This window comes from Pseudomonas sp. 20P_3.2_Bac5 (assembly GCF_025466035.1).
In the GTDB taxonomy this organism is placed as follows: domain Bacteria; phylum Pseudomonadota; class Gammaproteobacteria; order Pseudomonadales; family Pseudomonadaceae; genus Aquipseudomonas.
The window spans coordinates 1-57,671 of record NZ_JANLOA010000136.1 but is presented as its reverse complement, the minus strand read 5'-3'; the positions used below and the strand labels follow the sequence as shown (position 1 = coordinate 57,671).

Below are 57,671 nucleotides of genomic sequence, written 5' to 3'. Positions count from 1 at the left end.
GAGACTTTGCTGGATGACAGCTTCGACTTCGGAGTCAAGCGCACTGGTTGCCTCGTCGAGCAGCAGGATCGGAGCATCCTTCAGCATCACTCGTGCAATGGCGATACGCTGACGCTGTCCGCCCGAGAGCTTGACGCCGCGCTCGCCCACATGCGTCTCATATCCACAACGCTTGCCTGTATCGCAGAGGTTCTGGATAAATGCATGTGCCTCTGCGCGCCGGGCCGCTGCCTCGATCTGCGCCAGCGTCGCATCGGGTTTGCCGTAGGAAATATTATCGGCTACCGACCGATGCAGCAGTGAGGTGTCCTGAGTAACCATGCCGATCTGGCAGCGCAACGAATCTTGCGTAGCGTGTGCGATGTTCTGCCCATCTATCAAGATGCGACCGCATTCCAGATCATGGAAGCGCAACAACAAGTTCAGTAGTGTCGATTTACCGGCACCCGAGCGCCCAACCACGCCAATCTTTTCGCCAGGGCTGACCGTGAGATCGAGATCATCGATCACGCGGCGGCCGGTTTCGGCGTAGCGGAAGCTCACCCGTTCGAAGCGCACCTCGCCATGCGTTACTGCGAACTCGACGGCGTCAGGTGCCTCAAGCACAGAAGGTGCGACCGACAGCGTCCTCATTCCGTCCTGCACAATGCCGGCGTTCTCAAACAGGCTGGTCATTTCCCACATGAGCCATTGCGACATACCCTGCAGCCGCAACGCCATAGCGGTGCCGGCTGCAACGGCGCCCACTCCCACTGCACCTTGCGACCATAGCCACAACGCAGTGCCCGTGGTGCCAATCGTGAGTCCAATACTCAGCAGATGGTTAACGATCTCAAAGGCGCTCACTAGCCGCATCTCCCCGTATCCGGTGCGCATGAATTCGCGCATGGCCTCGCGTGCGAACCCTGCCTCGCGTTGCGTGTGCGAGAACAGTTTGACAGTGGCAATGTTGGTATAGGCGTCGGTTATACGTCCCGTCAGCAGCGCACGCGCGTCGGCCTGTTCCTTGCCGAACTTGCCCAGGTTAGGTACGAAATAGAACAACGCAACGACGTACAGGACGAGCCAGCTCACAAAGGGCCATACCAGTTGCGCATCGAGCATGCCGGCCAGGATGATCATTGTGGCAACGTATACGGTCATAGTGACCATGACGTCGGCTAACACGAAAATGGTTTCGCGCACTGCAAGTGAGGTTTGCATCACCTTGGCCGTGATACGACCCGCGAACTCATCCTGATAGAAGGCCATGCTCTGCTTCAGCATCAGCCTGTGAAAGTTCCACCGCAGGCGCATGGGCAGGTTCACGGTGAGGGCTTGATGCTTGACGAAAGTCTGCAGCGCCACTACGGCGATGCTGGCCACCATCACAGTGACCAGCCATAGCAAAGCCTCGCCGCGCTCGGCCCACAAACGCGACGGTACCTGAACGCTGAGCCAGTCGACGATGTGTCCGAGCATGGCTATCAGCATCACTTCCAAGGCCGACATCATCATCGTGAGTATCGCCATGGCGGCGATCTTGCCACGCACGCCCTGCGTGCAAGCCCAAACAAAGGCGGAGAATCCCTGAGGCATCGGCGATGGCTCGCTGAAAGGAAATGGATAAAGCAGTTTTTCAAAGAACCCAAACAAAATGGAGCCTCCCTGCCAGTCCGAGACTGATGTCACACGCCCCATGCGATGAGCGCGCCCGCTTAAACACGCCGGTTATTAATGAGCCTGGCTACCTTTTCGAAGGCGGCGGCCACATGCTCTATCGCACTCATATCGGCTAATAGCATGCGGTGAGGCAGAGCGATGCAGGACCGGGAAAAGTTTTGCGCTATAGGCAACTGATAGCGGGATGGGTCGACCGCATCGGTGAATGTCTGGCCCAGTTCGAACCGGTTTCGCGAGGAAGGGTTGTAGAGGCGATTCTGGTTAAGGGCGCGGTACATCGTCTTGCACGGCAACCGGATTTCCGCGGATAACGCCACAGCAAACCGCTCGGCGCCCTGCGTCTCCACAATTGACTCTGGCAACCGGACCACGTAGGTGTAGTGCGCACGCTCTGTGGTGCGAGAGGCCGTAGCCTGCGGCAAAAAACCAAGAGAAAGCAGAAAACTATCCAGAACAGCGGCATTACGACGCCTATGTGCCAGTTGCTCGTCCAATACCTCCAGTTGCGCCATCAAGATGGCAGCATGAAATTCCGAGAGGCAGTGGTTGTTGCCCATGATCTCCGCAGTCTCAACCAGAGCCATCTCGTCTATTCCAAGTGGCTGCTCGGAGAGCGTTCGGCCGTCGGCCCGCAGATGCGCCAGGCGGCGTGCGAGGTCCTCGTTGTTAGTAATCACCGCCCCACCCTCGCCGCTCGTCAGCAACTTACTGTGCTGCATCGAAAAGGTACCTGCCGCACCGAAGCAACCAACATGGCGGCCGGCGTATCGGGCGCCATGTGCCTGCGCACAATCTTCAATCAACGGAATCGAGTGCGCTTGGGCGATCGCCACCAGGCGATCCAGGTTAGCGACCGCCGATCCAAGATGGACCACAGTGATGGCTCGTGTACGCGATGTGATTGCACTCTCAAGTGCCACAGGATCAAGGCAGCCGGTCTCGGGCTCCACGTCGGTCAGGACGGGGATGGCATTGATCCCGAGTACCGCGGACGCGGATGCAACCCAGCTCACGCCTGGCACGATCACCTCATCGTACGCCCCGACCTCACAAGCCTCCAAAGCCATGCTCAAGCTAGCGGTGCCTGTCGAGGATGGCACGCAATACCCGGCCCCCGTGTAAATGGCAAATGCCTGCCCGAAGCGCTCTTCCCAAGACGGCTGCCCACGGTATTGACCACTGATGGACCATCGGTGGCTGTCCAGAACGGCATTGACATTACGTCGAGTGTTCTCATTGCTCTGGGGCCAATTGGGCCAGTTCCCGTCGTGGACCGTAGCCCCGCCATAAACTGCCAGCTTTTCCAACATGGATGCCTCCGTCAATCAGGGTGAATTTGGCCTGCCCATGACAGCCATGGGATCAAGTCAGCGGTTGTTCCTGACCAATTCTTTCGCCAGAGCGGATTCAACTTAAGCGGCGCCACAGGCGCTCCGCATATCGTGCGGTGCCTGTGCCGACACGGCCGGCATGTAGCAGCATCTCAGAAACAGTGGATTCACTGGTCTGTGAGCGGTAGCCCCACATGTCTTCGCACTTGCTTTCCAACACACCTTCGATGTCGGCCGTCATGGCGGGTACCAGGTCTTGAGCGGTAAGCTGCCTCTCGAGCTCTGGGAGCAACAAGCTCGAGCTGTAGGGAACATCTTCGTAGTAAAGGACTTCGATGCGATGCAGCGCGTCCGCGGCAATTCGTACAATCTGATGATCGACATGTCCGCCAAGGCCGCACGGAGCAAGCACTACCTGAGGCCGCCGACACGCCACGGCGTTACGAATCAAGTTGACGACGTCCTCGGTCCTGGGATCATCGGTGGCGGCGATGCTAAGTTCCGTCGCGTTGTCATACCCCATCACAAAACTGTCCGGACACGAGAGACAGTCGTAATTGATCCGCCATCGCCCGCAATACGCACGATCCTCGAGTTCCCGCTCTGCCGATATGGCATCTGCGGATTTCTCGCACGAAGCCTGTGGTAGTGCCCATCCGCTGTAGCCGAAGATTGTCATGAGGCGCAGATCCGCTCGCATGGACAGCCGTGCGACGATGCCGCCTATGGAGTAGGCAACATCATCCGCGTGCGGTGATAGCAACAGGATGCGCCTACCCATCATCGACTCCAGGGATGACGGGCTCATCGCTCCTCCTTGATCCAACGAACCGCGTCCTCGACAGGAACGACATCGCTGGCTCCGTCCATCATGCGAAAGGCTGCCTGAAAGCGCCGCTGCAGGGTGATCGACGTAAGGTTCCCTCTTCCGAACTGCCGCGAAGTAGCCGTGAGCCCTTTCTCGAAGCGTTCGAGCAATTCGTCGAGCACATCGCCGGTCGCGAGCGAGACAGCTTGATTGTCCCCTTCGTATAGAAGTAAGCCCGCCATGGCCCAATTCGCGTACAGGGTCTGATCCAATGCCTCGCTGGCACCCACGATTTGCAGCAGTGGACCCTCACCGTATATTTCGATCGGCAGCCCGCTGCGCTGTACGATATTGCGCATTTCCGCGGCCAGGGCGGCTCCACATTGGACCAATCGCTGGTAACCGTCGTGGTTGTCCATGTAATCCAATGTGGCCAACGCCGCAACGATAGGAATCGTGTCCAAATAGGCGGTATAGGTAAATTCCTTCGCCGCAGCCATGACATCGCGTCGGCCCACCAGACACGACAGTCGGTGGCCATTCGATAGTCCTTTGGCGAAGGTGTACAGATCGGCCTGGAAACCAACCGTTCCTGGAAATTGGGAGGCGCGTACCGAGCGGTAGCCTTGCTTGACGTCATCGCAGCACAGCAGCACCCCTTCATGCCGAACGAGCTGCGCCAGCCGACGAAGTCTATCTGGTTGCAGATGGACATGGTCAGGCGACAAAATCACCAAGGCTGTTTGTCCTCGATGCCGTTCGAGCACCTGCTCCAGCAGTTCCGGTATAAAGTAGAAGTCGATAACTCCACTCGCATTGGCTTCTAGCAAGTCGTCGCTGCTAGCCCAGTAATCCCCCCAGCCGTGGTAACCCGCACTCGCTATGACATGCCGGCCCGTGAATTGCCGCGCAACTTGAACGGCGGCCCGACAGGCTTCCGTCCCCGTGCTGAACAGTGCAAGCTGTGCGTCGCTCATCCCAACGTCGTCGATGATCCGCTCTGTGAGTGCCTCATGCAGGTCGCTCCAGCACGTCGCCGATGCCAACCCGCTGTGTAAATGGCGCGTAATCGCTGAATTTACTACCGGATGATGGTGTCCGAGCGTAACGCTGCCTTTGCCGTTCATCAGATCGATATACTGCTTGCCGTCGGAAAGCGTCACCTTAGCGCCCTTGGAACTGACGGCACGCAGCCTGGGCTGTGCGGTATAGATGTCGGTAACGATGTGGTAAGGCCTGTCCATGTCACCTCCATGAAGGTGGGCTGATTTCGGCCAACTCGGAAGTTGTCCTGATCAATTGATTGAAATCTGCGCAGAGGGTGATGCGACCACTTTCGCTGGGTATTCTCACACTGCGTATCCTGGACTCGACGATCATCAACGCAGCTAGGGACAAGCTCTCCCGTACGCTCGACCAAGCGAGACCGCACAGTGATGCAAGCTGCGTGGAGTCTTCGATCGCCAGATGATTTTCGAGAGCAAACGCTGCTAATTCCAGCTCGGAAGAGCTGATGTCGCCCCAGTTCGCTTCCAATTGAAAACGATGGAGCCTTCCATGTTGGTCAACCTGCCAATGCCAGCCACCACTGCTGTAACGCAGCGACGAACGGAACGTCCTGCCCGTCCGTCCCGGCCATGGAACCGGCGCCGTTAGAAATGAGCTCAATGGCTCAGCTATTTCCTGCAACCGGTCACAACCGCAGCGCTCTCGCATCACATCTGCGACTGCCAACCAACGCGAACCAAGTGTCACGACCATAGGGCTTTGGTAGGTGTGGGCAATGGGTTGCCGTGCAGGGAACGTCAGCCAGTTCGCCGTTTGAAGCAGTAAGTCGGCTCGCTTCGGCTGGCTCGCGGTATGAAACTGCTCCTGGAATGATCGCGAGACCCCGATGTCGGCCGTAATTGCATAACCGTCAAGCAGCCAGGCTGCACCCGTGGCACCGATCTCCCGTATACGCTCGAACTCCGCACGACCGAACACACCTTCACCAATGAAACGCAGATGTAGTAGCGCATCACCATCAGGTCCGAGAATTTCGATCGGTGTCTTGCGTGGGTTCACCAAAGACCGACACCCGCTCAGGACCCGTGGGTCGTTCCACGGGAGCCAAGCGTGGCCCAGCCCATAACGCACCTCACCTTGTGGACACCGGAAGTGCAGCCGCGCTTGGGCTGGGAGCGAAGGGAGGCCTGCGGTGTTCCGCAGTCGTGCGATGAATTCAGGTTGTTCATCAGGTAGCAAGCATTCCCAAAGCCGTGGTGCTAGCGAGTCGCGCACCACATGCGCCGATGAATGTGACGGCATAGAGTGCGTCGCAGCCCCCTGCCAAAGCGTTCCGACGCTCGAGAACCATAGATCGACGCCGTACTCGCGCAACGGCGCCGCTACACGCTCCATAGTGGCCCCGGTATCCGGCCGATCGTCCACCACCACGATCACAGGAGCGACTCGACGCTCCAGCCAGGCCCGAGCGATTTCCAAGCCATCAGACGCTGGGTACTCTTTTCCTGGTCGCACCGTACACCAATGCACATCGGCAGCGCCCAGTCCGTTCAACGCAGCCTTCCAGAGCGGGGCAAGATATGTTCCGCCCGTACGGATCCCGACAATCAGAAAGGCCTGATCAAGGCGCACTTGTGCAGTAAATTGCTCAACGTCGCCCGCAATCAGCGCGAGATCTGCAAGGTCGTAGCCGCAGCACTCAGGTATCGGCAGGTGAAGCACTTTGCTCAGAGAATCGGGCGATAGGTCTACATGTAGCGCAACACTCGCAGTTGCGAGGTGATCTATGTCTTCGGACGCAGCCGGTATAGGCCCCAACATCACTTGCGCGGCGCGATCAGCTTCGCATTCAGCGCGGTGAAGCTGCTCTTCGAGTTCTTCCGTCGTCGTATCAGCGAGCACACCGTTCAGTTTTCCCACAACAAGCAGGTCGGCCCAGAATTGCACGCCTGCGCAAGCCACCAGATATCGGTCAAGAGTTCCTGGGGTGGCTGCGTTACGCAGAGGACTCAATACGCACCCAATATCGATGCGTATCAGTCCCACAGCGCCCGCCTGGGCAGGCTGATTAACGAGAGGGTCGTTCATAGTTTTCGCAGCTACCGAGATTCGTGGGCGCATAGAGCGCGAAACACCAACGTGACAAGAGATCGGCTGGCCGTCATAGACCAGGGCATGAAAAGCACACTGGTCATTGACGACTTTCCTCAGCGGCGATCTTCTTGATCCCCGTTAAGCAATCTTCAATACAAGACTGAATTAGCGAGGCGTCGACTCGTATCAAGGGACTGCCAGCCGTCCCGGCCGGAACCCCCAGGCCATCCAGCAGGATCATGACAACCTGGTCAGGACGAGCGCAGACATAACCTCGCTTGTTGTCCGTACGCAGTAGCGCCATCACCGCAGCGACAGTAACCCCGGCCGGCAGTCGAAACGTCAGTCCGTTACGGCTGAGTAGATGATGATGAAGACTCCGGTCGGCTTCGCTCAGCCGTCCCAAACGACTTGCAACTTCCGCCGCCACTATCATTCCAAGGCCGACGGCTTCTCCATGCGGTATTCGACCTTCCGCCGCCAGTTCGATTGCATGGCCGACCGTGTGGCCATACTCGAACACCAGGGCCTCTTTCCGCTCGCATTTGTCGTCTTTCATGACCTTTTGCTTTGCCAGCAAACCAGCCTCGACTATGGTCATGAGTTCTAGTTCGGAATAATTTGCGTCTGCCTTCAATCCACTTTCGAGCAGCGGGATGTTTTCGGTAGCCACGGTCAATGCATTCTTTATGATCTCGTACATGCCGGACCGTATTTGCGTCGCTGGTAACGTTCGTAGAAATTCGAGATCAATCAGAACAGCTGTGGGCTTGTGAAAACAACCCAGCAGGTTTTTACCTAAAGAAAGATTCACTGCCTGCTTGAGCGAGGCGACTGAATCCGCTGCTGCAATCAATGTCGTCGGCACATGTACAAGGCGAATGCCGCGAAACAGCAATGCAGCTATTAATCCCGCGAGATTTCCGATCACCCCGCCACCCACAGCGACGATAACGCTGCCCCGATCAATGCCGACCTGTACCATTTTTTGAGCAAGATGCTCGACTGTTCCCAAACTTTTGCATGATTCGCCATTATCGACGACCCAAAGGCGGGCAGAAGCTTGAGCCGAAAGCTGCTCGCACAATATGCCCGCATGCAACTGGCTGACCGTTCTATCACTAATTACGTGATAGCTCGACGCACCGAGTTCACGCAAATTCGATACGATTTCATCCACGCATCGAATGCCAATCCACACCGGATAGCACTCATCTTCAAACTGAAGCCGTATGTGACGCATAGACTCTCTCCGTTGCGCAGAAGCGTTGTTAGCAAGCTGGTGCCCATCGCTAATGTGCTATTCAATGCTGTCGTCGGTTTATGCTTTTCCATCAACGAAATATATTCAAGGCCATTACCTCAGGCACACATCGTGCACAAGAGAGGCCAAGCCCTGTTTTGTCCTTAGCTCATATGCGTCGCACAGAGCGGATAGAACATTTGAAATATGGATACACTCAAGGCTATTGCGCCGTCAATGACTGGATATGTCATGTTACACATATGAATGAGTAGAACTTTTGTTATTTGTATGAATGCTCTTACAAGCCCTCAAGAAAGATATTACGCCGACATCCCAAATAACACGAACGAACAGTTTTTACCCCTTCCATCGCCAGCTTCTCTGCTAGAGTTATTTTACTTCCACGAACACGAAGTAGTGCAATTGCCTTCAAAGGCGTAAGTAATTAACTGGATTAGCCAAGCACAGTACTACTCCGTAGACCGGCAGGTACGTGCTACAGAAATGTCGGGGGGGGACTCGACAATGAAGATATTTTTCCTGTGCGCCGCCATATAACCCCGTCAGAGGACACTCCATAAGATGACTTCTTCATTAAAGCAACACGTCGAAGACCACCCCCTCGGTGCGTCCCATATAAACGGGCTACGGTTAAATACTCTGTCAGATGATCCTTTCGATGTGGTCATCATAGGGAGCGGGGCCGCTGGTGCGGTTGCCGCGGACACCTTTGTCCGGGCAGGGCTTCGCACCCTCTTGCTGGAAGAAGGCGCGAGACTTAAGGCAAGTGCAAACAATGCGGACGTTGACGCCCAGGCCGAGCACGCATTGGCTGGCAATAGCGCGCAAGGATGGAGTCCGCAGGGATGGCCATGGAGCACGCGCAACCTAGGTGGTGGCACGGTTTTCTACGGTGGCGCCTCGTTTCGATATACCGACTTCGATTTCGATGCCAGCGAGCGCATCCGTGTCGAGGGGTTACCGGTGAAATGGCCCATCGGCGCTTCTGATCTCGCTCCTTTTTACAACGAGATAGAGTCGATTCTTTCCGTCGACCACGCTGGGTTCAAGTGCAGGCGAAAACAGGCTCCCAATACGTTGAGCCTTCCCGCGGAACATCTTTGGGAAGGTGCGCTCCGGCTCGGCCTGTCCCCCCGCCCTACGCCTGTGGCGATCGACCGCAACCGTTGCGATCACTGCTCCTTATGTATCTCGGCACAATGCACGCGAGGCGCCAAACGCGATGTGGTGAACGCCCTGCTCAACCCCTTGGCCGATACGCCGAACCTGCTGCTACTGACTGGCGTAAAAGCCATGGCACTGACACAGGAACAGGGTAATCGCGCCAGCGCTGTGCGATGCATGGACACCACATCGGGTCAGATACGTACCATCCGTGGGAACCGTTTTGTACTGGCTTGTAATGCAATTCAAACGGCTGCGCTACTGCTGCGTTCGATCACATCTCATGCGCCAAGGGGGCTTGGCAATGAGCACGATTTGGTCGGTAGGGGTCTCTGCATGAAACTCAGCGAATATTCGCAGGGCGTGGTGCCGATGAACCGGCAACAAATCGACGATCATCCGATAGGTTATCGGGGGCCCTTCTCGACGGTTTGCACGTTTCACCACTATCTGGACGAGCGCTGTCCGACTGGAGTCGGCGGACTGATCTACGAAGCCAAACACGATGACTGGAATCGTCTACAGGGCGATGGTTTGGTATTACGTGTGGAGACCCTTCTTGCTGACCACCCTTCTCTCGGGAATCGGGTCCGTCTATCCAATAGTACGGACTCATGGGGCTTTCCGCGGCTGATGATCGACTACACGACGAATCCAAAGGATCTGGCACGCCTAGCTTATATGGTGGAGCGCTCAGCTGACTGGCTCAAGGCCGCTGGCGCGCGGGATATCCAGCATGAAGCCTCGAACTTCGCAATGGGCAGCACACACCTGCACGGCACCTGCCGCGCAGGTGACGATGCGCGAACGTCCGTAGTGGATCGGGATGGCAAACTCCATTCGCTAGAGAATGTCTACGTTGCGGACGGTAGTTACATGCCCTACCCCGGTGGGGTGAATCCAACTCTCACTATTCAGGCCAATGCATTGAGAATTGCTCGCCAGATCGCCTGCGATGCAACGGGTCATGCTTGCGCCTCGCTAGCGCTGCAACCTTTTGCTAACTGAAGATCAACGATGGAAGTGGCCACACTCATGACCCCACACTTCATTCGCCAACTCGTCATTCACACAATCTGCAATGTTACCGGCGCCCCCCCTGAAGAGGTTACGGCCCTCGACAGAATTGAATTGGATACCCGCGACTGGGAGCAGGTCTTCAGCCGGCTGGAAGCAACGCTCGACATCCAGGCCGGTATGTTGACCTCGGTTGAGCATACGTTCTCCATCGAAGCGTTGATACAGATGCTGCACGCCAGCCTTGCAGACAACATCATCACCTGACCAATACATGATCGAAAATCATCTTGAGCCCTGACGCGCCTGCGCGCTCTAACCGCTCGGCCCCAATTATTTAACGAAGGCCTGATTCGCATGAACGTCTTGAAGTTGACACCTTTTTTCCATCATCCGGATGTTGATACATGGCCAGCGGAGTACGACTCGGTAGGTGGCATGCAGATTCAGACTTGGCGCCAGGCAGTTTGGCTCGCACAGGAAGGAACCCATCAACATGTTATGACCATCGGCTTCCCCGGATTGCCCAAGCTGCGACAACTGCATCCGAATCTATGGGTTGAGCGCAAACTGCTACCCATGCCGCGGATACGGTCCGAATTCAGCGGCTTGATAGGGCTGACGCAGTCGTGGGCGTTGGCAACATTGTGTTCGTTGCTCCAAAGAGGACGTAGGCATGACTTCGATGTCATTCATGCGCACCTCGACGGGCAAATTCCCGCGCTGCTAGTCGCCTGCTTAGCGCCTCGATTGCTGCGACGCCCTCTGATCCTGACGGTGCACTGCTCTCGTCTTGCGGTCTACACGCCACACTCCTGGCTGGACATGCTTCAGCACCGGCTGGCCCGGTGGCTGGAGCGTAAAGCCGTGGGCACGGCCTTCGCGGTAGTCGCTCTGACCCAACGAACCGCCTGCCAACTCACGCGTGATGCCCGGCATGTCGAGATCGTTCCTGACCTGGTTGATACAACGCAATTCGCCCCGCCCCGGCAAGAGCACCTGGCTACGTTCCGCAAACATCACAACCTGCGACGGCAAACGGTGGGCTTTGTCGGCCGCATCGCGAAAGAAAAGGGCTGGCAGCATCTCATCCCGCTCGCTCGGGCACTTCGCGAACAAGAGTGCGAGTTGCTGATCGTCGGCGACGGGACGCAACGGGACCGGCTGAGGCGCGCCATTCACAAAGCCAGATTGCAAGACTGGGTGACGATTATGGGCTTCATCCCAAATCACGAGGTGCCCCTGGCGATTGCGGCCTGCCGTCTGATCGTGATGCCGTCAGCGTATGAAGAGTTCGGGGGCGTCAGCATTGAAGCACTGGCTACCGGCGTCCCGGTGGTGGCGTTTGCCGTTGGTGGCCTTTCTGAAATCCTGCGCGGCATAACCCCCGACCTGCTGATCGAGCCGGAAGATACGCTCGCTCTGATTGCAAAAGTCACTGCGGTGCTAGCCGGGGACTATGCGCAGACCATCGATCCGGCTCGATTGCGTGCTTACGTTGAGCAACGTTATGCCCCATCCGTCATGGGCGCCCGAATTCTGGATTTATATCGATTAGCGCTGATCAGCTCTACGAAATCTGTCTGACCATGAGTACTGCGGCGTAGCAACTATGCGGCGTTGGCAAAGGCTCGACCAACGGACAACGACCCTCCACGGAGTATTTTCCATGTCGCTGATTCACCTTCCCAACACCGTTTCTGCATCAGACGCACTGCAGTGCTTGCGCGAGCACGGCTACGCCATCATTGACAAACTTGTGCCCGGCACCGCTATGGATCGTATCGCCGAAGAACTCGAACCCTATACGGCGGTGGCTTCCTTCGGGCCCGACGACATTCTTGGTAGACGGACCAAACGCACCGGCGGCCTGATTGCGCGGTCCATAGGGGCACGTGAGTTGATCCTCAACCCAACCATTTTCGAAATTGCACAGCGCTTTCTCTCTCACGCTACGACGTTTCAGGTCCATTGCACGCAGGTCGTGTCCATTTATCCGGGTGCCAGGGCGCAGACGTTGCATCAAGACGAAGTAGCCTGGGACATGTTTCCCTTTCCCAACGACTATCACGTGCAATGCAACACCCTATGGGCCATGACCGACTACTCCGAGAAGATGGGCGCCACGCGCATCGTACCCGGCAGTCACCGATCGGGGCGCAACGTCGAGTTTGAGATAGCGGCCAGTTTTCCTGCGGAGATGGAAAAGGGATCAGTGCTTGTATACGACGGAAAGGTGTACCACGGAGGCGGAGCCAATTGCTCCGACCGAGTCCGTTCGGCCGTCAACCTCACCTACGCACTCGGCTGGCTTCGGCAAGAGGAGAACCAGTTCCTGTCCTGTCCACTGGAAATTGCCCGGACGCTGCCAGACGAATTACTGCGGCTTATGGGCTATCAGTGCGGAGCGTTCGCCTTGGGCTACGTCCATGGGTTCGAGGATCCGATGACCGTGTTGGGGCGGAGTAAAACTGGCACGCTCGTGGGCGCTGAGCTGATGCTGAAGGCAGAGCAGAGCGAGGATCGGAGGTCTTTCCTACGGGAAGCAAAATTCGATTGAGGAACATTGGATCTGAAGCGCCACAAACCTCCCGATCTGCCCCTACCCCCCACCATGTCACGCACAGTCAAACCCGCTGGCGCTCAGGCTCAAGACAGCCTACCGCTCGTTAGCAAAACTTGTCCGACCGCTTTTCCTTGCACAAGCCCACCCGAAGCGCCTCGAGACAACAATGACCACCGACACCAGAATCGACTTCATCTACCTCTCCGAACAAGACATGATCCGCGCTGGCGTGACCGACATGCCGGCCTGTGTCGACACCATGGAAGAAATGTTCGGGCTGCTGTATCAGGGCGACTACCGCATGGCCGGGCCGAACAACGACTCCCATGGCGCGATGATCACTTTCCCGGAAACCTCGCCGTTCCCGGACATGCCCAAGCCCACCGCCGACCGCCGCATGATGGCCATGCCCGCCTACCTCGGCGGTAACTTCCGCACCGCCGGCGCCAAGTGGTATGGCTCCAACATCGCCAACCGCGAAAAAGGCCTGCCGCGCTCGATCCTGATGTTCACCCTCAACGATGCCGATACCGGCGCGCCGCTGGCACACATGTCAGCCAACCTGCTCTCGGCCTACCGCACCGGCGCGATTCCCGGGGTCGGCGCCCGTCACCTGGCGCGCAAGGACTCGAAAGTCATCGGTCTGCTCGGCCCCGGCGTGATGGGCAAGACCACCGTCGCCGCGTTCATGGCCGTCTGCCCGCTGGTGGACACCATCAAGATCAAGGGCCGCGGCCAGCGCAGCCTCGACAGCTTCATCAGTTGGGTCAAAGAAACCTACCCGCAGATCACCAACATCCGCATCGTCGACACCCTGGAAGACGTGGTGCGCGACTCCGACCTGATCACCTACTGCAGCACCGGCGAAGTCGGCGACCCGAGCACCTATCCGCTGGTTCGCCGCGAATGGGTCAAGCCGGGCGCGTTCCTGGCGATGCCGGCGCCGTGCAGCATCGATGCCGGCATGGAGCAGGACGATGTGCGCAAGGTGCTCGACAACACCGGCATGTACAACGCCTGGTTCGAAGAGCTGCCCAAGCCCGCGCACAACTGCGTGCCGCTGGTGGGCGTGCGCTTCATGGACATGATCGCCGAAGGCAGCCTGCAGCCCGAGCAACTGGAAGACATCGGCAAGATCATCGCCGGTGACGCGCCGGGCCGCCTGAACGATGACGAGATCATCCTGATGTCGGTCGGCGGCATGCCGGTCGAAGACCTGGCCTGGGGCACCGTGGTGTACCGCAAGGCGGTCGAGCTGGGCATCGGCGTGAAACTCAATCTCTGGGACACCCCCGTCCTTAGCTGACCCTTCCCTTTTGAACCCTGTGAGGCATTCCCCATGACCCAGATCACCAAATTGAAAAGCGGCTCCATCTTCGAAGAAAAAGCCAGCTACTCGCGGCTGGTGGCCGTGGACAACTGGATCTTCGTGTCCAACACCGCCGGCCGTAACCCCGACACCAAGCTGATCCCGGAAGACGTGATCGAGCAGGCCGAACAAGTGTTCAACAACATCGAGCGCGCCCTGGCCGCCGTCGATGCCAGCCTGGCCGACGTGGTCTGCTCGCGGGTGTTCATCCAGGACCCGGCCGATGTGCCGAAGGTCATGGACTTCATCGGCGGCAAGTTCCGCGGCATCGACCCGGCCTGCACCGCGACCTGCCCGCCACTGGGCTCGACGGTCTACAAGGTAGAGCTGGAAGTCACCGCCTACCGCGGCGCCTCGAAAGCCGACGTCGTACAGATCAACCTCGGCCAGTAACCCGCTGAACCTTCATTCATAGAGCCCGCCATGTCGCCCACCATCGATCCCGTACAGACCAGCAACACGCTGCCGCCCGCCACCACCGTGGTCATCATCGGCGGCGGCATCATCGGCCTGACCGCCGCCCTGGCCCTTGCCGAGCGCAAGATCCCCGTGGTGGTGATCGAAAAGGGCCGGATCGCCGGCGAGCAGTCGTCGCGCAACCTCGGCTGGGTGCGCAAGACCAGCCGCCATGCCGACGACATTCCCCTGGCCCTGGCCGCGGATCGACTGTGGGCGCAAATGCCGGAACGGGTGGGGGCCGATGTCGGTTACCGCCAGGCCGGGATCATGTTCATCGCCCGCAATGAAACCCAGATGAACATGCACCAGAACTGGCTCAAGAGCGTCGAGCACCTGTCGCTGGATACCCGCTTGCTCAGCAATCGGGAAATCAGCGCGCTGGTGCCCGGTGGCCAGGCCAACTGGGCGGGCGGCATCTTCACCCCGTCGGACGCCCGCGCCGAGCCGACCCTGGCCTCCAGCGCCATTGCCAAGGCGGCGATGGCCAAGGGCGCGATCATCATCGAGCACTGCGCGGTGCGCACCTTGCTGACCAGTGCCGGCCGCGTCAGCGGCGTGATGACCGAGCGCGGCGAAATCCGCTGCGAACAGGTGCTGCTGGCCGGCGGCCTGTGGTCGCGCAAGTTCCTCGGCAACCTCGGCGTCAACCTGCCGACCCTGCCGCTGACCTGCTCAGTGCTGCGCACCAAACCCATGGACGGCCCGACCGACATCGCCGTCGGCGCGCCGGACTTTTCCTTCCGCAAGCACAAGGACGGCGGCTTCATCATCACCCAGCGCGGCAAGCTGGATGCCTTCCTCACCCTCGACCACCTGCTGCTGGGGCGCCGCTACCTGCCGCAACTGAAAGCCCAGCGCGATTTCCTGAAGATTTCCTTCGGCAAATACTTCTTCAACGACCTGAAGCTGGCCCGTCGCTGGCAAGCCGACAGCGTCAGCCCGTTCGAACAGGTCCGCGTCCAGGACCCGCCCGCCAACCACGGCCTCAATGACGACGCGCTGCGCAACCTGCGCGCCGCCTGGCCGGTGTTCGAACAGGCGCAGATCGCCGATGCCTGGGCCGGCACCATCGACGTGACGCCGGACTCCAACCCGGTGATCGGGCCGCTGGCGAGCATTCCCGGCCTGACCCTGGCCACCGGTTTTTCCGGCCACGGCTTCGGCACTTCGCCGGCTGCCGGACAACTGGCGGCGGACTTGGTGTCGGGTGAAAACCCGATCATCGATCCCGCGCCGTACCGTTTCGAGCGCCTGGCCTGAGTTTTTCGGCGCCCGACTAAGGGCGCCGGCTAGGGCTCTGGAGTAAGGGGCTGAAACGAATCACTGGTTTGAAACAACTCTTCACGAATACGGGGTACTCTGCGGGGAACGATGTCTAACTGACATCATCGAACAAGGGCGCCAACGCATCGGCTCGCTATTTGGGTGCCGACGTTGCCTGTCCTGGCAGCCGCTTTCTGGCTGCCTGTTTTTTCCCAAGGAGTCCCCATGCAGTTCCGGCAAATGAAAATCGGCAAACGGGCCGCCAGCCTGTTCACCCTGCTCGGCCTTTTGGTCCTCGCGCTCGGCCTGATAGCGCTCTACGAGACTCGCCAGATGGACCGCGCCTCGGCTGAAATCCGGGTGACCTGGTTGCCCGCCGTGATCTCCCTGGGCGAAATCGGCACCGACGTCAACCGCGCCCGGGCCATCACCATGCGCAGCCTGCTCGAAGAACAGCCCGAGACCCGCGAAGCCTCCCTGCGCCGGGCGGCCGAGGTCAATCAGGGTTTGCAGAAGGCCCTGGACTTCTATGAAAGCACCATCATCGAACCCGAGGATCGCGCCCTGTTCGCGACCTTCGTCAGCGCCCGCGAGCGCTATGTCGGCATTCAGTCCAGCGTCGCCGAAGCGGTACTGAACAACCGCCTCGACAACGCCCGGCAATTGGTCAACGGCCCGCTGGCCGATGCCACCGACGCCATGCAAAGCACGCTGCGAGCGCTGGTGAAGTACAACGCCGACGGCGCTGAAAAAGCCTCGCAACGCAGTGCCGATGCCTCCCGCGAATCCTTCTTGCTGATCATCATCGCGCTGGCATTGATCATGACCGCGCTGGTCGCCATCGCCACCCTGCTCACCCGCAGCATCGTCGTGCCGCTGGCGGAAGCCTTGGCGGTTGCCGAGCGGGTGTCCACCGGCGACCTGACCCAAGCGATCAAGGTCGAGGGCCAGGACGAACCGGCGCTGCTGCTCGGCGCGCTGGCCCGCATGCAGAACAGCCTGCGCTCGACGCTCGCGCGGATCAGCGCCTCGTCCGACCAACTGGCCTCGGCCTCGGAAGAACTGCACTCGGTCACCGAGGACACCAGCCGCGGCCTGCAGCAGCAGAGCGCGGAAATCGAACAGGCGGCGACCGCCGTCAACCAGATGACCGCCGCCGTGGAAGAAGTGGCGAACAACGCGGTGAGCACCGCCGATGCCTCGAAGGGCGCCGACCAGACCACCCGCGATGGCCGCGACCGTGTCAATCAGGCGCTGCAGTCCATCCAGGCGCTGGTCGGCGAAGTCACCAGCACCGCCGGCGATATCGAACAACTGGCCGCCAGCGCCAATGAAATCAGCCGGGTGCTGGACGTGATCGGCTCCATCGCCGGGCAGACCAACCTGCTGGCCCTCAACGCCGCCATCGAAGCGGCCCGCGCCGGTGAGGCCGGACGCGGCTTCGCCGTGGTCGCCGATGAAGTCCGTGCCCTCGCCCACCGTACCCAGCAGTCCACCGGTGAAATCGAACAGATGATCGGCCAGATCCAGTCCGGCACCGAGCGTGCGGTCAACGCCATGCACAGCAGCCAGGGCCGCGCCGCCGGCACCCTGGATGTGGCCGAGTCCGCGGGCCAGGCGCTGGAGCTGATTGCCGAAGCCATCGCCGCGATCAACCAGCGCAACCTGGTGATCGCCAGCGCCTCGGAACAGCAGGCCCAGGTGGCCCGCGAGGTAGACCGCAACCTGGTCAATATCCGCGACCTGTCGATGCAGACCTCCGCCGGCGCCAACCAGACCAGCGCCGCCGCGCAGGACCTGTCGCGCCTGGCGGTGGAACTGAACGGGATGGTGGCGCAGTTCAAAGTCTGAGGGCAGTGAAAATCAAGGCGCCGCGCTGGCAATGGCCATTTGCAGTCAATAACATCGGCGCCTTGTTCACTCAGACCCAAGCACATGCGCATCACCGAGAAACACCGCAAGGCCGCCGCCCGTTTCCTTATGCGCGTGCTCACCGATCGCCGCCTCAGCGCGTCCCTGCCGGATGCGCCGCTGCACATCGTGGTCCCCCGCTGGGATGCCAAGCTGGGCGACGCCATCGTGTCGTCGTTCTTCTTTCGTGAAGCGAAAAAGCTCAATGCCCGCGTCACCGTGCTGACGGTGGAACCCCTGGCCGATCTGCATAAAGCCCATTTCGGCGTCGATCAGGTCCTCGTCACCGACGAGAACCCCGGCGCCCTGGCGCTTTGCCGGCTGGCCCGACAGCTCGGCCGGGTCGATGTGATGGTGCATCTGGTGGGGCGGATCCAGCCGGCGGAGATGCTGTTCATTCGCCTGCTCAAGCCGGCGCGGGTGTATTCCCTCGATGATCAACTGCGTTGCGTCAACCGCAAGTTCGGCGCGGCCAGCGCCGGGCTCGACGTGGCGGGCCGTTTCGCGCGGGTGCTGGCCGATCTCGGCCTGGACGCGATCCAGTGCGACTACATCGTGCCCCTGGCGCCAACGGCGCCAAAGAATCCCCCGCACCTGCTGGTCAACCCCTATGCCAGCCGCGCCGACAAAAGCCTCTCTCCCGCCAAGGCACGCCAACTGCTGCGGGCCCTCGCCGATGCGTGGCCGGGCAAATCGATCGGCATCCTGTGCAGCCCGGCCAGCCGCAAACAGGCCCGTCTATTGGCAGTCGAGACCGCGCGCGACAACGTTCGCTGTCTGGAGGACCTGAACACCCCCAAGGAGGCAGCCAGCTATATCAGCCGGGCGCAGGCGGTGGTCAGCGTGGACACGGCAATCGTGCACATGGCGGTAGGCTTGCGCGCGCCATTGCTGGCCCTCTATCCCGACAGCGGAGACGGGTTCAATCCCTGGCTACCGCCAGCCTCACCCCACACACGGGTCATTTTCAGCCGGCAGTGCCCGGATCACTATCGCCGCACGGGGAAGAAAGACATGAACGCATTCGCGGTCGAAGAGGTTATCGAGGGGCTCGCCGACCTGCTGCCCGCATCAGCGCCGCGGCCGGCATTGGCACTGGATGCCCGGATCATTGCCGGGCTGGGCGTGGCTCGCGGCACCCTCGCCCGCCAGTTGCCGTTGATCAGCCGCGAGTTTCCCGAGGTCCACGCCTGCCATCCCGGCACGCTCAACCTGCAACTGGAGCATCCGCTGCATCTGCTGCGCCCGGATCACCGCACCGCGCCGCTGGCCTGGACACCCAGCGGACGCAGCACTGAAGTGTTCGACCTGCTGCGCATCGAGCTGGAATTCGCCCAGATGCCGGAACGCATCCCGGCGTGGCTGTATATCGCCCACGGTTCGGTACACCGGCAAACACCTTCGGTGCATGAAGTGATCGCCGGGCGCCTCGACCTGGACGGCGCCGGCAGTTGCCGGATGCATATTCCCGCTGATGCGGTGCGCTACGGCTGATCCCCCGTCAGCCGGGCCGTTTCCGCCAGCCAGTAGTGCCGGTCGGGCTCGATATGCAGGAACAGCCGCGCCAGCAGGCTGCCGCCGTCGAGAAACTGCGCCACCGACTCCGTGCGCGTGCTGGTGCGCTTGAAGTAGGTGTTGTAGAGCTTGAGCAGGCTGATATCGGCCAGCAGGAAGTCGGCGACGGCAACGTCCTCGCGGCGCATCACCTCACAGCCGTCGAAGTTGTAGCGCGGGCGATAACCGGGATCGATCAACTGCGCCGAGAGCGGCACCACCTCATCCGCCCGCCGCGCGACGATGTCCTTTATCCCGCCGGGGTTGCCCCAGGCGTGCGCCCCGCCCTCCAGTGCCGCAGCCAGCGCTTCCTCCAGCAACGGATTGCCCGCGCGTGAAGCGAACAGGCATTCGCTGTGCCAGTGCAGTTTGTCGCTGATGCCGTCGGGGAACACATCCGCCGTCGGGTCCCGCAGCAGCAGGGTGTCGGCATCCAGCCAGACGCCGCCATGGCGGTGGACATAGGCCATGCGGATCAGGTCGCTCTTGGCCACGATCGCCTCGATTCCGGCGTCGAGGGTGAAGGCCAGCGGATGAAAACCCCAGGCTTTGTCGACGACTCGCGGATCGATCCGCGCCTCAAGGTCGTGCGGCGTCAGCAGCGTGAAGCGCTCGCCCAGCGCACGCTGGAACGACACCAGCGCCAGTGCGATCCACGGCGGCATGGTCTGGCCGGCGGCGGTTTCCCAATAGCTGACGTACTGCACCGGCGCGGTATCGCGGCTGCTCACCGGCGTACCACCCGGCCATCGGCGCGCAACAGCCCGGCCTCGACCAAGTGCCGGCGAACCAGGGCTAGCGACGGTATGCAGCCGTCCTGACGCAGAAACTCGTTGCCCAGCGCCGACCGGTACAACCGCAGCCAGTTACCCGCCGGCACCCGTGGCAGGAACGCCTCCAGCGCCGCGTGGTTTTCCGCGCCGAACACCAGGCGTAAGGTGCGCAGGATCGGCTGGTATTGCGGGTCGGACAACAACTGCGCGAGGTTATCGCCGAGTCCGCGACCGATCTGGGTCATGTTCAGGCGCTCTTCGATGGTCGCGTCGCTGAGCGCGATGCGCGGATCGACGGCGACCGGATAGAGCGCCTGGAACGACTTCGCGCCAGCGCGCATGGAGTGATGGAACACCTTGTCCGCGGTCGATCCGGTGACCAGCACGTCATCGCCGAAGATCACATGCACCCCGCTCCAGCCATAGAAATTCTCGGCGGGGATGACATGGTCCTGGACCAGGTTGACCCGCTCGCGCTCCTCGGTGCTCAGGCTCGCGTAGTTCTCGCAAGGCGGCGCGATGCGCGGCAGCTTGACGTTGATGATGGTCGGCAGGCCCTTGTGCGCCAGGGTGACGTTGATCTCCTCGACCACGATGTCGTAGAGCACGTTGGCCGTGGACGGCACGTTGCGCCAGCCGGTGGTCATCATCACCACGTTGTCGCCGTGGTCCCTGGCGTGGCTGAACAGCCGCGCCCAGTGCGACAGCGGGTCGTCGAGCTGGGCGTCGAGGTAATCGATCACCTGCCAGGCGAGGTGGCGGATATCGCCGATGCTGCCGTACTTGGCGCGGCTGTAGATCGCCGCCAGGTCGGCGGCCTCGCTGTCATCGGCCATGTCACGGAACACCCCAGGCCCCGCCGGGGTCAGGCAGGTCAGCGCATGGCCGGCAAAAACCGCCACGTACTGCGCCATGCTGATCAGGCCACGGTCCATCAGGTCCGCGGCGAAGGCGCGGAAACCGCCCGGCACATCCTCGGGACGGGCCAATACCAGCGCCTGATGGAAGGCCGCCAGTTGTTCGGCCTCGGGGGCGCTGCGCAGTTGGTTCCAGTCAGACGGCAGGCTGCAAGGGTTCAGGGTCATCGTGAAACGTATCCATTGATCAGGGATTCAGCGCCGGCCGTGCTGGCCAGCAGGTCCAGGGGCACGTCAACGCGGCGACGTGCTTCGTAGTAGCTGATGCTGCGCAGCCCGAGCGGCTGCAATTGCCCGAGCATTTCGCCGATGCCGGCGCCGGCATCACGCGGGTCATGGGTGTCCGAGCCCACCGTGAACGCCGCGCCGCGGTCGATCAGCAGCGGCAGCAAGCCGCGGCTGGGATACGACCATTGCCCGTGCACTTCTTGCCCGGTGCCAGGGTCCAGGCTCGACTTGCGGATTCCCGAGGCATTCAGCTCGTAGGCCACCCCGCCGTCCGCGAACAACGGCAGCAACGGCTCGAAACGGCGCAGCACGATGTCTTCCGGAACCCCGCGCAACAACGTGTCGGCATGCCCGACCGCGTCGAACAGCCCGCACTGCAACAGCCCTTCGAGGTCGGCGAAATAGCGATCGAGAAACGCCTGCGCGGCCAGCCGCGGCAGCTCCCAGACCTTCACCATCGGTTCGCCGGGCACCTCGACGTAGTGGACCGAGCCGATGGCGAAATCCAGTTCATGGCGGGCGATCAACTCGCGGTTCCAGGCATCGGCGCCGGGCATGTAGTCGAACTCGAGGCCGCGCAGGATCCTGATCTGGCCCTGATAGCGCTGCCGCGCCTGCTCGATGTCGGCGAAGTAGCGCTCAAGCTCGGCGTCCAGCAGGCGGTTGTGGGTGTCCACGGGAAACGGCGCGTGGTCGGTGATGGTCAGCACCTTCACCCCGGCGGCAATCGACGCGCGCACCAGCTCGTCCACCGTGCCCACGGCGTGCTTGGAATAGAACGTATGGCTATGGGAGTCGATCATGCCGGCACCAGTTGTTCGAGCAGGCCGTCGTGGTTGGCCATTTCCTTGACCAGCCAGTACGGGTTGTTGGCCTTGGCCAGGATCGAGCGCAGCAGGTCCGGTTTGTCCACCCGCGCCAGCAGGTCGGCCAGCGGCTGGCTGTAGAGCGCCCGCACCAGCGGCGTCTCGCGCACGTGGGACGCCAGGTGCTCCCAGCGGATGCGGTCGAAGTGAATATTGCCCAGGCGCTGGTGCTCGATGCCGTACAGGTAGACATCGCCGTTGGGCTTGATGGTCAGGTCCATGCCGTTGGCCGCAGGCGGCGGGTTCAGGCTGCCGAGGGTGAAGCGCTTGTTGATCTTGGCCTCGATCGCGCCGATGTAGCCGTGCAGGTCCAGGTAGCCGGCGGGCGTGTCCGCCGCCGGGTGCACGAGGTTTTTGTAGTCGATGCCGAACCGCGATTCGCCGACCACCAGCACATCTTCAAGGGCACTGCGCGGCTCGATGGCGGCCTGGATATCCCAGCGCGCCAGTTCTTCCAGCAGGTAGCCCCGGGTGAACGCGCGGTCGGTGTCGATCGAGCGGAACGAGAAACTCAGGCCGTCCAGGCCCTGCCGGCGCTGGTAATCCAGGCTGAAACCGTGGGCCCGCCATTTGACCTTTTCAATATGGTGGCTGTCGGCACTCAGGCGAATGTTGCAGTGGTCGCCCCGCGCCGTGACGAGCTGCTGGGTGGTGTCGTAGAACGCCGCCATTTTGTCGTGGGGGAAGAAGCCGCTGGTGATGAACTCGAACTGCTTGCCGCCGTTGGACAGCCCGAGGATTTCGTGGAACACCTTGGCGTTGTTGAGCGGCTCGCCTTCGCCGCTGATGGAAATGCGCTTGACGTCCGCGGCGTTGATCAGCGCGGCGAGGTTTTCCCGGGCGAGGCTGGACAGTTCCATGCTCATCCCGGATTTGTGTTTGTCCGCGTACATGCAGAACGCGCAACCGATGCCGCAGATCTGGGTGATGTCGATGTACAGCAGGTGACCTTGCAAATCCATGTCGATGGGCTCTTCTCTGCCCGCGCAACGGCGCGGGCGTCTTTCTTCAAATGGCCGGCGAGCGCTATGCCTCGCGGGACCGCCTTGTGTTCAGTAGCACTGCTGCACTTCGAGTTGCGGGATCTGCACCGAGTCGGGGTGGACGATCGGCCGCAGTACCCGTTCCTCGCGCACGGCGGCGCGCTCGGGGTATTCCGCGTAGCGGTCGCCGCTGATGGCGAACACGTTCTGGTCGAACTCCGCCGCGCCCAATACCGCGTCGTCGGCTTTCAAGCGGTTCGGTGCCACCAGCACCCGCGTTCCGGGAAACGCCGCCTGCAAGGCTCTTTCGTCCTTGCCGGTCAGCGGCGTGATACTGGCGTCGAACACCAGCGTGACCTCGTAGCTGGCGCACAGCTCCGGCACCAGCGCGCTCAGCGCGGCCAGGCCGATGAAGCGGCGCTCGCCGTCGATGCCATCGGCGTAGCAGAGGTTATTGCTGTCCAGCACCAGCCCGCGGATTTCCTTGTCCAGCAGGCGGGTGATATCGCGCAGCCGGCGATTGAGCTTTTCCTCGTCCCGGGCAAGTCGACGCTGGTTCATTTGCGCCTCCCTGAGGACCGGGGCCGGACGCCCCTTGCCCGCGCCAAAGCGCCGTTCGCACTGGCCATGAATGATCGCCCTGTCCCTGGGGCTTTGCGCATTGTCCAGCGCATCGATAAAGCACTCGGCGTCGACGATGTCCTGCTCCAGCCCCTGCAACTGCTGCCTGACGTGGCTCCAGTGACGGAACACTTCGCCGGCCTTGGCTTCCCAGCGCTGACTCTCGCGGTACGTCCGCTCTAGGGTGTCGCGCAGGCGTTGCAGCTCTTCGCTGAGCTGCCCGACCACCGCCTGCGCCTGCAACGGATCGAAATCCCGGTAGCGCTGCAGTTGCAGGCTGACGTCTTGCGCCAGACGCTCGTTCTCGCTGAGCTCGGAGGCCACGGCGGCCTGGGTGCGCTGGAACTGCTTGAGGCGCCCTTCGAGGGTGGTCACCTGACGCTTGGCAACGCTGCGTTCAGTCGAGATCCAGTGCACCGGCGACCAACCGGCCGCAGCCGTGCCGCGAGCCTCCAGCAGCTCGGTTTTACTGCTGCGCACACTCTTTTCGAGCTGTTCCAGTTGTTCGCGAGCGCTGCCGGTGTCGCGCTTGAGCTGCGCCAGCCGCGAATGGCCGGCGGCGCTGTCGAATGCCTCGAACCAGCGCAGGTCGCTGCGCAGGTGGTCAAGGGTGGAGGTGATCCGGTCGGTTTCCCCTCTCAGGGCAACGAGCCTGCTGGCGTGATTGTTCCTGTACACGGCTGAGTTTCCTTTTCCTGGAGGCGTCAGGCGGCTTTCGCGGAGCGCTTGCCGGCGGCATAGGTGGCTTTCGCCGCGAGCTTGAGCGCGACCACGGTTGCCGCGCCGGCGGCGAAACAGATGGCATTGACCAGCAGAAATTCGAGGGGAGAAATCGTGTGGTTCATGGATAGGCTCCTGAAGATCGACAAAAGGCGGCTGTCTCAGCCGTTCAAGCGCGTGCCGCACTTGCCGCAGAAATTGCTGCCGGGGCTGATCACCGAGTGGCAACCGGGGCAGATGGACTTGAGCAACATCTTCTGGCGCATGTGGCCGATCTGGATGACGCACGGCACGGTCACGCGGTAGGCCGGGCTGGCCAGGTCGAAGGCGGTCCAGATACCGGTGATGGCCCAGCCCAGCGGGCCGGCGAGCACCGCCAGGCCACGGCCGAGGGTGGCGGAACCGGCCAGCGCGACGCCGCGTCCGACCAGGCTGCTCATGGTCGCGCTGGCGACGATGGCCGCCAGGTTGTAGGACGCCAGCCCCGACGCACCCAGCGAGGCCAGCCAGGCCGCCAGCGCCGCCGGGCCCATGCCCGGTTTATAGGCGGCGCCAAGGGACTCGAACAGGGTCGAGCGGTCTGCATCGCTCATGCGCCCCAGCGACTGGGTGAACACCTTGGCGATGATCGCCATTTCCATCTCGGCGCAGGACGTGCTCGGCGTGGTGTCGGCACTGACATGACTGGCGACATCGCTCAACAGCTCGCGGTAGGCCACGCCACTGCCGCCACGGAACAGGTTCATCAGCGAGTTGCCGCCATAACGGGTCAGCTCCTCGGCGAGCATGGCGCGGCTGGCGTCATTGGCGCCGTTGCTCTTGGCCTCGGTCAATTGCCGGCACACCGACGAAGACAGCGAGATACGGCCATTGCCGTTGTCGGTGATCACGTCGATGAGCAAGCCGAGGTCATCGGTACTGGCGCTCATCAGCACATCGGCGAGATCGGGGTCGTGGATGATCGGCATCCTTCGAATCCTCTGGAGAAAAGTGGGGTCCGGTTTGTTCAGGACGGGTCGTTGGGCGTGGAGCGGGTGACCAGGGCACCGGCGATCGCGGTCAACAGCGGACGCAGGTAAACCGAGCTGGCATGGCCCAGCATCAGCGCATCAAGCTTCAGGCAGGCGCGCCGGCGCCATTCATCGCGGGCCTTGGCCCGGAGCACTTCCGGCGAGGCGCTGGCCCCTCGGGGATGGACGTCCGGATGGACCTTGCATTCACGCAGGACCAACTCGACCACGTTGATATCGGAGGGCTTGCCTTCCCGGCGCAGCTTTTCCGCGGCCGTCAGGTAGTCGCGGCTGTCGGCCACGGCCGCCGCCAGGTCCGCCCAGTCCTGCGGGCGCATCAGCAGGAACGCAGGCGGGACGCCGAGGGCGTCGGCGAGTCGGCTGATGGTGGCGAGGTCCGGGTTGGCGTCGACACCGGGCGCCTTCAAGGCACGCAAGGTGCTGCGGGCGATCCCGGTTTCGCGCTGCATGCGCGCCGCCGGAAACGGCCCCGGCTTGTCGCCGTCGCGCGGCGCGCCGGCAACTGCCAGCACCGCCGAGAGGTTTGCGCTGAAGCATTGGCCCAGCGTCGGGGAAGGATCGGGTTGAAGGGAATGAAATTGCATAGCCATCATCCTGCCAGTAGGTGATGGCACTTTAACCAGGGTGTTGGGTGTTTCAAACCATTAATGGAGTGTTGGAGCTCCATGAAATTTGGAATTTTGGAAATTATGGAGTTTGTGCGCTCCATATATGGAGCGAAGGGCCGCGTTTTGCTCCAACAGGGGACGAGCAGTGCTGGGTTTTCGCGAGCAAGCTCGCTCCTACAGAATTGCGCGGCTCATCCTCCTGTAGGAGCGAGCTTGCTCGCGAGGCGCTGTTAGGTGCCGGCCGCCAAGGCACGAAACGCCGCCAACACCTCACCCGGCTTCTCCAGCATCAACTGATGCCCACACCGCTCCAGCAACTCGAATTCACCTCGCGGCAACTGCCGGGCCAACGCTTCGCCGCCGCTGGCGGGGGTCAGGCCATCGCGATCACCCGACAACACGCGGATTGGCAATTTCAGCCCAGCCACGGCATCCGCTTCCGGCCATTGCGCATTCGCCACCAGCGCCTTGAATACATCCAGCCGATTGCGCCGGGTCAGGCCTTCTTCATACGCCACCAGCGCCGGGTCCGCCTCGGGATGCCAGGCCTTTTCGCGAAAGCCCTTCGACAGCAACGGCCGGATGATCTCCAGTACCCACGCCGGCAGGTTGAGCAACCCACCACGGGCCAGCGGCCGGTGCAACTGCGAGCCCAGCAACAAGGCGCCGTCGATCGTGACCTGTGCCGGCTCCAGCAACGCACTGAGGGTCACCCCGGTGCCAAAGGAATGCGCCACCACCAGGTTGCGCGCGCCGGCATGGCGGCGGACGATTTCCCGCTGGTCCGCCACCAACTCCGACCAGGCATAAGCCGCCGCCGTACGCGGTTTGTCGCTGTCGCCGTGACCGAGCATGTCCCAGGCCACCAGGCTGTAGCCTTCTTCGCCAAGGCTGCGCCACAGCTCGCGCCATTGGTCTTTGTTGCCACCGCCGCCATGGGCGAAAAACACCACGGTGTCGGCCCGCTCGGTGCCGGGTTGATAAGCCACGCTCAGGCGCCGGCCGGGCCGGACTTCCAGCAGTTCGCCGCGAACCCGCGGCAGTTCGGAAAACGCAGGTGCATCAGCCATGGGCAGTCAGGGCCTCTTCGGATTCAAGGTAAGCGGGCCGCGACAGGCCCAGATGATCGCGCAACGTGCGGCCCTGATAGGCGCGGCGGAACAGCCCGCGCCGTTGCAGTTCGGGGACGACGCTGTCGACAAAGCGCTCCAGGCCACCGGGCAGGAACGGCGGCATGATGTTGAAACCGTCGGCGGCGTCCTCGCTGAACCACTGTTCCATGCGGTCGGCAATCGTCGACGGCGTGCCAACGACCACCAGATGCCCGCGCGCGGCGGCCATGCGCAGGTACAACTGGCGGATGCTGAGGTTCTCGCGGCGGGCCACGGCGATCAGCAGGTCGCGGCGGCTGACCCCGGAGTTGGTCGCCGGCAGTTCCGGCAACGGTCCGTCCAGCGGATACGCCGATAGGTCGCTGCCGCCGGCGATATCCGCCAGCAGCGACAAGCCCACTTGCGGTTGCACCAGCGCCTGCAATTGCTGGTACAGCGCCTCGGCTTCGGCCTGGCTGTCGGCAACCACCGGCAGCAACCCGGGCATGATTTTCAGTTGCCCGGCATGCCGGCCATAACGCGGCAGCAACCCCTTGAGTTCGCGGTAGAACTGCTGGGCGCCGGCCAGTTCCGGCTGGGCGGTGAAGACCATCTCGGCGTGGGCCGCGGCCAGTTCGCAACCGGCTTTCGACGCCCCGGCCAGCACCTGCACCGGCGCCACGTTGCGGGCTTTCCAGTGCGCGCGCACCTTGCCCAGGAACTCCCGCGCCAGGCCATAGCGCCGGGCGTGTTCGAAGTGGGTCTGACGACCGAAGTTGAAGGCTTCCTCGGCATTGCTCGAAGTCACCAGGTTCCAGCCGCTGCGCCCGCCGCTCAGGGCTTCCAGCGAAGCAAAGCCGCGCGCCACGGTATCGACGCTGTTGTACGAGGTGGTGACCGTCGCCACCAGGCCGATGCGCTCGGTCACCGCCGCCAGCGAGGCCAGCAGGGTCAGCGGCTCGAAATGCTCGGTGCGGGCCATGCGGCTCAGGGCGTCGAGGTTGCCCGGCAACATCGCCAGGGTGTCGGAGAGGAACAGCGCGTCGAAACAGCCGCGCTCGGCGGTCTGCGCCAGGCGCCGGTAATGCTCGATATCCAGGCCGCCATCGGCCTGGGCTTCAGGGTGCCGCCAGCCGGCGACATGGTGCCCGGTGGCCATGAGAAAGGCGTTCAGGCTCATCATTCCACGGCTCATGACGCCACCTCCGCGCCGCTCGGGCGGTTGGCGGCGGGCAATGCCAGCGACACGCCGCTGAGCAGCGCGCGGGTGTAAGGGTGCCGCGGCTGGGTCAGCACCTGCGCCGTGGCGCCCTGCTCGACCACCTGGCCGCCCTGCATCACCGCGATGCGGTCACACAGCCGCGCCGCCACCCGCAGGTCGTGGGTGATAAAGACGATGCTCAGTTTCAGCCGCCGCTGCAGCGATTCCAGCAATTCGAGGATCTGTACCTGGATCACCGCATCGAGGGCCGACACGCATTCGTCGGCGATCAGGACCTTCGGCTCCACCGCCAACGCCCGGGCGATGCCGATACGCTGGCGCTGGCCGCCGGAAAACTCGTGGGGAAAACGCTCAAGCGCGGTTGCCGGCAGGCCCACCAGTTCCAGCACCTGCCGCGCGCGCCGCGCCGCCTCGGCCTTGCCCACGCCCTGGGCGAGTGGCCCGGTCATCAGGAGGGTGTCGATGCGCTGGCGTGGATTGAGGGAGGCAAACGGGTCCTGGAAGATCATCTGCACCTCGCTGCGCAAGCCGCGCAGCCGGCGCTGGGACAAGTGCGCGACCTCGCGCCCCTGCCACTCGATGCTGCCGGATTCCACCGGCAACAGCCGCACCAGAGCACGGCCCAGGGTCGATTTGCCGGAACCCGATTCGCCAACGATGCCCAAGGTCTCGCCTTCCACCAGTTGCACATCGACGCCGGCCAGCGCCCGGGTACGCCGGCGTTTCCACCAGCCGCCACGGCTGGCGAAGCTCTTTTCCAGCGCCCGCGCCTGCAACACCACGGGGGCTTCGTGCAGCACAGGCCGGGCTTCCAGCGGGCTGGCCGCCACCGCCGCGATCAGTTGCCGGGTGTACGGCTGACGCGGCGCATCGAGAACATCGCGGGCCGTGCCCTGCTCCACCAGATGGCCCTTTTCCAGCACCAGCACGCGGTCGGCGATGGCCTGGACCACGCCGAAGTCGTGGGTGATGAACAGCATCGCCATGCCCTTCTCGCGCTGGATCCGCCGCAGCAGCGCGAGAATCTGCGCCTGGGTGGTGACGTCCAGCGCCGAAGTCGGTTCGTCGGCGATCAGCAGCGCCGGATCGAACACCAGCGCCATGGCGATCACCACCCGCTGGCGCTGGCCGCCGGACAGCTCGAACGGATAGGCATGGCGCAGCCGCTCCGGGTCTGGCAGGCCGACATAACCGAGCAGCTCGATCACCCGCTGGCGGCGGGCGCGGGCATTCTTCACGCCATGGGCCTGCAAGGTCTCGTCGATCTGCCGGCCAACGCTGAGCAACGGATTGAGGGCGCTCATCGGCTCCTGGAAGACCATGCTGATATCGCGGCCGCGCAACTGGCGCATGGCGTCTTCAGCGTGGCCGGCCAGGTCCTCGCCGCGAAACAGCACGCGCCCGCCCTCCACCCGCAACGGCGGCGGCAGCAGGCGCAACAGCGCCTTGGCCAGCATGGACTTGCCCGAACCGGACTCGCCGACCACGCACAGGCATTCGCCGCGTTGCAGCGTCAGCGACAGGTCATACAGCGCATGGCTGCGGTCGGCACCGGCCGGCAGCGCGATGCGCAGGTGTTCGATGTTCAGCAAGGGGGCCTCGCTCATACAGAATCTCCTGGCCGGCGGGCGGGTTCGAACGCGACCCGCAGGCCCTCGCCAACGCGATTGACCGCCAGCACGCACAACAGAATCGCCAGGCCCGGCAGCAGGCTCATCCACCAGGCTTCGCGCAGCAGGCCGCGGGAGGCGTTGATCATGTAGCCCCAGCTCATGGCTTCGGGGTCACCGAGGCCGAGAAAAGCCAGCGCCGCCTCGGTGAGGATCGCCGTGGCCATAACGAAGGTCATGGTCACCAGCAGCGGCGCCAGGGCATTCGGCAGGATCTGCTGGAACACGATCGCCAGCGGCGACTGCCCGAGCACCCGCGCCGCCTGCACGAACTCGCGTTGGCGCAGGCTGAGGAATTCAGCGCGCACCAGCCGCGCCACCGCCGGCCAGGCCACCAGCGAAATCGCCAGGACGATGGAACCCAGTGATGGCTCCAGCACCGCCACCAGAATCACCGCCAGCACCAGTTGCGGAATGATCTGGAAGAACTCGGCGAGGCGCATCAGCACCGCGTCCAGCCAGCCGCCGAAATAACCGGCGAGCGCGCCGACCAGCAGGCCCGTCAGCAGGGTCGCCAGGCTGGCCAGCGCACCGACCGCCAGCGACACCCGGGCGCCGTACAACAGGCCGCTGCCGAGGTCGCGGCCGAGCAGGTCGCTGCCCAGCCAGTGGCCGGCGTCCTGCAACGGCTTGAGCATCGGCTGGGCGTTCATTTCCCAGGGCGAACCCTGGCTGATCCACGGCGCCGCCACGGCCAGCACGGCCACCAGCAGCAGCCAGGCGGCGCCGATCAGCGCCGACGGTTGCGCGAGAAAACGTCGCGTCACGCTCGATTGGCTCATGCGCCCTGCCCTCCGGCGCCAATGCGCGGGTCGAGCAGGCGGCAGGCCAGGTCGGTCAGCAGGTTGAAGCCGACCACCAGCAACGAAATCACCAGGAAACCTCCCATCAAAACGCCGTAGTCCCGCTGGGCCAGGGCGTCGTACATCAGCCGGCCGATGCCCGGCCAGGAATAGACCACTTCCACCAGCAACATGCCGCTGGCCAGTTGGCCCAGTTGCAGGCCGGCGAAGGTCACCACCGGCAGCAGCGCATTGCGCAGCACATGCACCAGCAGGATCCGTCGCGGCGCCAGACCCTTGGCCCGGGCGGTGTAGACGTACTCCTGGTTCATCGCTTCGAGGGTGGCGGCGCGGGTCAGGTGGATGTACAGCGCAAGAAACAAAAAACTCAGCGACAGGCACGGCAACAGCAGATGGCGCAGGCGGTCCGCCAGCCAGGCGCCGCCGTGCAGCTCGCGGGCCACGGTTTCCATGCCGAACGCCGGCAGCCAGTCGAGGCTCACCGAAAACAGCAAAATCAGCAGCATCGACAGCCAGAACGTCGGGATCGCATACAGCAACAACGCGCCCTGGGAAATCACCCCGTCCAGCCAGTGCCGCCGCTGCCGCGCGCGGGCCGCCAGCACACCGAGGCTCACCCCGAGCAGCGACGACAGCAAGAATGCCGAACCCATCAGGCTCAAGGTCGCCGGCAGACGCTCGGCCAGCAGCGTCCACACCGGGGTCTGGTTGCGGTAGGAATAACCGAGGTCCAGGTGCGCCACGTTGCCCAGGTAGATCAGCAACTGCTGGCCCAGCGGCAAATCGAGGCCCATCTCCTGGCGCAGGTTGGCGATGAACCCGGCGTCATCGACCCCGGCCTCGCCCGCCATCAGCAGCGCCGGATCACCCGGCGCCAGGCGGATCAGCAGGAACGCCAGCACCAGCACGCCGAGCACCATCAACCCGGCGCGGCCCAGGCGCGCGCCGAGGAACAGCAGCGCGCTCATGGCGCCGGGGCGTCGAGGTAGACGCTCTCGTAGTCTTCATTGAGGCTGGTGGCGGTGCGCAGCAGGTTGTGCACCTGCTTGTGGAACAGCGTCGGGTAGCGCATCTCGAAGATCGGCGCGATCGGCAACTCGTCGTTCAGCACGCGCTCGAGCTGGCCGTAGAGCTTCTGCCGCTCGGGACCCTCGGCGGTATCCGCCACCTGGTTCCACAGGCGGTCCACCTCGGGGTTGCTGTAGCCGCCGACATTGGCGAACGGCGACGTCTTGAGGATGTAGTCGGTGCGGTACAGGTAGGCGTTGGTCAGGTACGGGTCGCCGATCTGGAAGATGAAGTTGTAGGTCAGGTCGAAGTCCCAGTCGCTGACCCGCTGGAACCAGGTCGCGGCGTCGGACGTCACCACCTGGACCTTGAAGCCCAACGGCTGCAGCACCTGCTTGGTGTACTCGGCCAGGCGTTCCCAGGCGCCGCCCTTCTCGCCATTGAGCAGGCGGATGCGCACCGCGCCGACATCGACGCCAGACTCGGCGATCAGCGCCTTGGCTTTTTTCAGGTCATTGGCGTATTGCGGCAGTTGCGGGTCGTGGTACGGCGACGCGGCGGCGAATGGCCCCTGGGCCACCTGGCCGGCGCCGAAGAAGATGTTGTTGACGATAAAGTCGCGGTTCAGCGCGTAGAGGATCGCCTGGCGCACCTTGGGGTTGTCCAGCGGCGGCTTGCGCGTGTTGATCTGCAGGAACGCCAGCCCGGCGTACAGCTCCCAGCCTTTATCGGAGGCGGTCACGTCCGGCAGCGCAGTGAGGCGTTTGAGGTCGGAATAATCGGCGTCGCCGCCACGCAGCACCTGCACGTCATTGCGCTCGAAGGCCGCGGCCCGCGACGAGCCGTCGGGGATCACATGGAAGATCACCGCGTCCAAATGCGGCAGGCCTTTTTTCCAGTAGTCGGGGTTCTTCGCCAGCTTGATCCAGGCGCCGCGCTTCCATTCCTGGAAGACGAACGGCCCGGTGCCCACCGGCTTCAGGTTGTACGGGTTGGCGCGAAAATCGGTGCCTTCGTAGAGGTGCTTCGGCACCACCGGACGCAGGCCACTGCCCAGCAGCGAGAGCAAGGGTGCGAAGGGCTTTTTCAGGTGAAAGGTGACGTGCAGCGGCGCGCTCGAATCGATCGACGCCACGTACTGTTCGAAGATGCTCGCCACCCGCTTGTCCACCTCCGGGTAGAAGGTGTTGAAGCTGAACAGCACGTCCTGCTCGCTGAACGGCTTGCCGTCATGCCACTTGACGTCCGGCTGCAACTCGAAGGTGTACGTCAGGCCATCCGCCGACACGTTCCAGGATTTGGCGAGCACCGGCTGCGGCGTCAGCGCGGTGTCGAACGTCAGCAACCCTTGCAGCACCTTGCCGCTGATGTACTGGGTCGAAACATGGGTGACCACGCCGTGCATCAGCGAGGGCGGCTCCGGCTGGGCGACCAGGTTGAGGACGCCGCCGTCGCGGGGTTCGGCGTGGGCGCTGCCGGCAAGCAGCGCGGCGCAGGCCAACAGGGCGACGCCCAGCCCCTTGAGCCGATGACGCGGCCCGACCCGGGGTGACTGACGATGAGGGTGACTGGGCATGGTGACTCCTTGGCAATGGTCCAGCGACTGTGCCAAGGGTTTTAGCAAGCGCTGTGCCACGGCCTCCGCACCCCGTAAAGCCTGGCGCTACGCCGGGTTGCCGGCGCCGGACTGATGAAAAAGCCACACCTGCGGCTGGCCGCTGTGGAAAAAGCAACAGTGCCGGTGCCGGCCCGCCCGCGAAGGGCCGCGCAACACGGGCCTGGCCGCGCTGGCACAGGGTTTGCCCTGTTTGCTGACTTCGAACCATTGAAAATGTGAGCGCCATGTCACTGGACTACCTGGGCAACCCCATCGATACCGACGACCACGACGCGCGTCAGGGCCTGGATGATTTCATCGCCGGCTTCATCGGCTACCAGCCCCGCGCCGAAGCCATCCTCGCCAGCGCCGACCGCCACCCCGAATCCGCCCTGAGCAACGCCCTGGCGGGGATCCTGCTGATGTTCGTCGAATCACCGGAAGGCCCGGTGCTGGCCGAGCGTTATCGGCAGCGGGCGGCCAGCGTCGAGCCACTGCACCCACGGGCGGCGCTGTACCTGGCGCTGTTGCAGGCGTGGATCGCCGACGACCTCGACCGCGTGCTGCTGCTCGCCGGGCGCGTGCAGGCGCAGTACCCCCGCGACCTGTTCGCCGCCAAGCTCAACCAGTACGTGGAATTCAACCGTGGTAACTGGCCGGCGCTGCTGCGCGTCGGCCTGAGCGCGGTGGCGGCGGCGCCGGACATCGCCCAGAGCCACGGCATGCTGGCCTTCGCCTACGAGCAATGCCACCTGCTCGACGAGGCCGAAGCCAGCGCGCGCCAGGCCCTGGCCCTGCAACCGAGCGAGCCCTGGGCCCAGCATGCGCTGGCCCATGTGATGCTGACCGAAGGCCGCATCGACGAAGGCATCGCCTTTCTCGAAGACGTGAAGGCGCACTGGCAGGGCCTGAATTCGTTCATGTACACCCACAACTGGTGGCACCTGGCGCTGTTCTACCTGGCCCGGGGTGAGGATGCGCGGGTGCTGGAAATCTATGACCGGCATGTCTGGGGCATCCTCCCCGAGTACTCCCAGGACCAGATCGGCGCGGTGTCGCTGCTGGCCCGGCTGGAACTGGCCGGCATCAACGTCGGCGAGCGCTGGCAGGAACTGGCGCCCTGGCTGCAGAAACGCCACGCCGATACCGTGCAGCCGTTCCTCAGCCTGCAATACCTCTACGGCCTGGCCCGGGCCGAAAAACCCGAGGCCGACCTGCTGCTGCAAGCGCTGCGGCTCCACGCCCATCAGGCTCCGGTCTTCAGCCGGGCGGTCTGGGCCGACGTTACCCTGCCGGTGGCGGAAGCGCTGCTGGCCCATGCCCGTAGCGATTTCCCGCGGGCGGCGCGGCTGCTCGCCGGCAGCCTGCCGCGGCTCAACGAGATTGGCGGCAGCCATGCCCAACGCGACCTGTTCGCGCAGATCGAGCTGGATGCGCGGCTGCGCGCGGGTGAATGGGAAGTCGCCCAGCAAACCCTGGAATTGCGCCGTCGCTACGACGCCCTCGACGTACCGACCAACCGCAGCCTGGCGCGGGTCTACCGCGAACTGGCCTTGCCGGCCCTGGCCCGGCAGGCCGAGGACCGGGTCGAGCAAGTGCTCAGCCAGCGCTAGCCCGCCGCGCTTCGTACACGCCCCGGGCAATCGCCCGGGCCACACAATCGGCGGCGGCCGAACCGATGCTGCCGATCCGCACCTGACGCTGGGCGCCGCCGCCCAGTTCCACCGCGCCGGAGGCCAGGGCGAACACCGTGTCGCCATCGAACGGCAGGTGCGCCGGACGCACCGCCCGGGCGATGCCGTCCTGAGCCATGATCGCCACCCGCTTGCATTCGGCGGTGTTCAGCCGCGCGGTGCTGGCCACCACCACCAGCGTGGTGTTCGCCCCGGCTTGCAGGCGGCCCATGGAATCCAGCCGCGACAGCTCCGGGATCGGGTCGCTGCAATCCTGGTCGCCTTGCGGTCGGGCGCCGCCGAACTCCCCGGCAATTTCCCAGGGCCAGGCCCAGAACGTCTCGCCGTCGGGCATGTACACCGAGCCGATGGGGTTAGCGACCACCAGCGCGGCGACCATCAGGCCGTCGCCGAGGTCCAGCGACGCCGAGCCGAGGCCGCCTTGCAGCACCCCGGCCATGGCGCCGCGCCCGGCACCGACCGCACCGAGGGCGAACTCACTGGCGCTGTTGCCCAGGGCTTCAAAGCCGAGGCGGCGGTATGGCGGCTCCAGGCCCCATTGCTTGTCGCCGCCGTTGGCCAGGTCGTGGAGCACCGCGGCGGGGACGATAGGGATGGCCGGCGCGCCGGCTTTCAAGTGCAGGCCGACGCCTTCGACCGACAGCGCCGCGGCCACGGCATCCGCCGCGCCGAGGCCGAACACCGAGCCGCCGGCGAACACCAGCGCATGCAGTTGCCCGACCATGTTTTCCGGTTCCAGCGCCGCCGTCTCCCGCCCGCCCGGCCCGCCGCCGCGGATATCGACGCTGGCGGTCCAGACGCTGTCGGTGCGGATCACCGTGACCCCGGTGTCGACCCGGGGATCGGTGGCGTGGCCGACGGTCAGGCCGGGAATGTCAGTGAGGGCGTTGCGGGGACCGGGGAGCGGCATAAGCGGGAATCCTGAAAATCGATGTGGTGGTGCCAAGGTCCTCAGCAAGTCATATGCCATGTGGGACAGGTGTGCAGCTCATCACGATGGCTCGGCGCCCCGACTCGTCCGCGCTGGCCTGATCACTGTAGAAAAACCAACACCCTGCCCCCGCCACCGCTGAAAAATCACCAACCACCCTCGCCGCCCCGCCTCAACCCCCTGTTTTAAAAGCCCTTTCCCGACTGGCACAGCCCTTGCTCCTGCCCCATCACCAGAGCTTGCCCCAACAAGCCGCCCCTACTGACCTCATCGGAGTAAGCCCCTCATGCGTTCCTCGAATTTCGGCGGATTGCGGCCGCCTCACAAAGTTTTCGCCTTCAGCCTGCTGTTCCTCGCCCTGAGCGACGCGGCAACCCCGGTGCTGGCCGCCGACAGCGATAACCCGCTGGACACGGTGGTGGTGATCGGCAACCGCGGCCAGGCCCGCACCCTGGCGGAAAGCCCGGCGCCGGTGGATGTGATTTCCTCCAAGCAACTGCTCGCCACCGGCCAGGGCGACCTGACCCGTGCCCTCAGCCGGGTGCTGCCATCGCTGAACCAGCCGGCCTCGTCGGGCTTCGGCTCGACGTCGGTGGTGCGCCCCATCAGCCTGCGCGGGCTGAACGGCGACCAGGTGCTGGTGCTGGTCAACGGCAAGCGCCGGCACAACAGCGCCCTGCTCAACAACGGCACCTACCTCAATTCCGGCTCGCAGCCGGTGGACCTGGACACCATCCCCACCGCGCTGGTGGACCACGTCGAAGTCCTGCGCGACGGCGCCTCGGCCCAGTACGGCTCCGACGCCATCGGCGGCGTGGTCAATATCGTGCTGAAACAGACCGACCACGGCGGCAGTGTGTCCACCACCTACGGCCAGAACTACGAGAACGGCGACGGCGAAACCACGCGGCAGACCGGCAACGTCGGCCTGGCCCTGCCCAACGACGGTTTCATCAACCTCGCCCTGGATGTGAAACAGCAAAAGATCTCCGACCGCTCGGACAAGGCGCCGTACACCGACAGCGCCGGCAACACCAGCCTGCAACACACCTACTACGGCACCGGCCTGCCGGAAGCGCGCAATTTCAGCCTCGGCTACAACGCCGAACTGCCGGTCAGCGACGCCCTGAGCCTGTATTCGTTCTCCACCTACACCCGGCGCAACTCCGAGAAGCCGCTGGCGTTCCACCAGCCGGCCAGCTTTGACGGCATCGCCACGCCGTTCCCGGAAGGCGTGGAAGACACCCTGCGTTTCATCGAAAACGACTTCCAGGTGGCCTTCGGTGGCAAGGGCAACGTCGCCGGCTGGGACTACGACTTGTCCACCACCTACGGCCAGGACCACGCCGAAGCCACCCTGCGCCACACCTACAACCTCAGTTACGGCGCCAACTCGCCGACCTCGGTGGACACCGGGGTGAAAACCTTCAGCCAGTGGACCAACAACCTCGACCTGACCCGCGCCTTCGACCTTGGCCTGGACAAACCCACGCAGATTTCCTGGGGCGTCGAGCACCGTTACGAGAACTACAAGATCGGCAAGGGCGACTACGCCTCCTACGCCAGCGGCCCGTTCACCACCGGCGCCAGCGGCAACCCGATCGCCCCGGGGACCATCTCCGGTGCCGGCACTACCCCGGCCGACGCCGCCGAAAAAGGCCGCACCAGCCTCGGCGCCTACGCCGAGATCGGCCAGGACCTGACCGATAAATGGCATGTCGACCTGGCCGGGCGCTACGAGGACTACAACGACGGCTCGGGCACCACCAGCAACGGCAAGTTCTCCACCCGCTACCAGTTGACCCCGATCCTCGCCGTGCGCGGCACCTTCAGCACCGGCTTCCGCGCGCCGTCGCTGGCCCAGCAGATCTACAGCTCGACCTCGCAGAGCAACGTCAACGGCAACCTGATCGACTACCGCAACGTCGCCGTCGATTCCGCCGTGGCCAAGGCCCTCGGCGCCACTACCCTGAAACCGGAGAAATCCACCAACATCGGCTTCGGCCTGACCCTGCAGCCGAGCGACGCCACCAGCGTCACCCTCGATGCCTACCAGATCAAGATCAAGGACCGCATCGCCCAGACCGGTTACCTCGGCGGCACGCCGCAGATCAACGCCATCCTCGCCGCCGCCGGCCTGGCCACCAACCAGTCGGTGACCTACTTCACCAACGCCCTCGACACCACCACCCGTGGCATCGACCTGGTCGGCGACTACCGGCAGAACCTCGGCGCCTGGGGCGGCCTGCGCTACACCCTCGGCTTCAACTGGAACACCACCGAAATCGACGACATCCACGCCTCGTCCGTGGCCCAGCAAGCGCTCGGCCCGACCGGTGGCTACGACCGCCAGCGCCAGGGCAACCTCAAGCACGGCCTGCCGGAATCCAAGCTGTTGCTGGGCGCGACCTGGACCTTCGACAAGATCGACCTGAGCCTCAACCTGACCCGCTACGGCGAATACACCCAATACGGCACCGTGGAACTCTACGACCGCACCTTCTCGCCGGCGTGGATCACCGACCTCAACCTCGACTACCACCTGACCCCGGCCCTGACCCTCACCGCCGGCGCCAACAACCTGTTCAACAAATACCCGGAGCGCACCAACCTGCCGAGCAGTTCGGGCGCCTTCCCTTACGGCAACTTCTCGCCCTACGGCACCACCGGTGGCTACTGGTACACCGGCCTGAGCTACAACTTCTGACCCGCCGCCCCGCCGGCGTCGTCGCCGGCGGGGCTTTCGTCGCAACACGGGAGCCGATTCCATGACCCGCCGTACCGATCAACTCAAGCTGGGCGCGTTTCTGGCCAACAGCGGCCATCACGTCGCGGCCTGGCGCCATCCGCTGGCCCAGGCCGACGCCAGCCTGGATTTCGACCACTTCAAGGCCATCGCCCGCAGCGCCGAACGCGGCAAGTTCGACGCGCTGTTCGTCGCCGATGTGGTCGCCCTCTGGGGGCACCACCTCGACGCCCTGAGCCGCACCGCCCGCGGCGAGCACTTCGAGCCGCTGACCCTGATGGCGGCGCTGGCCGCGGTCACCGAGCACATCGGCCTGATCGCCACCGCCACCACCAGCTACAACGAGCCGTACCATATCGCCCGCAAGTTCGCCTCCCTCGACCACCTGTCCAAAGGCCGCGCGGCCTGGAACCTGGTGACCTCGGTGGTCTCCGACGAGGCCTGGAACTTCGGCCGCGAAACCCACATCGAGCACGCCGACCGCTACCAGCGCGCCGAAGAATTCCATGACGTGGTCAAGGGCCTCTGGGACAGTTGGGACGACGACGCCTTCCCGCGGGACAAAGCCAGCGGCCAGTACTTCGACCCGGACAAGCTGCACACCCTTAATCACCGTGGCGCGCATTTCGCCGTGCGCGGCCCGCTCAACGTCGCCCGCCCGCCACAGGGCCATCCGGTGCTGGTCCAGGCCGGCGCCTCGGAGCCGGGCAAGGCCCTGGCGGCGCGGGTCGCCGAGGTGATCTTCGCCTCGCACCACGAACTGCCGGCGGCGCAAGCCTTCTACCAGGACATCAAGCAGCGCGCCGCGGCGCTGGGCCGCGACCCCGAGCACATCAAGATTCTCCCCGGCGTCACCCCCTTCATCGGCGAAACCCGCGCGCAGGCCCAGGCGCTGTTCGACGAGTTCCAGGCGCTGATCGACCCGGTGCTGGGCTTGCGCCTGCTGGCCGACACCCTCGGCGAGGACATCGACCTGTCCGGCCATGACCTCGACGGGCCTCTACCGGAAACCCCGCCCGGCCAGCGCGGCAGCCGTCGCGACCACGTGCTGGAACTGGCCCGCCGCGACAACCTGAGCATCCGCCAGTTGTACCTGCGCCTGGCCGGCGGCAACCCGGTGATCGGCACGCCCGAGGACATCGCCGACAGCTTCGAAACCTGGTTCCAGGCCCGCGCCTGCGACGGTTTCAACGTGTTCTTCCCGTATTTCCCGGGGTCCATCGACACCTTCGTCGATCAGGTGATTCCGCTGTTGCAGGCCCGCGGGCTGTTCCGCCGCGAATACGAGGGCCGCACCCTGCGGGAAAACCTCGGCCTGCCGCGCCCGGCCAACCGCTTCAGCGCGGCGACGGAGGTCAGCGCATGAACAAGCTGCCCTGCCTGGTCCTGGCCCTGTGCGGCCTGGCCGCGAGCCCGGCCTTCGCCCTGAACATCCTGCTGAGCAACGATGACGGCTATCGCCACCCGAATATCCGCGCGCTCTACAGCGCCCTGAAAAGCGCCGGCCATCAGGTGAAGATTGCCGCTCCGCAAAGCGAACAGAGCGCCCGTGGCGGCGCCTTCATCTATGGCCGGGAAGTCACCGTCGGCCGCGACGACGACCCGGCCTACCCCGACAGCTACTACATCAGCACCCACGAAACCGGCCTGTGCAGCAGCGCCGCCTGCGCTGGGCAAGAGGTGCAGATCGAGATCAGCGGCACGCCAGTGATGGCGCTGCTGATGGGCCTGAAAAAGGTGCAGCCGCAACCGGACCTGGTGATCGTCGGGCCGAACCCCGGCAACAACGTCGGCGCGATCAATAGCGCCTCCGGCACCTTCAACGCCGCCAGCTTCGCGGTGCGCGCCGGCTACCCGGCGCTGGCGGTGAGCACCGACCTCAAGGACAAGGACCCGCAGCGCGTCGCCGCCCAGGTGGTGAAGCTGGTCGATGCCCTCGACCGCCATCGCCAGCCCGACGGCAAACTGCTGCCGGCCGGCCTCGGCCTCAATATCAACTTCCCCGCCGACACCAGCCTCAAAGGCGTGCGCCTGACCCGCATCGGCAGCTACGTAGGCTTCGACACGCGCTACACCGACGACCTCGGCAAACTGTTCCCGAAACTCGCCGGCAAGCCCGGTATCAGCTTCGAATACAGCGCGCCGGCCACCCCGGCCCAGCAAGACGACGAAGCGGTCTGGCTGGCCAAGGGTTACCTGACCATCAGCCCGTTCAACGGCCTGCTGGAGTCCAGCGATCAGGCCGGTGCGGCCAAGGCCCTGGCCGGTTTGCCGCTGATCCCGCAGGAGCAGCGACCATGAGTGGCGGATTTTCCCTGGGCTTTCTCAACCGGGTCTATCACCCGCATTTCGACGCCAAGGTCTACCGCGAGACCCTCGAGCTGTTCCAGGTCGCCGAAGAGCTGGGCTTCGACAGCGGCTGGGTCGCCCAGCACCACTTCGCCAGCGAACAGGGGCGCCTGCCCTCGCCGCTGGTGCTGCTCGCGGCGGTGGCCCAGCGCACCCGGCGCATCGCCCTCGGCACCGGGATCATCGTACTGCCGCAGGAATTGCCGCTGCGCCTGGCGGAAGACGCCGGGGTGCTCGACCTGCTCAGCAATGGCCGGCTGGAACTGGGCCTCGGCGCGGGCTTCGACCCGGACAGCTTCCGCGCCTTCGGCTTGCCCCACGAACAACGCCACCGCGACTACGAAAACCACCTGCAAGTGCTGCAGGCGGCCCTCGGCAATGCGCCGCTGAACGCCGAAGGGCTGCGCCTGCAACCGCTGTCCCCCGGCCTCGGTGGCCGGCTCTGGGAAGCGACCTCGCGGGTGGAATTGGTAGCGGCCCGCGGCAACGGCCTGATCATGGCGCCCAACCCGCACCTGCCGGCCGAAGCCAGTATCGAGGCGGTGCAGCGCTACCGCGCCGCCTGGACCGGCGACAACGGCACGCCGCCGCGGGTGGCGCGGGTCCAGGGGGTGTTCCCCACCGCTGGCATCGGCGGCGATGACAGCGCCCTGCGCCGCGATATCCACACCTACCTCCAGCGTCAGCACAGCATCGGCGTCTACCACGGCCCACTGGACGCTGACTTCGGCGACACCCTCACGCGCCTCGGCGTGCTGCATGGCCCGGCGCAGTCGATCATCGACGGCCTGCGCGGCGGCCCGCAACTGAGCGTGCATGACCACCTGATCGTCCAGGTGCAAAGCGCGAGCACGCCACTGCGCGACGCCATCCGCGCCCTGGAAATCATCAGCGAGCAGGTCGCCCCGGCCCTGGGCTGGCGCCGCGCTGCCGCAACCACCGTCAAGGAAGCTGCCCTGTCATGACCGTCGCCCGTTCACGCCCGCTCAAGCTGGGCTTTCTCACCCACGCCTTCGGCGAAGAGCCGAAGCAGGTCTACAACGACCTGCTGGAGCAATTCGACGTCGCCGAAGCCCTCGGTTTCGACGGCGGCTGGATTGCCCAGCACCACCTGAGCAACGGCTTTGGCCGGTTGCCGTCGCCACTGTTGTTTCTCGCCGCGGTGGCCGAACGGACCCGCCATATCGAGTTGGGCACCGGGGTCATCGTGCTGCCCTTCGAAGACCCGGTGCGCCTGGCCGAAGACGCCAGCGTGCTCGACCAACTCAGCGGCGGCCGGGTGCAACTGGGGCTGGGCAGCGGCGGCGCCAACCTGGACAGCTTCAGCGCCTTTGGCCGCGACGCGGAACAGCGGCAACAGCGCTTCAGCGCCGACCAACAGCGCCTGCAACGCTTGCTCGAAGGCCAGCCCGCCAGCCCCGACAGCGAGCAGACCCTGCAACCGCCCGCCCCCGGCCTGAGCCAGCGCCTGTGGCATTCCCATGGCAGCGTCGAAGGCGCGGCCTATACCGCGCAACAAGGCAACGGCCTGCTGCTGGGCACCGCCACCCACGATCCGCTGACCGTGCAAAAACCCTTGGCCGAGGCCTATCTGCAGGCCTGGGACCATCCCCACCTTGCCCCGCGAATCGGCGTGGTGCGCGCGGTGTTCCCGGCCAACGACCGCGCCACGGCCCAGGCCGAACTGGCGCCGGACATCGAGCGGCATATCCCGCGCCTGCAACGCGAAGGCCTGATCGACCAAGCCATCGACCTGCAAGAACACCTGCGCCTGATGAACGTGCACCACGGCCACCCCGACGAGGTGATCGACAGCCTGCGCCAGGACCCGTCGCTGCTGCCTTACGCCGACTACCTGATCGTGGTGGTGCAGGCGGAAAGCTCGACCCAGGCCCAGGTGCTCAAGCGCCTGGAAATCATCGCCCGGGAGATCGCCCCGGCGCTGGGCTGGCAACCCCGTGCTACCCAGACCCTGACGGCGGTGGGATGATGGCCCACCCTGTTTCCTTCACCCTCGCGGAGTCCGTGCATGGCCCTTGAGTTCAGTTGGCAATTGCCGCTCTGCGGGCCGGATGGCGCCAGCGACTGGGGCGCGCGGCCGGGCCAGTGGATCCAGTTGGCCCAGGCGGTGGAGTACGCCGGCATCGACGGCCTGTGGATCCCCGGCGGCGCGCCCTGCGCCGACAGCCTCGGCGTTGCGGCGGCGCTGTGCGCGCACACCCGCCAGTTGCACCTGACCGTCAGCGTGCCGCCCGAGGTGGTGCTGCCGGCCGCGTTGGCCGCCACGCTGCAGAGCCTGCAATCGATCAGCGCCAACCGCGTGCGCCTGCACCTGCCGGACAGCGAACGCGACAGCCTGCGCCACGCCTTCGGCGAATGGCTCAACCGCGACCAGCGCAGCGAGCGGATCGGCGAATACCTGGACATCCTCCAGCGTCTGCTCGGCGGCGGCGAAGCCGGTTTCAACTACAGCGGGCGCTACTTTCAACTGGAGAACGCCGGCTTCGCCCGCCGCGAACTGCCGGCCCCGCCGCTGCTGCTGGACGACAGCCAGAACACCGCGCTGATCGCTACCCATGCCGGCACCTGCCTGCTGCGCCCGTCGGCGCCGGCCTGGCTGGAACAGGAAATCCAGCGTCTGCGCGGCGCGCAACCGGCCTTAGGTTTCGCCTGCACCTTCGGCCTGATCCAGGGCGACAGCGAAGCACTGGCCTGGGAAGCCGCCGCCCAACACCTGGCGGTGGATGTCCAGGCGCTGCCGGCCACGGCCGCGCTGCCGAGGTTGTCCCGCGACCGTCATCCGCTGCGCCGCTTCGAAATCCACCCCAACCTGCTGCAACTGCACCCCGGCCAGCCGCTGTACCTGGTCGGCACGCCGCAGCAAATCGCGACCCGCTTGCAGGAACTGCATGGCCTGGGCATCGAACACATCGTTATCCAGGGTCAGCCGGCGGTCAGCGAAGTGCTGCGCTTTGGCGAGCGGATCCTGCCCCTGCTGCATGAGCAGGGCCTGCGCAAGGAGCGCCTGCACCATGGCCAGTGAACGCCGCCCGCCGATCGAACTCGACTGGTTCCTGCCCACCAACGGCGATGGCCGCCACCTGACCAGCAGCGGCCTGCCCAAGGTCGGCCTGTTCCAGCAGGGTGAACGCACGCCGACCCTGGATTACCTGCGGCAGATCGTCCGCGCCGCCGAGCTGTCCGCCTTCGACGGCATCATGGTGCCGACCGCCAGCGGCTTCGAGGACCCCTGGCTGATCACCGCGGTGCTGGCCCAGGAAGTGCGGCGCCTGCGTTTTCTCCTGACCTTGCGCCCGGGCCTCGAACTGCCGGCCTGGAGCGCCCACCGCGCGGCGACCTTGCAACTGCTCAGCGACAACCGCCTGGACCTGCATGTGGTCAGCGGCTCCAGCCGTTTCGAACAGCGCTCCCTCGGCGACTTTCTCGAACACGACGAACGCTATGCCCGCACCGCCGAATTTCTCCAAGCCTTCCAGGCGGTCTGGGCCGGACGTCGCCAGCCCCATCACGGGCGCTACTACCGCTGCGCCGGCGACAGCCCGATCGACCCGCGGGCGCAGGCGCCGGCGATCTACTTCGGCGGTGCCTCCAGTGCCGCCGAACAAGTCGGTGCCGCCCATGCCCAGACCTACCTGATGTGGTGCGAACCGCCCGCGATGATCGCCGAACGCATCCGCCACATGCGCGAACTGGCCGCGGCCGGTGGCCGCACGCTGCGTTTCGGCTTGCGTGTGCACGTGTTCGCCGCCGCCACCGATGACGCGGCGTGGAGCCATGTCGAGCGCTTGCTGGACGAAATCCCCAAAGAAGCCATCGACCGCGCCCAGGTGCAGATGGCGGCGTATGAATCGGTGGGTCAGTCACGCCAGACCGAACTGGTCAAAGGCCGTGGACGACGGGCGCGGGAACTGGAAGTGTCGGCCAACCTCTGGGCCGGCGTCGGCCTGGTGCGCGGCGGTGCCGGCACCGCGCTGGTGGGCAGCTACCAGCAGGTGGCGGAGCGGATCGAGGAATACCATCAGTTGGGCGTCGATTGCTTCATCCTGTCCGGGTTTCCCCACCTGGAAGAAGCAATCCACCTCGGGGCGGAGCTGTTGCCGCAGTTGCGGCGGCTGGGGGCGGGACGGGCGCGGCGCAAGGGGTGATTCTTCGACAGCCTTGAGGGCGTCATCGCCCTCAAACAGCAACCTCAGCTCGAGGAGCGCCCCTTCAACATCCCATGGTTCACCAACAAGGTCCGCATGGCATTGCGGGTAATCCCCAGCAATTCTGCCGTGCGCAATTGGTTGAAACCGCAATGGGCAAACGCCTCGCGCACGATCAGGTCCTCGATATCGTGCAGCAACGAGTCCCCCGGGGTTTCGAACAGGCGCAGCAGTTGTTCGCGAATCACTTCCTGCGGCAGCTTCGGCGCGCCTGAAGGCCCTGCCTGCAGGGCGCTGAGCCCCGCTGAGAATTTCAGGTGCTCGGGCCGGATCGGTTTGTCGCCGGCCACCAGCAAGGCCAGGTGCACGACATTCTCCAGCTCGCGGATGTTCCCCGGCCACGGGTAATCCAGCAGCGCCTGGGCCGCCGACTCCGAGAGCATCGGTTCGTTGATTTTCAGCCGCGCGCTGTAGAGCTTCCGGAAGTGCTCCACCAGCGGCAGGATGTCCAGCGGCCGCTCGCGCAGCGCCAGCACTGCGACCTGGGCGACATTGATGCGGTAGAACAGGTCGAGACGGAAGTTACCCGCCTCCACCGCCTGTTCCAGGTTGACGTTGGTGGCGGTCACCAGGCGGATGTCGATCTTCACCGGCTTGCGCGAGCCGACCCGCACCACTTCCTGCTCCTGCAGCACCCGCAGCAGTTTCACCTGCAACGGCAGCGGCAGGTCGCCGATTTCATCAAGGAACAGGGTGCCGCCGTCGGCCTCTTCGAACCAGCCGGCACGCCGGCCGGTGGCCCCGGAGAAGGAGCCTGCTTCGTGGCCGAAGAACTCGCTCTCGGCCAGGTTTTCGCTGATGGCGCCGCAGTTGACGGCAATGAACGCGCCCTTGCGCCCGCTGGCGGCATGGATATACCGCGCCACCAACTCCTTACCGGTGCCCGTCTCACCATTGATCAGCACCGGCGCGTCGCTCGGGCCGACCCGTTGCAGGTATTCCAGCAACTGGCGCGAGCGCGGATCGGCGAAGACCAGCGCCTTGGCGCGGATCGACAACGGGTCCTTCTCACCCTGGGGCAAGGTCAGGATGGGGTTCAGATGTCCCTGAGAACCGCTCATGGCAAATATGTCCCGGTGTCAGCGTCTGGTGGATAAGGCTGTACTCTACTGGCGCTTGCTTATAGCCAGAAAGATTAAAAAAGCATTAGAAAATAACCGCTTGAACAACCTGCTGATTCCGCAACAACCTGCGCCGGGCACTGTTGCTAATCAACCGCGCGCCCCGCTCCACGTCCCGCCAATTGGCAAAAATTCTTTCAGAATCATGACAAAACGATGATGGCATAGCGCTTGCTATTGGCTCGTCTGCTTACTCTTCACAGAGCGGCCCTTACGCGATCCGGCCCTGAAGCCGGCGTTCGCCTCGCATTTTTCAAGGGATACCCGCCATGCCCACACTGCTACGCAACCGTCATCCACTTCGCCCACTCGGCCGTCGCCCGTTACTGCTCGCCAGCGCGCCGCTGCTGTCGCTGCTGGCCAGCGATGTCTTCGGCCAGCAGACTGATGCCGAAACCACCACCGCCTTGCCGAGCGTCACCGTCACCGCCCAGCGCCACGAGGAATCGGCCCAGGACATCGGCATCGCGCTGACCGCCCTCAGCGGCCAGGACCTGCAGGACAAGGGCGTCACTGCGGTCAACCAGTTGCAGAACTACGTGCCCAACCTCGACATCGCCCCACAGTACGGCAGCGGCAACCCGCTGTTCCGTATCCGTGGTGTCGGCCTCAAGGATTACGGCAGCAACAACACCTCCACCGTCGGCGTGTACCTCGACCAGGTGGCGCTGCCCTACCCGATCCAGACCCAAGGCCAGCTCTTCGACCTGGAGCGGGTGGAAGTTCTGCGTGGTCCGCAAGGCACCCTGTACGGACGCAACAGCACCGCCGGCGCGATCAACTTCATCACCAACAAGCCGACCCGCGAACTGCACGGCGGCCTGACCGGCAACTACGGCTCCTACGATGCCGGCAGCGTTGAAGGCTTCATCTCCGGGCCATTCAGCGACACCCTGCGCGGGCGCCTGTCGTTCATCACCGAACAGGGCGGCGCCTGGCAGGACAACCGCGTCACCGGGCAGAGCCTCGGCGACAAGGACACCACCTCGCTGCGCGGGCAACTGGACTGGGACGCCAGCGACAGCGTCAACTTCAACCTCAGCGTGCACGGCGGCCAGGACAAGTCCGACAGCCGCGGTTCGTACCTGTATCAGGGGCTGAAACCCAACGCCACCTACGGCGGGCGCTACGCCACCATCGCCCCGGAAAACAACGGCAAGAAAACCGGCTGGGGCCTGACCCCGGGCTTCGCCGGGTTGACCGGACTGTCGGTGAAAGACAAGCCGCACCGCGACAACGACAACACTGGCTTCGCCCTGACCGGCACCTTCGACTTCGACGACCACCTGACCCTCACCAGCGTCACCGCCTCGGACAGGTTCAGCCGCCGCGAATACATCGACTGGGACGCATCGGAGATCCCGCAATCCGACGAGTTCTTCGATTCCCAGGTCGAGGTGTTTTCCCAGGAGTTGCGCCTGGCCTCCCACGGCAACGAGCGCTTCAACTGGCAGACCGGCCTGTATTTCGCCAAGGACCGCCTGGACGAAGAGTTCTACTCCGACTTCAGCGCCAACCTCGGCTATGGCACCTTCACCTCCTACGGCCAGCGCTCGCGCACCTACGGCGTGTTCGCCCAGGGCGACTACCGCCTGACCGATGACCTCAAGCTGATCGTCGGCCTGCGTCAGGAAAAGGAAAACCGCGAACTGAACGACTTCAGCACGCGGCGTATCCTGGTCAACAACGGCGCCTACAGCTACGGGCCGAGCACCTTCCCCGCCGCCGACAGCGACCTGGACAGCAACTCAACCTCATGGAAGCTCGGTCTGGAATATCAACTGACGCCCTCGACCCTGGTCTATTCCACCGTCAGCCGCGGCATCAAGTCCGGTGGCTTCACCGCCTACAACTCCAGCTATGTCGAGCAGATCGCCCCGGTCAAACCGGAGAAACTGCTGGCCTATGAAGTGGGCTTCAAGAGCGACCTGAGCAACACCCTGCGCCTCAACGCGGCGGCTTTCTATTACGACTACCGTGACCAGCAATACCAGTCGCAGGTGTGGATCAGCCAGCAGGTGGGTAACGTCGGCCGCCTGGTGAATATTCCCAAGTCGAAGATCTACGGCTACGAGCTGGAGCTGCAATGGGAACCCCTGGCGGGCCTGACCATCGGCCAGTACTTCGGCACCAAGAAAGGCAAGTACATCGACTACGAAGGGCTCAACAGCACCGCCACCCGCGCGGTCAATTTTGCCTACCCGGTGTTCACCGACTTTTCCGGTTCCAGCCTGAGCAACTTCCCCGAAACCAGCTACGGCGGCCAGGTGGAGTATGTCTGGGAGATTCCCGGCTTCATCCTCAGCGCCCAGAGCGATTACTCGTACCACGACAGCATCGCCGGCAGTAACGGCACCACCACCGAGGCGTATTGGCTGGCCAACGCCCGTCTCGGCCTGAAACCGGTGGGCGGCAACTGGTCGGTGGCGCTGTGGGCACGCAACCTGTTCGACAAGAAATACGACCTGTACCACGGCTCGTTCCTCTCCAACGCGCAAATGGCCACCCCCGGCGATCCGCGCTCGGTCGGCGTCCAGGCCGGCTACAGCTTCTGAGGAGAACTCATGACCCGTGATCTGCACCGCCGGCAGGCCTTGCGCCTGCTGGCCGGCGTCGCCGCGGCGCCTTTGCTGCTGCGTTATGGCCGGGCCTTGGCCGGCGTGAGCACGCCTTTCAGCCTGGGGGTCGCCAGCGGCGATCCCTGGCCGGACGGCTTCGTCATCTGGACCCGCCTCAGTGCGGGACTGCCCGTTCCCGGCAACGAGCAGAACCTGCCGTCGAGCATTCCGGTGGACTGGGAAGTCGCGCTCGACCCGGATTTCCGCCGCATCGCCCAGCGCGGTCGTACGCAAGCCCTGGCGCTCAACGGCCATACCGTGCATGTCGAACTGCGTGGGCTGGCTCCCGGACGCGAGTACTGGTACCGCTTTATCGCCCTCGGCGAGCGCGGCCCAAGCGGTCGGGCGCTGACCCTGCCGGCGCTGGGTGCGCCGGCCGAGCGCTTGCGCATCGGCGTGGCCTCCTGCGCCCATTACGAGCGCGGCCTGTTCAGCGCCTATCGGCACATGGCCGAGGAACGGCCGGACCTCGTGCTGTTTCTCGGCGACTACATCTACGAGTACAGCAACGCCCCCGGCACACCGGGGCTGGCCCGCTCGTACAACGCGCCGGAAGCCACCGACCTTGCCGGCTATCGCTACCGCTACGCCCTGCACCACAGCGACCCGGACTTGCAGCAATTGCACGCGGCCGCACCGTGGATCGCCACGTGGGACGACCATGAAGTGCAGGACGATTATTCGTCGGTCTACTCCAAAGACCCGGCCATCAACGTGGCCCGTTTCCAGCAACGTCGCGCCGCGGCCTATCAGGCGTTCCTGGAAAACCTGCCGTTGCGCCGACCACGGCTGGGCAGCAATGGCAGCCCGCTGATCTACCGCCGCTTCGCCTGGGGCGATCTGGCCAGCCTGCCGGTGCTGGACGGCCGTCAGTACCGCTCGAAACAACCGTGCTATCAGGCGCCGGCCTTCGGCAAGGGTCATATGGAAGTGGAAAGCTGCCTCGACCTCGCCGATCCCAAACGCACCTTGCTCGGCTTCGAGCAGGAGCGCTGGCTGTACGACGGCCTCAAGCGCAGCGACGCACGCTGGAACCTGCTGGCGCAGAACCTGTTGGTGGCACCGTTGCGCGCACAGCGCCCGGACAGCGGCGAAGCACGCTACTGGACCGACAACTGGGACGGCTACCAGGCTGCCCGTGGCCGCCTGATCGAAAACCTGCGCGACAGCCGCGTGGCCAACCCGGTGGTACTTAGCGGTGACTATCACTCGTTCTGGGCCAACCATCTGTACGAACGCCCGGAAGACCCGGCGTCGCGGCTGGTGGCGGCGGAATTCGTCGGCACCTCCATCACCTCCAACGGGCCGAGCTACGAGGCGATCCAGTCGATCCTGCCGGCCAATCCACAGATTCGCTTCTACGACAGCCGGCCGCGAGGCTACCTGTCGCTGGACCTGAACCGGGAGCGGCTGGAGGTGAAGATGCAGGCGATTTCGGACCGGCTTGACCCGCATGCCAGCGTTTCGACCCTCAAGCGCTTCGTAGTGGAAAGCGGTAGCCCGCAGGTGCTGGAGGTGTGAAGGATCGGCTAGCGGTCCATGGCCAGCCATGGGCCGCAAAAACAGGTATCCTGCACAACCGTTTCCGCGCACTTATCAAGGATGTTTCGTGTCGAACAGCCTGTCCCGCTTCTACCGCCCCGCCCTTATTCCCCTCACCCTTGGCCTGACGCTGCTCAGCGCTTGCAGCACCTCCCCCGATAAACCCAAGGTGGAGGTCGATCCGAAAGTGATGCAGCAATTCCAGAGCGATTTCCAGACCGCGCTGCGCCGGACCATCGCCAACAACGTTCTGCAGGATCAGGTGGGCACCACGCGCCTGCGTCTGATCGTCAACCGCGAAGGGCGCGCGGTCGCCTGCGAGACCTTGCCGGCCAGTCCCAAAGTGGCGCAAGGCATGTCCGGGCAAATACCGTTCACCAACCGCGCGGCGTTTGATCAGTTCATCGAACAGCAATGCTCGCGGGCGATCTTCCCCCCAGCGCCGGACGCGCTGTACGACGAAAAAGGCCAGGTCGAAGTGGTTGCCCCGGTAGGCGTGTCTTTCAGCAGCACACAGCCCGCGCCATGGTTGCAGCAAAATGCGCAACGCGCGTTCTTCCGCAAGCAATTGCTCGGCAACGAGCGGGTGAACAGCGTTGGCGTGGCGGTGGCCAGCTACCAGGCCGACGCCAAGGGCAAGACCACCGGTTGCCTGGTGTACCTGATCCCCGCTGAAGTGCGGCCAAACGACTTCAAGCTGGACGGCGACCTGCAAAGCCGGCTCAACAGCGCCTGCATGAAGCTTGACCTCAGCCAGATGCCGGGGTTTGAACCGGGGAAAGCGCAGGGGATGTTTTCGTTGGAATATGCACCCTGGACGGTAGGCATACAGTGACGACTTCGCGATGGTTCGGCGCCCCGAACCGTCGCGAAAGCCTCGGCTCTCTACAACGGCATCGTCAATTTCAGCCAGTACGCATCCCCCTCAGGCCGATTGCGCACATCGGTTTCATGCTGCCACTTGGCGGTGATGAACCACCCCGAGGCATCGCTGTACTTGATCGACGGCCCGATCGCGAACGCCTTGCCCTTGTTGTCCTCGACCCGATCACCATGCTGGCGGTCATCGGTGACCTGCTGGTAGATATACCCGCCAACCCCCACCACCCAGCCATTGCCCAAGCCCCAGCCCAGTGCGTAGTCGGCATGCGCTTCCTGCCCGGAGCGGTAGTCGGTATCGCGGTTGCGGCCGTTGAAGTCGTACATCAGTTTCAGGTCCAGGTTCGGCCCGTTTGGGTCGACATAGCTGAACGCCGCCACCGGTTCGGCCACCCAGTAGTTGCGGCCGATATTGGTCTGGCGGTCGCGGTCGTAGCTGCCGGTCGGGGCGATGATGTCCAGCGCGTACACGGCATGGAATTTTTCGCTGTAGTGGTAGCCCAGCGCCGGGCCGAAGATCACATCGCCGAGGCCGCGACGGTGGTCGCGGTTGCCGTTGACGGTCACGCTCAGGTCTACCAGCGGAGCGATGGCCTGGAACGCCAGGCTGCCGCCCAACACGGTTTCCTGGGTGACCCACACCAGGCGCGGTGCGACAACGTTGGCGCGCAGGCGGAAGTCCAGCGGCAGCGCGTGGCCGTCGTTGCCCATCAGGTCGTCCGCCGCGTAGTGCTGGGCATAGACCTGGGCGTACCAGCCCGGCGGCGGCAAGGCGCCGGACATGTAGTTTTCCGCGCCCATCGGGTACGACGAGCCACCGCCCTCGGTGGCCCAGCCCGACGTAGCCACGCTCAGCAGCGATGCAGAAACAGCGATCAGGATCTTGTTGTTCATGAGGTGAGTCCTTTATTCAAGGCGAACGCCGCCCACGCGCAAGCCGCGCGGCTGTGCGCCACGGCGTTCAGGAAAAAATGGGAAAGCGGGAAATCAGCGCCGGCGCAGCGGCCAGAAATCGAGGAACTGGCTGAGCACCACCAGCAGCGGGAAGGTCAGCGCCAGCAAGGCCGAGGCCAGCCAGAACTCCCTCGCGTAACCTGGCGCGCCGCTGTCCAGCGGTCCGCTGAGCCACGGCGCCAACGCCCAATACAGCGACGACAGCAGCGCGCCGGCGACAATCGCCACCAGCAGTTGCAGCACGCCGCGCCCTGGCCGACCGGCGAATAACTGCCCCTCGAACATCAGCAGCGGCACCAGCACCCCGAACAGCAAGGCAATCGCCCCGCGAGCCATGAACGGCACCGGCTCGATGCCCAGCCCGCGAGTGCCGGCGAAGTACAGCGCAGCGCTGACCAGCAGCACCCAGACGCTGCGGGCGAGCCCGGCCCAGGGTTGTCCGCTGATCCGCGACACCGGCCAGAAACCCAGCAACAGGCAGGCGAAGGTCACGGCCACGGTGGTCACCGAGAACGCCAGTATCTCCAGCGCCGGCAGCGCGCCGTGCGGGTCGAGGCGGTCAAGGTAGAACGGCGCGCCGGCCAGGGCCGAGAAGTCGAACAGCAGGCTGAACAGCCCGTAGCCCAGCAAGTACGCCACGACGAGAATGCCCAACCCCAGCGTCAACGGCTGACGCACGAGCGCCGCCAGCGGCCAGCATTCCCAGACCAGCACCAGCCAGAAGGTCACCAGCACGCAGAAGATCACGTACATCAGGGTGAACGGCGTCGGCGGCCCGACCTGTTGCGCCTGGGTGACGAATACCAGGCTGGCGATCAGCGCCGCCGCGAGCAAGGTCAGCGCCAGTTGCGCGAGCCCCCGCCACGGCTGGCCCAGCCCGTTCAGCCAGCCCGGATACTGGTTGCGCCAGACCATCGCCAAAACGATTTGCGGCGGCACGCAACAGACCAGGAAGAACGTCGCCCAGGTGGCAAAAAATCCGGCGCTGACGCTGCCGATCGCCAAGCACGACACCAGCACCACCAGCGCCAGCCCGAGCAGGCCGGTCAGCGGTTGGCGGGACGGCACGGCGGCCGCCCCGGGGTTTTCTACAACGGCCACATCGATATTGTTCTTGTTGTTCATGTGCGTTTCCCGTTGGCCTCAACCGGCCTTTTTCATGAGATCCAGCGCCACGTCGACGATCATGTCTTCCTGACCGCCGACCATGCGCCGCTTGCCCAACTCCACCAGGATGTCCAGGGTCTTCAGGCCGTGGCGCGCGGCGGCGGCCTCGGCATGCCGGAGGAAGCTGGAGTAGACCCCGGCGTAACCCAGGCCGAGGGTTTCCCGGTCGACCCGCACCGGGCGGTCTTGCAGCGGCCGGACGAGATCGTCCGCCGCGTCCATCAAGGTGTAGAGGTCGGTGCCGTGGTTCCAGCCCAGGCGCTCGGCGGCGGCGATGAACACTTCCAGCGGCGCGTTGCCGGCGCCCGCGCCCATGCCGGCGAGGCTGGCGTCGATGCGATCACAGCCCTCCTCCACGGCGACGATGGAGTTGGCCACGCCGAGGCTGAGGTTGTGGTGGGCGTGCATGCCGGTCTGGGTTTGCGGGTCGAGCACCGCCTTGAAGGCGCGCATGCGCTCGCGGATGTCCTGCATGTTCATCGCGCCACCGGAGTCGGCCATGTAGATGCACTGCGCGCCGTAGCTCTCCATCAGCTTGCCCTGCGCCGCCAACTGCTCGGCGGGGATCATGTGGCTCATCATCAGGAAACCGACGGTGTCCATGCCTAGCTCGCGGGCGTATTCGATGTGCTGGCGGGACACGTCCGCCTCGGTGCAGTGGGTGGCGACGCGCACCACCCGCGCGCCGGCGTCGTAGGCGGCCTTCAAGTCGTGGACGGTGCCGATCCCCGGCAACAGCAGCGTGGCGATCTTCGCGTGGCGGACCACGTCGGCCACCGCCTCGATGTATTCGAGGTCGGAATGGCGGCCGAAGCCGTAGTTGAAACTGGAGCCTTGCAGGCCGTCACCGTGGGCCACCTCGATGGAATCGACCTTGGCCGTGTCCAGTGCCCGGGCGATGTCCCGGGCGTTGTCGAGGGTGTACTGATGGCGGATGGCATGGCTGCCGTCACGCAGGGTGACGTCAGAGATATAGAGTTTCTTGCCGTTCATGGGCGCCTCAGAGTTTCACGCAGATGTTCTTGAGCTCGGTGTAGAACTCAAGCGAATGGACCCCGCCTTCGCGGCCGATGCCCGACTGCTTGCTGCCGCCGAAGGCGGTGCGCAGGTCACGCAGGAACCAGCTATTGACCCAGATGATCCCCGCCTCCAGTTGCCCGGCGACGCGGTGGGCACGGCCAAGATTCTCCGTCCACAGCGTGGCCGAGAGGCCGTAGTGGGTGTCGTTGGCCAGGGCGACGGCTTCGTCCTCGCTGTCGAACGGACGGATGTGGCAGCACGGGCCGAAGATTTCCTCGGTGACCACCGACGAATCGTCCGGCAGCCCGGTCCAGATCGTCGGCTGCACCCAGGCACCGCCGGCCAGCGCCGCCGGCATGTCCGGCACGCCGCCGCCGGTGATGACGGTCGCGCCCTGGTCGCGGGCCTGCTGGTAATAGGACAGGACCTTCTCGCGGTGGGTCAGGCTGACCAGCGGCCCGAGGGTGGCTTTCGGGTCATCCGGGGCGCCGATCACCAACGCTTCGGCGCCGGCCTTGAGGCGTGCGACAAAGGCGTCGAACACCGGCCGCTGCACATACAGGCGCTCGGTGCCCAGGCAGACCTGGCCGCTGTTGGCGAACACCGAGCGCAGCGTGCCTTCCACCGCCTTGTCCAGGTCGCAGTCGGCGAAGACGATCCCGGCGTTCTTGCCGCCCAGCTCCAGCGACACCGGGCGCACACCGTGAGACGCGGCGCGCATGATGGTTTCCCCGGTGCCGGTTTCGCCGGTGAAGGTGAAGGCGTCGACATCCGGGTGCGCGGTGAGGAACGCGCCCGCGGAATTGCCGCCCAGGCCCTGCACCACGTTGTACACGCCCTTGGGCACGCCGGCGGCGTTCATCACTTCACCCAGCAGCGCGGCGGTGCTCGGGGTTTCTTCCGACGGTTTGACCACCACGGTGTTGCCGCAGGCCAGCGCCGGGCCGACTTTCCAGGTCATCAGCAGCAGCGGCAGGTTCCACGGGCTGATCACCCCGATCACACCCCGCGGGCGCCGCACCGCATAGTTCAGCGCGCCCGTGCCGTCGGGGGTATCCATTTCGAAGGTCTCGGCGGCGACGTTCTTCACCGAGTCGGCGAACACCTTGAAGTTGGCCGCGCCGCGCGGGATGTCGATATGGCTGGCCAGCGAGCGCGGCTTGCCGGTGTCGCGGCACTCGGCGGCGAGGAATTCCTCGAAACGGGCGAGGATGCCGTCGGCGACCTTGTGCAGGATCGCTCCGCGCTCGGCCACGCTCATCCGCGCCCAAGGGCCTGTGAGGGCGGCGCGGGCGGCGCGCACGGCGGCGTCCACTTCCGCTTCGCCGGCTTCATGGACCTTGGCGAAGACCTCGCCGGTGCTCGGGTCGAGCTTGTCGAAGGTACGGCCGCTGGCCGAGGCGACATAGGCGCCGTCGATGAAATGCTTGATCTCTTGCATGGGGACAGTCCTCAGGTCAGTACGGTCAGGAAGCGTTCGTTCAGGATGCGGTCGTGGTAGAAGATCGCCTTGCCCAGTTCATCCGCCGACCAGGTCTGCGGCTTGTGGTCCGGGTAGTTGTAGTCACCCCCGGCGAACACCTCGTTGCGGTTGCCGGACGGGTCGAAGAAGTACACCGTCTTGCCGTGGGTCAGGCCGTGGCGGGTCGGGCCGATGTCCAGCGACGAATTGGTCATGGAGATCAGGTCGGCGGCGCGCAGCACGTCGTCCCAGGTTTCCAGGTAGAACGACACGTGGTGCAGGCGGCCCTGCTCGGCGTGCTGGATGAACGCGACGTCGTGGGCCTTGGTCGCCAGGCTCATGAACTGGGCAATGCGGTTGCCCTGGTCGTCCACCACTTGCTCGGCGAGGTAGAAACCGAGCACCTGGACCAGCAGGTCGTAGGTGGCCTGCAGCTCGCCGCCGTACAGCAGGCAGTGGTCGAAACGCACGGCGCGCATGCCTTTCAGGCCGCGAGGCCAGGCTTCCGGGTTGAAGTCGGAGACGCCCCACTTGCCGGTGTATTCCTTGTCCGCGTACAGCTCGAAGACATGCCCGGACGGCAGGTCGAACTGCACCCGCCGCCCGCAGCCCAGCAGGTCGCCGGCGGGCAGGTTGCGCACCGTGCAGCCCCAGGCGCGCAGCTCGCCTTCGAGGGTTTCCAGGGTCGCTTCGTCGCTCACCTTGTAGGCCATGAAATCCATGCCGGCCTCGTCGGCTTCCACCAGCACCACGGAGAATCTGTCCACTTCGGTCCAGGCCTTGAGGTAGACCCGGCCCCGCTCGTCACGCCCGGTCTCGATCAGACCGAGCAGGTTGATGTAGTGCTCCAGTGCCTGGGCCATGTCCAATACCCGCAACTGGACGTGGCCGGGACGCAATACGCCTTTCTTCATGATGAACACCTGTTGTCGTTGTTATGAATTCACCTGGCGACCCGGCGTACCGGGTCAGCCGTCTGTTCAATCAGCAGGTCACTGCGCGGATAAGTCCGGCAGGCCAGCGCATAGCCCTGCTCGCGTTCTTCGGGGGTGACCCGCGCGGCGCTGGTCGGGCCGCGATGGACCTCGCCTTCGAGCACGCGGATCTTGCACACGCCGCAGCCCCCGCCGCGGCAACCGACCTCGATGCAATGCCGGCCCTGGCGCTCCATGGCGCCGAGCAGCGATTCCTGCGGCTGCACCCGGAAGCTTTCGCCACTGGCCAGGCGCACCTGAAAGCCGTCGTCCATGCCCGTGCCTCCACCGTGTTGTCGTTATGGTTGTGGGTCCTGTAGGAGCGAGCTTGCTCGCGATGGGGCCAGCGGCCCAGGTGAGCTATATCGAGCAACCTC

At 64.4% G+C, this 57,671-nt stretch carries 49 protein-coding genes (1 of these 49 running past the window's edge); 21 read left to right on the top strand and 28 right to left on the bottom strand.

Annotated elements, in window-relative coordinates; translation table 11 throughout:
* The 6 genes from NTD88_RS27595 to NTD88_RS27570 form a co-directional block, all read right to left on the bottom strand.
* Positions 1-1,635 carry the 5' portion of an ABC transporter ATP-binding protein gene (locus NTD88_RS27595; RefSeq protein WP_262153347.1) on the bottom strand. Its footprint begins 198 nt before the window's first position, so only the first 1,635 of its 1,833 coding nucleotides appear in the window; it begins with the start codon at positions 1,633-1,635; its stop codon lies off the left edge, out of view.
* 62 nt (positions 1,636-1,697) lie between these two features.
* Entirely contained in the window at positions 1,698-2,972 is a 1,275-nt protein-coding gene (locus tag NTD88_RS27590) for a DegT/DnrJ/EryC1/StrS family aminotransferase (protein WP_262153346.1), read from the bottom strand.
* Positions 2,973-3,069: 97 nt separating this feature from the next.
* Positions 3,070-3,801 carry a PIG-L deacetylase family protein gene (locus NTD88_RS27585; RefSeq protein ID WP_262153345.1) on the bottom strand — a complete coding sequence of 244 codons (732 nt, stop codon included), beginning with the start codon at positions 3,799-3,801 and terminating at the stop codon, positions 3,070-3,072.
* Positions 3,798-5,045, bottom strand: a complete 1,248-nt coding sequence (locus NTD88_RS27580) for an aminotransferase class III-fold pyridoxal phosphate-dependent enzyme (protein WP_262153344.1) — start codon at positions 5,043-5,045, stop codon at positions 3,798-3,800. Before NTD88_RS27580 ends, NTD88_RS27585 begins: the two co-directional genes overlap by 4 nt.
* 1 nt (position 5,046) lies before the next feature.
* Positions 5,047-6,897: a hypothetical protein gene (locus NTD88_RS27575; protein WP_262153343.1), complete on the bottom strand. Its 1,851-nt coding sequence runs from the start codon at positions 6,895-6,897 to the stop codon at positions 5,047-5,049.
* Between the two features lie 103 nt (positions 6,898-7,000).
* A complete protein-coding gene (locus tag NTD88_RS27570) occupies positions 7,001-8,146 on the bottom strand; it encodes a 2-deoxy-scyllo-inosose synthase (RefSeq protein ID WP_262153342.1) in 1,146 nt (381 codons plus the stop codon).
* A gap of 585 nt (positions 8,147-8,731) precedes the next feature.
* Here NTD88_RS27570 and NTD88_RS27565 point away from each other — a divergent pair.
* The 9 genes from NTD88_RS27565 to NTD88_RS27525 all read left to right on the top strand — a co-directional run bounded on the left by NTD88_RS27565 (position 8,732) and on the right by NTD88_RS27525 (position 19,413).
* A complete protein-coding gene (locus NTD88_RS27565) occupies positions 8,732-10,342 on the top strand; it encodes a GMC oxidoreductase (protein WP_262153341.1) in 1,611 nt (536 codons plus the stop codon).
* Between the two features lie 27 nt (positions 10,343-10,369).
* A complete protein-coding gene (locus tag NTD88_RS27560; RefSeq protein WP_262153340.1) occupies positions 10,370-10,618 on the top strand; it encodes a DUF6137 domain-containing protein in 249 nt (82 codons plus the stop codon).
* Positions 10,619-10,708: 90 nt separating this feature from the next.
* The gene (locus NTD88_RS27555; protein ID WP_262153339.1) at positions 10,709-11,938 is read left to right on the top strand and encodes a glycosyltransferase; all 1,230 of its coding nucleotides are present in this window, start codon (positions 10,709-10,711) and stop codon (positions 11,936-11,938) included.
* Positions 11,939-12,020: 82 nt separating this feature from the next.
* Entirely contained in the window at positions 12,021-12,911 is an 891-nt protein-coding gene (locus NTD88_RS27550) for a phytanoyl-CoA dioxygenase family protein (RefSeq protein WP_262153338.1), read from the top strand.
* A gap of 172 nt (positions 12,912-13,083) precedes the next feature.
* A complete protein-coding gene (locus NTD88_RS27545) occupies positions 13,084-14,223 on the top strand; it encodes a tyramine oxidase subunit B (RefSeq protein WP_262130389.1) in 1,140 nt (379 codons plus the stop codon).
* A 33-nt stretch (positions 14,224-14,256) separates the two neighbouring features.
* On the top strand, positions 14,257-14,679 hold the full coding sequence (locus tag NTD88_RS27540; RefSeq protein ID WP_095158481.1) for a RidA family protein: 423 nt from the start codon (positions 14,257-14,259) through the stop codon (positions 14,677-14,679).
* 30 nt (positions 14,680-14,709) lie between these two features.
* Positions 14,710-16,005: an NAD(P)/FAD-dependent oxidoreductase gene (locus tag NTD88_RS27535; protein ID WP_262153337.1), complete on the top strand. Its 1,296-nt coding sequence runs from the start codon at positions 14,710-14,712 to the stop codon at positions 16,003-16,005.
* 228 nt (positions 16,006-16,233) lie between these two features.
* Positions 16,234-17,859 carry a methyl-accepting chemotaxis protein gene (locus NTD88_RS27530; RefSeq protein WP_262153336.1) on the top strand — a complete coding sequence of 542 codons (1,626 nt, stop codon included), beginning with the start codon at positions 16,234-16,236 and terminating at the stop codon, positions 17,857-17,859.
* An 84-nt stretch (positions 17,860-17,943) separates the two neighbouring features.
* The gene (locus tag NTD88_RS27525; RefSeq protein ID WP_262153335.1) at positions 17,944-19,413 is read left to right on the top strand and encodes a glycosyltransferase family 9 protein; all 1,470 of its coding nucleotides are present in this window, start codon (positions 17,944-17,946) and stop codon (positions 19,411-19,413) included.
* Here the strand turns inward: NTD88_RS27525 and NTD88_RS27520 are convergent.
* The 14 genes from NTD88_RS27520 to NTD88_RS27455 form a co-directional block, all read right to left on the bottom strand.
* Positions 19,404-20,204, bottom strand: coding sequence for a glycosyltransferase (locus tag NTD88_RS27520; protein ID WP_262153334.1), 801 nt, complete (start codon positions 20,202-20,204; stop codon positions 19,404-19,406). The genes NTD88_RS27525 and NTD88_RS27520 overlap by 10 nt on opposite strands.
* Positions 20,201-21,331, bottom strand: coding sequence for a phosphoribosyltransferase family protein (locus NTD88_RS27515; protein ID WP_262153333.1), 1,131 nt, complete (start codon positions 21,329-21,331; stop codon positions 20,201-20,203). Before NTD88_RS27515 ends, NTD88_RS27520 begins: the two co-directional genes overlap by 4 nt.
* A complete protein-coding gene (locus NTD88_RS27510; RefSeq protein ID WP_262153332.1) occupies positions 21,328-22,194 on the bottom strand; it encodes a histidinol-phosphatase in 867 nt (288 codons plus the stop codon). Before NTD88_RS27510 ends, NTD88_RS27515 begins: the two co-directional genes overlap by 4 nt.
* Entirely contained in the window at positions 22,191-23,219 is a 1,029-nt protein-coding gene (locus tag NTD88_RS27505) for a radical SAM protein (RefSeq protein WP_262153331.1), read from the bottom strand. The genes NTD88_RS27510 and NTD88_RS27505 overlap by 4 nt, the downstream gene beginning before the upstream one ends.
* Positions 23,220-23,309: 90 nt before the next feature.
* On the bottom strand, positions 23,310-24,539 hold the full coding sequence (locus NTD88_RS27500) for a hypothetical protein (protein ID WP_262153330.1): 1,230 nt from the start codon (positions 24,537-24,539) through the stop codon (positions 23,310-23,312).
* A 26-nt stretch (positions 24,540-24,565) separates the two neighbouring features.
* Entirely contained in the window at positions 24,566-24,706 is a 141-nt protein-coding gene (locus NTD88_RS27495; RefSeq protein WP_177454471.1) for a hypothetical protein, read from the bottom strand.
* Positions 24,707-24,742: 36 nt separating this feature from the next.
* Positions 24,743-25,549: a ubiquinol-cytochrome C chaperone family protein gene (locus NTD88_RS27490; RefSeq protein ID WP_095158473.1), complete on the bottom strand. Its 807-nt coding sequence runs from the start codon at positions 25,547-25,549 to the stop codon at positions 24,743-24,745.
* A gap of 38 nt (positions 25,550-25,587) precedes the next feature.
* Positions 25,588-26,196, bottom strand: coding sequence for a helix-turn-helix domain-containing protein (locus NTD88_RS27485; protein WP_256587834.1), 609 nt, complete (start codon positions 26,194-26,196; stop codon positions 25,588-25,590).
* 254 nt (positions 26,197-26,450) lie between these two features.
* Complete coding sequence (locus NTD88_RS27480) at positions 26,451-27,290, bottom strand: alpha/beta fold hydrolase (RefSeq protein ID WP_262153329.1); 840 nt, start codon at positions 27,288-27,290, stop codon at positions 26,451-26,453.
* Positions 27,283-28,506: an LLM class flavin-dependent oxidoreductase gene (locus tag NTD88_RS27475; RefSeq protein WP_262153328.1), complete on the bottom strand. Its 1,224-nt coding sequence runs from the start codon at positions 28,504-28,506 to the stop codon at positions 27,283-27,285. Before NTD88_RS27475 ends, NTD88_RS27480 begins: the two co-directional genes overlap by 8 nt.
* On the bottom strand, positions 28,503-30,140 hold the full coding sequence (locus NTD88_RS27470; protein WP_262130378.1) for a dipeptide ABC transporter ATP-binding protein: 1,638 nt from the start codon (positions 30,138-30,140) through the stop codon (positions 28,503-28,505). Before NTD88_RS27470 ends, NTD88_RS27475 begins: the two co-directional genes overlap by 4 nt.
* The gene (locus NTD88_RS27465; protein WP_095158468.1) at positions 30,137-30,985 is read right to left on the bottom strand and encodes an ABC transporter permease; all 849 of its coding nucleotides are present in this window, start codon (positions 30,983-30,985) and stop codon (positions 30,137-30,139) included. The genes NTD88_RS27470 and NTD88_RS27465 overlap by 4 nt, the downstream gene beginning before the upstream one ends.
* Positions 30,982-31,974 carry an ABC transporter permease gene (locus NTD88_RS27460; RefSeq protein WP_095158467.1) on the bottom strand — a complete coding sequence of 331 codons (993 nt, stop codon included), beginning with the start codon at positions 31,972-31,974 and terminating at the stop codon, positions 30,982-30,984. Before NTD88_RS27460 ends, NTD88_RS27465 begins: the two co-directional genes overlap by 4 nt.
* Positions 31,971-33,590, bottom strand: coding sequence for an ABC transporter substrate-binding protein (locus NTD88_RS27455; protein ID WP_262153327.1), 1,620 nt, complete (start codon positions 33,588-33,590; stop codon positions 31,971-31,973). The genes NTD88_RS27460 and NTD88_RS27455 overlap by 4 nt, the downstream gene beginning before the upstream one ends.
* A 266-nt stretch (positions 33,591-33,856) precedes the next feature.
* Between NTD88_RS27455 and NTD88_RS27450 the strand changes: the two genes are divergently transcribed.
* Positions 33,857-35,224, top strand: coding sequence for a tetratricopeptide repeat protein (locus NTD88_RS27450; RefSeq protein ID WP_262153326.1), 1,368 nt, complete (start codon positions 33,857-33,859; stop codon positions 35,222-35,224).
* On the opposite strand, the gene NTD88_RS27445 is transcribed toward NTD88_RS27450, so the two are convergent.
* Positions 35,211-36,215 carry a P1 family peptidase gene (locus tag NTD88_RS27445; RefSeq protein ID WP_262153325.1) on the bottom strand — a complete coding sequence of 335 codons (1,005 nt, stop codon included), beginning with the start codon at positions 36,213-36,215 and terminating at the stop codon, positions 35,211-35,213. The genes NTD88_RS27450 and NTD88_RS27445 overlap by 14 nt on opposite strands.
* Positions 36,216-36,522: 307 nt before the next feature.
* On the opposite strand from NTD88_RS27445, the gene NTD88_RS27440 reads away from it, so the two are divergent.
* From NTD88_RS27440 to NTD88_RS27410, 7 genes are all read left to right on the top strand, one after another.
* Positions 36,523-38,943, top strand: a complete 2,421-nt coding sequence (locus NTD88_RS27440; RefSeq protein WP_262153324.1) for a TonB-dependent receptor plug domain-containing protein — start codon at positions 36,523-36,525, stop codon at positions 38,941-38,943.
* Positions 38,944-39,004: 61 nt separating this feature from the next.
* Complete coding sequence (locus tag NTD88_RS27435) at positions 39,005-40,348, top strand: LLM class flavin-dependent oxidoreductase (protein WP_262153323.1); 1,344 nt, start codon at positions 39,005-39,007, stop codon at positions 40,346-40,348.
* Positions 40,345-41,283 carry a 5'/3'-nucleotidase SurE gene (locus tag NTD88_RS27430; protein ID WP_262130373.1) on the top strand — a complete coding sequence of 313 codons (939 nt, stop codon included), beginning with the start codon at positions 40,345-40,347 and terminating at the stop codon, positions 41,281-41,283. Before NTD88_RS27435 ends, NTD88_RS27430 begins: the two co-directional genes overlap by 4 nt.
* On the top strand, positions 41,280-42,296 hold the full coding sequence (locus NTD88_RS27425; RefSeq protein WP_262153322.1) for an LLM class flavin-dependent oxidoreductase: 1,017 nt from the start codon (positions 41,280-41,282) through the stop codon (positions 42,294-42,296). The genes NTD88_RS27430 and NTD88_RS27425 overlap by 4 nt, the downstream gene beginning before the upstream one ends.
* Positions 42,293-43,321 (top strand): LLM class flavin-dependent oxidoreductase, encoded by a 1,029-nt coding sequence (locus tag NTD88_RS27420; RefSeq protein ID WP_262153321.1) that lies wholly within the window; start codon positions 42,293-42,295, stop codon positions 43,319-43,321. Before NTD88_RS27425 ends, NTD88_RS27420 begins: the two co-directional genes overlap by 4 nt.
* Positions 43,322-43,360: 39 nt before the next feature.
* Entirely contained in the window at positions 43,361-44,374 is a 1,014-nt protein-coding gene (locus NTD88_RS27415; protein ID WP_262153320.1) for an LLM class flavin-dependent oxidoreductase, read from the top strand.
* Positions 44,364-45,497, top strand: a complete 1,134-nt coding sequence (locus NTD88_RS27410; RefSeq protein ID WP_095158457.1) for an LLM class flavin-dependent oxidoreductase — start codon at positions 44,364-44,366, stop codon at positions 45,495-45,497. Before NTD88_RS27415 ends, NTD88_RS27410 begins: the two co-directional genes overlap by 11 nt.
* A gap of 44 nt (positions 45,498-45,541) precedes the next feature.
* On the opposite strand, the gene NTD88_RS27405 is transcribed toward NTD88_RS27410, so the two are convergent.
* On the bottom strand, positions 45,542-46,618 hold the full coding sequence (locus NTD88_RS27405; protein ID WP_262130367.1) for a sigma-54 interaction domain-containing protein: 1,077 nt from the start codon (positions 46,616-46,618) through the stop codon (positions 45,542-45,544).
* Here NTD88_RS27405 and NTD88_RS27400 point away from each other — a divergent pair.
* The 4 genes from NTD88_RS27400 (at position 46,617) to NTD88_RS27385 (ending at position 51,673) form a co-directional block, all read left to right on the top strand.
* Positions 46,617-46,838, top strand: a complete 222-nt coding sequence (locus tag NTD88_RS27400; protein WP_262153319.1) for a hypothetical protein — start codon at positions 46,617-46,619, stop codon at positions 46,836-46,838. The two genes, NTD88_RS27405 and NTD88_RS27400, sit on opposite strands and share 2 nt — an antisense overlap.
* A gap of 109 nt (positions 46,839-46,947) precedes the next feature.
* Positions 46,948-49,233 carry a TonB-dependent receptor gene (locus NTD88_RS27395; protein WP_262153318.1) on the top strand — a complete coding sequence of 762 codons (2,286 nt, stop codon included), beginning with the start codon at positions 46,948-46,950 and terminating at the stop codon, positions 49,231-49,233.
* Between the two features lie 9 nt (positions 49,234-49,242).
* The gene (locus NTD88_RS27390; RefSeq protein WP_262153317.1) at positions 49,243-50,817 is read left to right on the top strand and encodes an alkaline phosphatase D family protein; all 1,575 of its coding nucleotides are present in this window, start codon (positions 49,243-49,245) and stop codon (positions 50,815-50,817) included.
* Positions 50,818-50,905: 88 nt separating this feature from the next.
* Entirely contained in the window at positions 50,906-51,673 is a 768-nt protein-coding gene (locus tag NTD88_RS27385) for a hypothetical protein (RefSeq protein ID WP_262153316.1), read from the top strand.
* 50 nt (positions 51,674-51,723) lie between these two features.
* On the opposite strand, the gene NTD88_RS27380 is transcribed toward NTD88_RS27385, so the two are convergent.
* From NTD88_RS27380 to NTD88_RS27355, 6 genes are all read right to left on the bottom strand, one after another.
* Positions 51,724-52,611, bottom strand: coding sequence for a transporter (locus NTD88_RS27380; RefSeq protein WP_262153315.1), 888 nt, complete (start codon positions 52,609-52,611; stop codon positions 51,724-51,726).
* Positions 52,612-52,704: 93 nt separating this feature from the next.
* The gene (locus NTD88_RS27375; protein WP_262153314.1) at positions 52,705-53,796 is read right to left on the bottom strand and encodes a hypothetical protein; all 1,092 of its coding nucleotides are present in this window, start codon (positions 53,794-53,796) and stop codon (positions 52,705-52,707) included.
* 18 nt (positions 53,797-53,814) lie between these two features.
* A complete protein-coding gene (dmpG, locus tag NTD88_RS27370; RefSeq protein ID WP_262153313.1) occupies positions 53,815-54,831 on the bottom strand; it encodes a 4-hydroxy-2-oxovalerate aldolase in 1,017 nt (338 codons plus the stop codon).
* Between the two features lie 7 nt (positions 54,832-54,838).
* On the bottom strand, positions 54,839-56,299 hold the full coding sequence (locus NTD88_RS27365) for a 2-hydroxymuconic semialdehyde dehydrogenase (protein WP_095158449.1): 1,461 nt from the start codon (positions 56,297-56,299) through the stop codon (positions 54,839-54,841).
* A gap of 11 nt (positions 56,300-56,310) precedes the next feature.
* Positions 56,311-57,234, bottom strand: coding sequence for a catechol 2,3-dioxygenase (locus NTD88_RS27360; RefSeq protein WP_095158534.1), 924 nt, complete (start codon positions 57,232-57,234; stop codon positions 56,311-56,313).
* Between the two features lie 29 nt (positions 57,235-57,263).
* Positions 57,264-57,569, bottom strand: a complete 306-nt coding sequence (locus NTD88_RS27355; protein WP_262153312.1) for a 2Fe-2S iron-sulfur cluster-binding protein — start codon at positions 57,567-57,569, stop codon at positions 57,264-57,266.
* Positions 57,570-57,671: the final 102 nt, after the last annotated feature.

Coding starts and splice junctions, on each gene's coding strand:
- NTD88_RS27590 (WP_262153346.1), bottom strand. CDS start 2,972: ATGTTGGAAAAGCTGGCAGTTTATGGCGGGGCTACGGTCCACGACGGG.
- NTD88_RS27585 (WP_262153345.1), bottom strand. CDS start 3,801: ATGAGCCCGTCATCCCTGGAGTCGATGATGGGTAGGCGCATCCTGTTG.
- NTD88_RS27580 (WP_262153344.1), bottom strand. CDS start 5,045: ATGGACAGGCCTTACCACATCGTTACCGACATCTATACCGCACAGCCC.
- NTD88_RS27575 (WP_262153343.1), bottom strand. CDS start 6,897: ATGAACGACCCTCTCGTTAATCAGCCTGCCCAGGCGGGCGCTGTGGGA.
- NTD88_RS27570 (WP_262153342.1), bottom strand. CDS start 8,146: ATGCGTCACATACGGCTTCAGTTTGAAGATGAGTGCTATCCGGTGTGG.
- NTD88_RS27565 (WP_262153341.1), top strand. CDS start 8,732: ATGACTTCTTCATTAAAGCAACACGTCGAAGACCACCCCCTCGGTGCG.
- NTD88_RS27560 (WP_262153340.1), top strand. CDS start 10,370: ATGACCCCACACTTCATTCGCCAACTCGTCATTCACACAATCTGCAAT.
- NTD88_RS27555 (WP_262153339.1), top strand. CDS start 10,709: ATGAACGTCTTGAAGTTGACACCTTTTTTCCATCATCCGGATGTTGAT.
- NTD88_RS27550 (WP_262153338.1), top strand. CDS start 12,021: ATGTCGCTGATTCACCTTCCCAACACCGTTTCTGCATCAGACGCACTG.
- NTD88_RS27545 (WP_262130389.1), top strand. CDS start 13,084: ATGACCACCGACACCAGAATCGACTTCATCTACCTCTCCGAACAAGAC.
- NTD88_RS27540 (WP_095158481.1), top strand. CDS start 14,257: ATGACCCAGATCACCAAATTGAAAAGCGGCTCCATCTTCGAAGAAAAA.
- NTD88_RS27535 (WP_262153337.1), top strand. CDS start 14,710: ATGTCGCCCACCATCGATCCCGTACAGACCAGCAACACGCTGCCGCCC.
- NTD88_RS27530 (WP_262153336.1), top strand. CDS start 16,234: ATGCAGTTCCGGCAAATGAAAATCGGCAAACGGGCCGCCAGCCTGTTC.
- NTD88_RS27525 (WP_262153335.1), top strand. CDS start 17,944: ATGCGCATCACCGAGAAACACCGCAAGGCCGCCGCCCGTTTCCTTATG.
- NTD88_RS27515 (WP_262153333.1), bottom strand. CDS start 21,331: ATGACCCTGAACCCTTGCAGCCTGCCGTCTGACTGGAACCAACTGCGC.
- NTD88_RS27510 (WP_262153332.1), bottom strand. CDS start 22,194: ATGATCGACTCCCATAGCCATACGTTCTATTCCAAGCACGCCGTGGGC.
- NTD88_RS27505 (WP_262153331.1), bottom strand. CDS start 23,219: ATGGATTTGCAAGGTCACCTGCTGTACATCGACATCACCCAGATCTGC.
- NTD88_RS27495 (WP_177454471.1), bottom strand. CDS start 24,706: ATGAACCACACGATTTCTCCCCTCGAATTTCTGCTGGTCAATGCCATC.
- NTD88_RS27490 (WP_095158473.1), bottom strand. CDS start 25,549: ATGCCGATCATCCACGACCCCGATCTCGCCGATGTGCTGATGAGCGCC.
- NTD88_RS27485 (WP_256587834.1), bottom strand. CDS start 26,196: ATGCAATTTCATTCCCTTCAACCCGATCCTTCCCCGACGCTGGGCCAA.
- NTD88_RS27480 (WP_262153329.1), bottom strand. CDS start 27,290: ATGGCTGATGCACCTGCGTTTTCCGAACTGCCGCGGGTTCGCGGCGAA.
- NTD88_RS27475 (WP_262153328.1), bottom strand. CDS start 28,506: ATGAGCCGTGGAATGATGAGCCTGAACGCCTTTCTCATGGCCACCGGG.
- NTD88_RS27470 (WP_262130378.1), bottom strand. CDS start 30,140: ATGAGCGAGGCCCCCTTGCTGAACATCGAACACCTGCGCATCGCGCTG.
- NTD88_RS27465 (WP_095158468.1), bottom strand. CDS start 30,985: ATGAGCCAATCGAGCGTGACGCGACGTTTTCTCGCGCAACCGTCGGCG.
- NTD88_RS27460 (WP_095158467.1), bottom strand. CDS start 31,974: ATGAGCGCGCTGCTGTTCCTCGGCGCGCGCCTGGGCCGCGCCGGGTTG.
- NTD88_RS27455 (WP_262153327.1), bottom strand. CDS start 33,590: ATGCCCAGTCACCCTCATCGTCAGTCACCCCGGGTCGGGCCGCGTCAT.
- NTD88_RS27450 (WP_262153326.1), top strand. CDS start 33,857: ATGTCACTGGACTACCTGGGCAACCCCATCGATACCGACGACCACGAC.
- NTD88_RS27445 (WP_262153325.1), bottom strand. CDS start 36,215: ATGCCGCTCCCCGGTCCCCGCAACGCCCTCACTGACATTCCCGGCCTG.
- NTD88_RS27440 (WP_262153324.1), top strand. CDS start 36,523: ATGCGTTCCTCGAATTTCGGCGGATTGCGGCCGCCTCACAAAGTTTTC.
- NTD88_RS27435 (WP_262153323.1), top strand. CDS start 39,005: ATGACCCGCCGTACCGATCAACTCAAGCTGGGCGCGTTTCTGGCCAAC.
- NTD88_RS27430 (WP_262130373.1), top strand. CDS start 40,345: ATGAACAAGCTGCCCTGCCTGGTCCTGGCCCTGTGCGGCCTGGCCGCG.
- NTD88_RS27425 (WP_262153322.1), top strand. CDS start 41,280: ATGAGTGGCGGATTTTCCCTGGGCTTTCTCAACCGGGTCTATCACCCG.
- NTD88_RS27420 (WP_262153321.1), top strand. CDS start 42,293: ATGACCGTCGCCCGTTCACGCCCGCTCAAGCTGGGCTTTCTCACCCAC.
- NTD88_RS27415 (WP_262153320.1), top strand. CDS start 43,361: ATGGCCCTTGAGTTCAGTTGGCAATTGCCGCTCTGCGGGCCGGATGGC.
- NTD88_RS27410 (WP_095158457.1), top strand. CDS start 44,364: ATGGCCAGTGAACGCCGCCCGCCGATCGAACTCGACTGGTTCCTGCCC.
- NTD88_RS27400 (WP_262153319.1), top strand. CDS start 46,617: ATGGCAAATATGTCCCGGTGTCAGCGTCTGGTGGATAAGGCTGTACTC.
- NTD88_RS27405 (WP_262130367.1), bottom strand. CDS start 46,618: ATGAGCGGTTCTCAGGGACATCTGAACCCCATCCTGACCTTGCCCCAG.
- NTD88_RS27395 (WP_262153318.1), top strand. CDS start 46,948: ATGCCCACACTGCTACGCAACCGTCATCCACTTCGCCCACTCGGCCGT.
- NTD88_RS27390 (WP_262153317.1), top strand. CDS start 49,243: ATGACCCGTGATCTGCACCGCCGGCAGGCCTTGCGCCTGCTGGCCGGC.
- NTD88_RS27380 (WP_262153315.1), bottom strand. CDS start 52,611: ATGAACAACAAGATCCTGATCGCTGTTTCTGCATCGCTGCTGAGCGTG.
- NTD88_RS27375 (WP_262153314.1), bottom strand. CDS start 53,796: ATGAACAACAAGAACAATATCGATGTGGCCGTTGTAGAAAACCCCGGG.
- dmpG (WP_262153313.1), bottom strand. CDS start 54,831: ATGAACGGCAAGAAACTCTATATCTCTGACGTCACCCTGCGTGACGGC.
- NTD88_RS27365 (WP_095158449.1), bottom strand. CDS start 56,299: ATGCAAGAGATCAAGCATTTCATCGACGGCGCCTATGTCGCCTCGGCC.
- NTD88_RS27360 (WP_095158534.1), bottom strand. CDS start 57,234: ATGAAGAAAGGCGTATTGCGTCCCGGCCACGTCCAGTTGCGGGTATTG.
- NTD88_RS27355 (WP_262153312.1), bottom strand. CDS start 57,569: ATGGACGACGGCTTTCAGGTGCGCCTGGCCAGTGGCGAAAGCTTCCGG.